At 68.0% G+C, this 56,447-nt stretch carries 52 protein-coding genes, 1 tRNA gene and 1 riboswitch (2 of these 54 only partly in view); of the genes, 25 read left to right on the top strand and 28 right to left on the bottom strand.

The features are described from left to right. On the bottom strand, positions 1 to 40 hold the 5' portion of the coding sequence (locus tag CFB45_RS01405; protein WP_046547411.1) for a hypothetical protein. 155 nt of this gene lie to the left of the window's left edge; the window shows 40 of its 195 coding nt (coding positions 1–40); it begins with the start codon at positions 38 to 40; its stop codon lies beyond the left edge, outside the window. Positions 41 to 370: 330 nt separating this feature from the next. Between CFB45_RS01405 and CFB45_RS01400 the strand changes: the two genes are divergently transcribed. After that, positions 371 to 3,961, top strand: coding sequence for an indolepyruvate ferredoxin oxidoreductase family protein (locus CFB45_RS01400; protein ID WP_089424278.1), 3,591 nt, complete (start codon positions 371 to 373; stop codon positions 3,959 to 3,961). A gap of 148 nt (positions 3,962 to 4,109) precedes the next feature. Here the strand turns inward: CFB45_RS01400 and CFB45_RS01395 are convergent, their stop codons facing one another. After that, on the bottom strand, positions 4,110 to 6,380 hold the full coding sequence (locus tag CFB45_RS01395; protein WP_089424277.1) for an NADP-dependent malic enzyme: 2,271 nt from the start codon (positions 6,378 to 6,380) through the stop codon (positions 4,110 to 4,112). Positions 6,381 to 6,840: 460 nt separating this feature from the next. On the opposite strand from CFB45_RS01395, the gene CFB45_RS01390 reads away from it, so the two are divergent. The 7 genes from CFB45_RS01390 (at position 6,841) to CFB45_RS01360 (ending at position 14,348) form a co-directional block, all read left to right on the top strand. Next, complete coding sequence (locus CFB45_RS01390) at positions 6,841 to 7,527, top strand: orotate phosphoribosyltransferase (RefSeq protein WP_011350651.1); 687 nt, start codon at positions 6,841 to 6,843, stop codon at positions 7,525 to 7,527. 255 nt (positions 7,528 to 7,782) lie between these two features. Further along, on the top strand, positions 7,783 to 8,376 hold the full coding sequence (locus tag CFB45_RS01385) for a YbhB/YbcL family Raf kinase inhibitor-like protein (RefSeq protein ID WP_089424276.1): 594 nt from the start codon (positions 7,783 to 7,785) through the stop codon (positions 8,374 to 8,376). A 213-nt stretch (positions 8,377 to 8,589) separates the two neighbouring features. Then, entirely contained in the window at positions 8,590 to 9,162 is a 573-nt protein-coding gene (locus tag CFB45_RS01380; protein WP_069246909.1) for a flavodoxin family protein, read from the top strand. Between the two features lie 142 nt (positions 9,163 to 9,304). Beyond that, the gene (argC, locus tag CFB45_RS01375; RefSeq protein WP_089424275.1) at positions 9,305 to 10,255 is read left to right on the top strand and encodes an N-acetyl-gamma-glutamyl-phosphate reductase; all 951 of its coding nucleotides are present in this window, start codon (positions 9,305 to 9,307) and stop codon (positions 10,253 to 10,255) included. Positions 10,256 to 10,690: 435 nt separating this feature from the next. Next, positions 10,691 to 12,097, top strand: a complete 1,407-nt coding sequence (locus CFB45_RS01370) for a DUF2957 domain-containing protein (protein WP_089424274.1) — start codon at positions 10,691 to 10,693, stop codon at positions 12,095 to 12,097. Between the two features lie 148 nt (positions 12,098 to 12,245). Beyond that, positions 12,246 to 13,496, top strand: a complete 1,251-nt coding sequence (locus CFB45_RS01365) for a DUF2957 domain-containing protein (RefSeq protein ID WP_089424273.1) — start codon at positions 12,246 to 12,248, stop codon at positions 13,494 to 13,496. Positions 13,497 to 13,514: 18 nt separating this feature from the next. Beyond that, positions 13,515 to 14,348, top strand: coding sequence for an OmpW/AlkL family protein (locus CFB45_RS01360; protein ID WP_089424272.1), 834 nt, complete (start codon positions 13,515 to 13,517; stop codon positions 14,346 to 14,348). A 184-nt stretch (positions 14,349 to 14,532) separates the two neighbouring features. On the opposite strand, the gene CFB45_RS01355 is transcribed toward CFB45_RS01360, so the two are convergent. Continuing rightward, a complete protein-coding gene (locus tag CFB45_RS01355) occupies positions 14,533 to 15,462 on the bottom strand; it encodes a LysR family transcriptional regulator (protein WP_089424271.1) in 930 nt (309 codons plus the stop codon). 97 nt (positions 15,463 to 15,559) lie between these two features. Between CFB45_RS01355 and CFB45_RS01350 the strand changes: the two genes are divergently transcribed. Beyond that, positions 15,560 to 16,855 carry an MFS transporter gene (locus CFB45_RS01350; RefSeq protein WP_089424270.1) on the top strand — a complete coding sequence of 432 codons (1,296 nt, stop codon included), beginning with the start codon at positions 15,560 to 15,562 and terminating at the stop codon, positions 16,853 to 16,855. An 87-nt stretch (positions 16,856 to 16,942) separates the two neighbouring features. On the opposite strand, the gene CFB45_RS01345 is transcribed toward CFB45_RS01350, so the two are convergent. Both CFB45_RS01345 and CFB45_RS01340 read right to left on the bottom strand, forming a co-directional pair. Further along, entirely contained in the window at positions 16,943 to 17,584 is a 642-nt protein-coding gene (locus tag CFB45_RS01345; protein ID WP_089424269.1) for a LysE family translocator, read from the bottom strand. A gap of 76 nt (positions 17,585 to 17,660) precedes the next feature. Beyond that, complete coding sequence (locus CFB45_RS01340; protein ID WP_226124041.1) at positions 17,661 to 18,617, bottom strand: NAD(P)-dependent oxidoreductase; 957 nt, start codon at positions 18,615 to 18,617, stop codon at positions 17,661 to 17,663. 9 nt (positions 18,618 to 18,626) lie between these two features. Here CFB45_RS01340 and CFB45_RS01335 point away from each other — a divergent pair, with 9 nt between their 5' ends. Further along, a complete protein-coding gene (locus CFB45_RS01335) occupies positions 18,627 to 19,388 on the top strand; it encodes a Mut7-C RNAse domain-containing protein (protein WP_089424268.1) in 762 nt (253 codons plus the stop codon). 82 nt (positions 19,389 to 19,470) lie between these two features. On the opposite strand, the gene CFB45_RS01330 is transcribed toward CFB45_RS01335, so the two are convergent. Beyond that, positions 19,471 to 19,704 (bottom strand): hypothetical protein, encoded by a 234-nt coding sequence (locus CFB45_RS01330; protein WP_089424267.1) that lies wholly within the window; start codon positions 19,702 to 19,704, stop codon positions 19,471 to 19,473. A gap of 360 nt (positions 19,705 to 20,064) precedes the next feature. Between CFB45_RS01330 and CFB45_RS01325 the strand changes: the two genes are divergently transcribed. The 4 genes from CFB45_RS01325 to CFB45_RS01310 are packed head-to-tail and all read left to right on the top strand — an operon-like array spanning position 20,065 to position 24,327. Next, entirely contained in the window at positions 20,065 to 21,270 is a 1,206-nt protein-coding gene (locus CFB45_RS01325) for an efflux RND transporter periplasmic adaptor subunit (protein WP_089424266.1), read from the top strand. Between the two features lie 7 nt (positions 21,271 to 21,277). Continuing rightward, a complete protein-coding gene (locus CFB45_RS01320; protein ID WP_089424265.1) occupies positions 21,278 to 21,976 on the top strand; it encodes an ABC transporter ATP-binding protein in 699 nt (232 codons plus the stop codon). A gap of 21 nt (positions 21,977 to 21,997) precedes the next feature. Continuing rightward, complete coding sequence (locus tag CFB45_RS01315) at positions 21,998 to 23,152, top strand: ABC transporter permease (protein ID WP_089424264.1); 1,155 nt, start codon at positions 21,998 to 22,000, stop codon at positions 23,150 to 23,152. Between the two features lie 8 nt (positions 23,153 to 23,160). Next, positions 23,161 to 24,327, top strand: a complete 1,167-nt coding sequence (locus tag CFB45_RS01310; protein ID WP_089424263.1) for an ABC transporter permease — start codon at positions 23,161 to 23,163, stop codon at positions 24,325 to 24,327. A gap of 19 nt (positions 24,328 to 24,346) precedes the next feature. Here CFB45_RS01310 and CFB45_RS01305 read toward each other — a convergent pair whose 3' ends face one another. Continuing rightward, positions 24,347 to 25,678 carry a carotenoid oxygenase family protein gene (locus CFB45_RS01305; protein WP_089424262.1) on the bottom strand — a complete coding sequence of 444 codons (1,332 nt, stop codon included), beginning with the start codon at positions 25,676 to 25,678 and terminating at the stop codon, positions 24,347 to 24,349. Beyond that, a complete protein-coding gene (locus CFB45_RS01300; RefSeq protein ID WP_089424261.1) occupies positions 25,675 to 26,328 on the bottom strand; it encodes a DUF2239 family protein in 654 nt (217 codons plus the stop codon). Before CFB45_RS01300 ends, CFB45_RS01305 begins: the two co-directional genes overlap by 4 nt. Between CFB45_RS01300 and CFB45_RS38130 the strand changes: the two genes are divergently transcribed. The 4 genes from CFB45_RS38130 to CFB45_RS01285 all read left to right on the top strand — a co-directional run bounded on the left by CFB45_RS38130 (position 26,318) and on the right by CFB45_RS01285 (position 29,882). After that, the gene (locus CFB45_RS38130; protein WP_144025152.1) at positions 26,318 to 26,515 is read left to right on the top strand and encodes a hypothetical protein; all 198 of its coding nucleotides are present in this window, start codon (positions 26,318 to 26,320) and stop codon (positions 26,513 to 26,515) included. The genes CFB45_RS01300 and CFB45_RS38130 overlap by 11 nt on opposite strands. Before the next feature lie 128 nt (positions 26,516 to 26,643). Then, complete coding sequence (locus CFB45_RS01295; protein ID WP_089424260.1) at positions 26,644 to 27,984, top strand: MFS transporter; 1,341 nt, start codon at positions 26,644 to 26,646, stop codon at positions 27,982 to 27,984. 62 nt (positions 27,985 to 28,046) lie between these two features. Then, a complete protein-coding gene (locus CFB45_RS01290) occupies positions 28,047 to 29,444 on the top strand; it encodes an enolase C-terminal domain-like protein (protein WP_089424298.1) in 1,398 nt (465 codons plus the stop codon). A gap of 126 nt (positions 29,445 to 29,570) precedes the next feature. Then, complete coding sequence (locus tag CFB45_RS01285; protein WP_089424259.1) at positions 29,571 to 29,882, top strand: hypothetical protein; 312 nt, start codon at positions 29,571 to 29,573, stop codon at positions 29,880 to 29,882. Between the two features lie 120 nt (positions 29,883 to 30,002). Here CFB45_RS01285 and CFB45_RS01280 read toward each other — a convergent pair. The 5 genes from CFB45_RS01280 to CFB45_RS01260 form a co-directional block, all read right to left on the bottom strand. Next, positions 30,003 to 30,078 (bottom strand) — tRNA-Ala (locus CFB45_RS01280). 66 nt (positions 30,079 to 30,144) lie between these two features. Next, complete coding sequence (locus CFB45_RS01275) at positions 30,145 to 30,507, bottom strand: c-type cytochrome (RefSeq protein ID WP_089424258.1); 363 nt, start codon at positions 30,505 to 30,507, stop codon at positions 30,145 to 30,147. Continuing rightward, positions 30,504 to 31,304 (bottom strand): BON domain-containing protein, encoded by an 801-nt coding sequence (locus CFB45_RS01270; protein ID WP_089424297.1) that lies wholly within the window; start codon positions 31,302 to 31,304, stop codon positions 30,504 to 30,506. Before CFB45_RS01270 ends, CFB45_RS01275 begins: the two co-directional genes overlap by 4 nt. Before the next feature lie 17 nt (positions 31,305 to 31,321). Continuing rightward, positions 31,322 to 31,906, bottom strand: a complete 585-nt coding sequence (locus CFB45_RS01265) for an SIS domain-containing protein (RefSeq protein ID WP_069246887.1) — start codon at positions 31,904 to 31,906, stop codon at positions 31,322 to 31,324. Between the two features lie 126 nt (positions 31,907 to 32,032). Then, positions 32,033 to 32,461: a YraN family protein gene (locus CFB45_RS01260; RefSeq protein ID WP_174976294.1), complete on the bottom strand. Its 429-nt coding sequence runs from the start codon at positions 32,459 to 32,461 to the stop codon at positions 32,033 to 32,035. A 46-nt stretch (positions 32,462 to 32,507) separates the two neighbouring features. Between CFB45_RS01260 and rsmI the strand changes: the two genes are divergently transcribed. Further along, positions 32,508 to 33,389, top strand: a complete 882-nt coding sequence (gene rsmI / locus CFB45_RS01255; RefSeq protein ID WP_089424256.1) for a 16S rRNA (cytidine(1402)-2'-O)-methyltransferase — start codon at positions 32,508 to 32,510, stop codon at positions 33,387 to 33,389. A 108-nt stretch (positions 33,390 to 33,497) separates the two neighbouring features. Here rsmI and CFB45_RS01250 read toward each other — a convergent pair whose 3' ends face one another. Continuing rightward, entirely contained in the window at positions 33,498 to 34,106 is a 609-nt protein-coding gene (locus tag CFB45_RS01250; protein ID WP_089424296.1) for a septal ring lytic transglycosylase RlpA family protein, read from the bottom strand. A 657-nt stretch (positions 34,107 to 34,763) separates the two neighbouring features. Between CFB45_RS01250 and CFB45_RS01245 the strand changes: the two genes are divergently transcribed. The 3 genes from CFB45_RS01245 to CFB45_RS01235 all read left to right on the top strand — a co-directional run bounded on the left by CFB45_RS01245 (position 34,764) and on the right by CFB45_RS01235 (position 36,614). Then, positions 34,764 to 35,408 (top strand): MBL fold metallo-hydrolase, encoded by a 645-nt coding sequence (locus CFB45_RS01245; protein ID WP_043185095.1) that lies wholly within the window; start codon positions 34,764 to 34,766, stop codon positions 35,406 to 35,408. After that, the gene (locus CFB45_RS01240) at positions 35,405 to 36,064 is read left to right on the top strand and encodes an exonuclease (RefSeq protein ID WP_089424255.1); all 660 of its coding nucleotides are present in this window, start codon (positions 35,405 to 35,407) and stop codon (positions 36,062 to 36,064) included. The genes CFB45_RS01245 and CFB45_RS01240 overlap by 4 nt, the downstream gene beginning before the upstream one ends. A 79-nt stretch (positions 36,065 to 36,143) precedes the next feature. Then, positions 36,144 to 36,614, top strand: coding sequence for an Lrp/AsnC family transcriptional regulator (locus CFB45_RS01235; protein WP_011882933.1), 471 nt, complete (start codon positions 36,144 to 36,146; stop codon positions 36,612 to 36,614). A 48-nt stretch (positions 36,615 to 36,662) separates the two neighbouring features. Here CFB45_RS01235 and CFB45_RS01230 read toward each other — a convergent pair whose 3' ends face one another. From CFB45_RS01230 to CFB45_RS01220, 3 genes are all read right to left on the bottom strand, one after another. Next, positions 36,663 to 37,820 carry a cation diffusion facilitator family transporter gene (locus CFB45_RS01230; RefSeq protein WP_089424254.1) on the bottom strand — a complete coding sequence of 386 codons (1,158 nt, stop codon included), beginning with the start codon at positions 37,818 to 37,820 and terminating at the stop codon, positions 36,663 to 36,665. 241 nt (positions 37,821 to 38,061) lie between these two features. Next, positions 38,062 to 38,355: an H-NS histone family protein gene (locus tag CFB45_RS01225; protein ID WP_006491875.1), complete on the bottom strand. Its 294-nt coding sequence runs from the start codon at positions 38,353 to 38,355 to the stop codon at positions 38,062 to 38,064. A gap of 365 nt (positions 38,356 to 38,720) precedes the next feature. Next, positions 38,721 to 39,380, bottom strand: coding sequence for a HugZ family pyridoxamine 5'-phosphate oxidase (locus CFB45_RS01220; RefSeq protein ID WP_089424253.1), 660 nt, complete (start codon positions 39,378 to 39,380; stop codon positions 38,721 to 38,723). A 249-nt stretch (positions 39,381 to 39,629) separates the two neighbouring features. On the opposite strand from CFB45_RS01220, the gene CFB45_RS01215 reads away from it, so the two are divergent. Further along, on the top strand, positions 39,630 to 40,847 hold the full coding sequence (locus tag CFB45_RS01215; RefSeq protein WP_179255029.1) for an MFS transporter: 1,218 nt from the start codon (positions 39,630 to 39,632) through the stop codon (positions 40,845 to 40,847). Positions 40,848 to 40,935: 88 nt separating this feature from the next. Here the strand turns inward: CFB45_RS01215 and CFB45_RS01210 are convergent, their stop codons facing one another. Both CFB45_RS01210 and CFB45_RS01205 read right to left on the bottom strand, forming a co-directional pair. Beyond that, a complete protein-coding gene (locus tag CFB45_RS01210) occupies positions 40,936 to 42,078 on the bottom strand; it encodes a branched-chain amino acid ABC transporter substrate-binding protein (protein WP_069246879.1) in 1,143 nt (380 codons plus the stop codon). A 417-nt stretch (positions 42,079 to 42,495) separates the two neighbouring features. Then, positions 42,496 to 43,575, bottom strand: a complete 1,080-nt coding sequence (locus CFB45_RS01205; RefSeq protein WP_089424251.1) for an NAD(P)H-dependent flavin oxidoreductase — start codon at positions 43,573 to 43,575, stop codon at positions 42,496 to 42,498. A 223-nt stretch (positions 43,576 to 43,798) separates the two neighbouring features. On the opposite strand from CFB45_RS01205, the gene CFB45_RS01200 reads away from it, so the two are divergent. Beyond that, a complete protein-coding gene (locus CFB45_RS01200) occupies positions 43,799 to 44,491 on the top strand; it encodes a dienelactone hydrolase family protein (protein ID WP_089424250.1) in 693 nt (230 codons plus the stop codon). Positions 44,492 to 44,572: 81 nt separating this feature from the next. Continuing rightward, on the top strand, positions 44,573 to 46,051 hold the full coding sequence (locus CFB45_RS01195; protein WP_089424249.1) for an amidase: 1,479 nt from the start codon (positions 44,573 to 44,575) through the stop codon (positions 46,049 to 46,051). A gap of 89 nt (positions 46,052 to 46,140) precedes the next feature. Here CFB45_RS01195 and metF read toward each other — a convergent pair whose 3' ends face one another. From metF to CFB45_RS01150, 9 genes are all read right to left on the bottom strand, one after another. After that, positions 46,141 to 46,971 carry a methylenetetrahydrofolate reductase [NAD(P)H] gene (gene metF / locus CFB45_RS01190; protein ID WP_089424248.1) on the bottom strand — a complete coding sequence of 277 codons (831 nt, stop codon included), beginning with the start codon at positions 46,969 to 46,971 and terminating at the stop codon, positions 46,141 to 46,143. 27 nt (positions 46,972 to 46,998) lie between these two features. Beyond that, positions 46,999 to 47,352, bottom strand: a complete 354-nt coding sequence (locus CFB45_RS01185) for a phage holin family protein (RefSeq protein ID WP_006477367.1) — start codon at positions 47,350 to 47,352, stop codon at positions 46,999 to 47,001. 162 nt (positions 47,353 to 47,514) lie between these two features. Further along, positions 47,515 to 48,933 carry an adenosylhomocysteinase gene (gene ahcY, locus CFB45_RS01180; RefSeq protein ID WP_069246874.1) on the bottom strand — a complete coding sequence of 473 codons (1,419 nt, stop codon included), beginning with the start codon at positions 48,931 to 48,933 and terminating at the stop codon, positions 47,515 to 47,517. A gap of 32 nt (positions 48,934 to 48,965) precedes the next feature. Continuing rightward, positions 48,966 to 49,081, bottom strand: a riboswitch (S-adenosyl-L-homocysteine riboswitch). Between the two features lie 108 nt (positions 49,082 to 49,189). After that, the gene (locus tag CFB45_RS01175; protein ID WP_006484033.1) at positions 49,190 to 49,924 is read right to left on the bottom strand and encodes an RNA polymerase sigma factor FliA; all 735 of its coding nucleotides are present in this window, start codon (positions 49,922 to 49,924) and stop codon (positions 49,190 to 49,192) included. A 22-nt stretch (positions 49,925 to 49,946) separates the two neighbouring features. Continuing rightward, on the bottom strand, positions 49,947 to 50,765 hold the full coding sequence (locus CFB45_RS01170) for a nucleotide-binding protein (RefSeq protein WP_089424247.1): 819 nt from the start codon (positions 50,763 to 50,765) through the stop codon (positions 49,947 to 49,949). Then, positions 50,758 to 52,503 (bottom strand): flagellar biosynthesis protein FlhF, encoded by a 1,746-nt coding sequence (gene flhF / locus CFB45_RS01165; RefSeq protein WP_089424246.1) that lies wholly within the window; start codon positions 52,501 to 52,503, stop codon positions 50,758 to 50,760. The genes CFB45_RS01170 and flhF overlap by 8 nt, the downstream gene beginning before the upstream one ends. Next, entirely contained in the window at positions 52,500 to 54,599 is a 2,100-nt protein-coding gene (gene flhA, locus CFB45_RS01160) for a flagellar biosynthesis protein FlhA (protein WP_089424245.1), read from the bottom strand. Before flhA ends, flhF begins: the two co-directional genes overlap by 4 nt. After that, on the bottom strand, positions 54,596 to 55,792 hold the full coding sequence (gene flhB, locus CFB45_RS01155) for a flagellar biosynthesis protein FlhB (RefSeq protein ID WP_089424244.1): 1,197 nt from the start codon (positions 55,790 to 55,792) through the stop codon (positions 54,596 to 54,598). The genes flhA and flhB overlap by 4 nt, the downstream gene beginning before the upstream one ends. 365 nt (positions 55,793 to 56,157) lie before the next feature. After that, positions 56,158 to 56,447, bottom strand: partial view of a DUF805 domain-containing protein gene (locus tag CFB45_RS01150; protein ID WP_089424243.1) — the 3' portion only. The gene runs 91 nt beyond the window's last position; only the last 290 of its 381 coding nucleotides appear in the window; the start codon falls outside the window, past its right edge; the stop codon is at positions 56,158 to 56,160.

The following is a 56,447-nucleotide window of genomic DNA, read 5'->3' as shown; positions in this document are numbered from 1 at the left end:
CGGACACGATCAGGAAACTCTGGATATGACGTGTGTTCATTGCACCTCCTGTAAAACTGCCGGCGCCTCCCCGATTGCGTCGAAACCAGCCAACGCGGCCGGGCACCTCCGGCAGGCCGACAAGATTAACGGCATTTGCCCGCAGATGAACCCGGCTTTACATGCTTTTACATGATGTAACGCATGGTTCCGCCCTGTTTTTTTGACGCAGCGCCGCAATCCCCCGGCATTCCAACCGATGGGCGGCGGGTTTGCCCCAGTGCTACCATCGCTTAAAACCGGCCAATATGCCGGCCACTGCCGACGCGTCCACAAGACGCCCGAAGCAGTCGAGTTTTGGTGATCCCAAACTGGGTGGAGGAGACAGTTAATGAATGCCCCGCTAGACGCAGACCAACGCGCGTCGCTAGAAGCCGCGCTGAAGTCCGTCACGCTTGACGACAAATACACACTGGAGCGCGGTCGCGCGTACATGAGCGGCATCCAGGCCCTCGTGCGCCTGCCGATGCTGCAGCAGGAACGCGATCGCGCCGCCGGTCTCAATACCGCCGGCTTCATCTCCGGCTATCGTGGTTCGCCGCTCGGCGGCCTCGATCTGTCGCTCTGGAAAGCCAAGCAGCACCTGGCCGCCCACCAGATCGTCTTCCAGCCCGGCCTCAACGAAGATCTCGCCGCCACCGCCGTGTGGGGCTCGCAGCAAGTGAACCTGTACCCCGGCGCGAAGCACGACGGCGTGTTCGGCATGTGGTACGGCAAGGGCCCGGGCGTCGACCGCACGGGCGACGTATTCAAGCACGCGAACTCGGCCGGCTCGTCGCAGCACGGCGGCGTGCTGGTGCTCGCCGGCGACGACCACGCGGCGAAATCGTCGACGCTCGCGCACCAGTCCGAACACATCTTCAAGGCCTGCGGGCTGCCGGTGCTGTTCCCGTCCAACGTGCAGGAATATCTCGATTTCGGCTTGCACGGCTGGGCGATGAGCCGCTACTCGGGCCTGTGGGTCGCGCTCAAGTGCGTGACGGACGTGGTCGAATCGTCGGCATCGGTCGACATCGACCCGCATCGCACCGAGATCGTGCTGCCGACCGACTTCATCCTGCCGGAAGGCGGGCTGAACATCCGCTGGCCCGATCCGCCGCTCGTGCAGGAAGCACGGCTGCTCGACTACAAGTGGTATGCGGCGCTCGCCTACGTGCGCGCGAACAAGCTCGACCGCATCGAGATCGATTCGCCGAGCGCGCGCTTCGGGATCATGACCGGCGGCAAGGCGTACCTCGACGTGCGCCAGGCGCTGACCGACCTCGGCCTCGACGACGAAACCTGCGCGCGGATCGGCATCCGGCTCTACAAGGTCGGCTGCGTGTGGCCGCTCGAAGCGCAGGGCGCGCAGGCGTTCGCGCGCGGGCTCGACGAAATCCTCGTCGTCGAGGAAAAGCGCCAGATCCTCGAATACGCGATCAAGGAAGAGCTGTACAACTGGCCCGATGGGCAACGTCCGCGCGTGTTCGGCAAGTTCGACGAGAAGGACGGCGCCGGCGGCGAATGGTCGGTGCCGATGGGCAACTGGCTGCTGCCCGCGCACTACGAGCTGTCGCCCGCGATCATCGCGAAGGCGATTGCGACGCGCCTCGAGAAGTTCGAGCTGCCGTCCGACGTGCGTGCGCGCATCGCCGCGCGCCTCGCCGTGATCAACGCGAAGGAAATGGCGCTCGCGAAGCCGCACGTGCAGACCGAGCGCAAGCCGTGGTTCTGCTCGGGCTGCCCGCACAACACGTCGACCAACGTGCCGGAAGGCTCGCGCGCGATCGCCGGCATCGGCTGCCACTACATGACCGTGTGGATGGACCGCAGCACGAGCACCTTCAGCCAGATGGGCGGCGAAGGCGTGCCGTGGATCGGCCAGGCACCGTTCACGGACGAGAAGCACGTGTTCGCGAACCTCGGCGACGGCACCTATTTCCACTCGGGCCTGCTGGCCGTGCGCGCGGCGATCTCGTCGAAGGCGAACATCACCTACAAGATCCTCTACAACGACGCGGTCGCGATGACGGGCGGCCAGCCGGTCGACGGCGTGCTGACGGTGCCGCAGATCACGCACCAGCTCGCGTCCGAAGGCGCGAAGAAGATCGTGATCGTCACCGACGAGCCGGAGAAGTACGACAGCCAGAAGGCGTTGCTCGCGCCGGGCGTGACGATCCATCACCGCGACCAGCTCGACGACGTGCAGCGCGAGCTGCGCGAGATCGAAGGCACGACGATCCTGATCTACGACCAGACCTGCGCAACCGAGAAACGCCGCCGCCGCAAACGCGGCACGTATCCGGACCCGGCCAAGCGCGTCGTGATCAACGACGCGGTGTGCGAGGGCTGCGGCGACTGCTCGGTGCAGTCGAACTGCCTGTCGGTCGAGCCGCTGGAAACCGAATTCGGCACGAAGCGCCAGATCAACCAGTCGAGCTGCAACAAGGACTTCTCGTGCGTGAAGGGCTTCTGCCCGAGCTTCGTCACGGTCGAGGGCGGCCAGTTGAAGAAGCCGAAGGCCGTCTCGGTCGACGGCAACGCACTGCCGCCGATCCCCGAACCGACGCTGCCGGACATCGACCGCGCATACGGCGTGCTCGTCACCGGCGTCGGCGGCACGGGCGTCGTCACGATCGGCGCGCTGCTCGGTATGGCCGCGCACCTGGAAAACAAGGGCGTGACCGTGCTCGACGTCACCGGCCTCGCGCAGAAGGGCGGCGCCGTGATGAGCCACGTGCAGATCTCGCACGCGCCGACCGACATCCACGCGACGCGGATCGCGATGGGCGAGGCCGACCTCGTGATCGGCTGCGACGCGATCGTCACGGCCGGCGACGAGTGCACGTCGCGCATGCGCCACGACACGACGCGCGTGGTCGTCAACAGCGCGCAGACGCCGACCGCCGAGTTCATCAAGAACCCGAACTGGGCGTTCCCGGGCCTGTCGGCCGAGAACGACATCCGTGCGGCGGCGGGCGTTGCCGTCGATTTCATCGACGCGAACCGCTTCGCGGTCGCGCTGCTCGGCGACGCGATCTACACGAACCCGTTCGTGCTCGGCTACGCGTGGCAGAAAGGCTGGCTGCCGCTCACGCTCGCGTCGCTCGTGCGCGCGATCGAGCTGAATGCGGTATCGGTCGAGAAGAACCGGGCGGCCTTCGACTGGGGCCGCCGCGCCGCGCACGACCTGGCGAGCGTGAAGCAGGCCGCGGCCGGCGATGCCCGCCCCGTGCAAGGCGCCACGGTGATTTCGCTGCACACGAAGAAGGCGGTCGACGCCCTGATCGCGAAGCGCGTGGAATTCCTCACCGCGTACCAGAATGCCGCGTACGCAGCACGCTATGCGGCGTTCGTCGACAAGGTGCGCGCGGCCGAGCGTGCGCTGGTGGACGGCGACACGGTGCAGGAGCAGCTGACCGAAGCGGTCGCGCGCAACCTGTTCAAGCTGATGGCGTACAAGGACGAATACGAGGTCGCGCGGCTGCAGTCCGATCCGGCATTCCTCGCGCGCCTGACCGCGCAGTTCGAAGGCGACTGGAAGCTGAAATTCCACCTCGCGCCGCCGCTGTTCGCGAAGACGGACGCCCACGGCCATCTCGTGAAGAAGGCGTACGGCCCGTGGATGATGTCGGCATTCCGGCTGCTTGCGAAAGCGAAGTTCCTGCGCGGCACGGGGCTCGACCCGTTCGGCCGTACCGACGAGCGTCGCACCGAGCGCGCGCTGATCGGCGAGTACGAAGCGCTGATCGGCGAGGTGCTCGCCAAGCTGAACGCGGCCAACCGCCCGCTCGCCGTCGAGCTCGCGGCGCTGCCGGACGGCATTCGCGGCTATGGCCACGTGAAGGAGAACAACCTGCGCGCGGTGCGGGTGAAGTGGGACACGCTGCTCGCGAAGTGGCGTTCGCCGGCCGGCGGCCAGTCGCAGCAGCAGGTCGCGTAACGGCACGCGGCGGGCATTCGCGGCCGGATGCCCGCCGGCGAGCGGCTATCCGCTCACGTCGCTTCACGAAAAAAAACGCCACGGAACGCAGGTTCCATGGCGTTTTTCATTGCGCCGCGCGCGAAGCGCGGCACACGCGGGCGTGGACTTACTTCGTGTTCACGTTCGCGGCGGCAACGGCCGTCATGTTGATGATCCGGCGCACGGTCGCGGCCGGCGTCAGGATGTGGGCCGGCTTCGCCGCGCCGAGCAGGAACGGGCCAACCGTCACGCCTTCGCCGCCGACCATCTTCAGCAGGTTGTACGCGATGTTCGCCGCTTCGACGTTCGGCATGATCAGCAGGTTCGCTTCGCCCGACAGCGTCGTGCCGGGGAAGGCCTGCTTGCGGATCAGTTCCGACAGCGCCGCGTCGCCGTGCATTTCGCCGTCGACTTCCAGGTTCGGTGCGCGTTCGACGATCAGCTTGCGGGCTTCGCCCATCCGGCGCGACGACGCCGACGGCGCGCTGCCGAAGTTCGAGTTCGACAGCAGCGCAGCCTTCGGCACGATGCCGAAGCGCTCGATCTCGGCCGCGGCCTGGATCGTCATGTCGGCGAGCTGTTCGGCGCTCGGCAGCTCGTTCACGTACGTATCGCACACGAACAGGTTGCGGCCCGGCAGCATCAGCAGGTTCATCGCCGCGAAGTGCTCGGCGCCCTTCGCACGGCCCAGCACCTGCTCGATGAACTTCAGGTGGCTGTGGAACGTGTCGATCATCCCGCAGATCATCCCGTCCGCGTCGCCCAGGTGCACGAGCATCGCGCCGATCAGCGTATTGAACTTGCGCATCGCGGCCTTCGCGACTTCCGGCGTCACGCCGTCGCGCGCGCCGATCTCCTGATACGCCTGCCAGTAGCGGTGGTAGCGCGCATCGTCTTCCGGATCGACGATCTCGAAATCGGTGCCGGCCTTCAGCTTCGAGCCGATCTTCGCGAGACGCATGTCGATGACCGACGGACGGCCGACGAGGATCGGCTTCGCGATCTTTTCCTGCAGCACGAACTGCGCGGCACGCAGCACGCGCTCGTCTTCGCCCTCGGCGAACACGATGCGGGCCTGCTTCTGCTTCGCGGTGGCGAACACCGGACGCATCACCATGCCGGTGCGGTAGACGGTCGCGCCGAGCTGCTCGCGGTACGCGTCCATGTCCTGGATCGGGCGAGTGGCGACGCCCGAGTCCATCGCGGCTTGCGCGACGGCCGGCGCGATCTTGATGATCAGGCGCGGGTCGAACGGCTTCGGGATCAGGTAGTCCGGACCGAATTCGAGCGAGTGGCCTTCATACGCCTTCGCGACTTCCTCGCTCTGGTCGGTTTCCTGTGCCAGCTCGGCGATCGCGCGCACGCACGCGAGCTTCATTTCTTCCGTGATCGTCGTCGCGCCGACGTCGAGCGCGCCGCGGAAGATGAACGGGAAGCACAGCACGTTGTTGACCTGGTTCGGGTAGTCCGAACGGCCGGTCGCGACGATCGCGTCCGGGCGCACGGCCTTCGCGTCTTCCGGGCGGATTTCCGGTTCCGGGTTCGCGAGCGCCAGGATCAGCGGGCGGTCGCCCATCGTCTTGACCATGTCCTGCTTCAGCACGCCCGCGCTCGAGCAGCCGAGGAACACGTCCGCGCCGACGATCGCGTCGGCGAGCGTGCGTGCGTCGGTGGTCGCCGCATAGCGCTGCTTCGACGGATCGAGGTTGCCGCGCCCTTCGTAGATCACGCCCTTCGAATCGGCGACGAGGATGTTCGACTTCGTGAGGCCGAGGTTCACCAGCAGGTCCAGACACGCGATCGCGGCCGCGCCCGCGCCCGAGCACACGAGCTTCACGTCGGACAGCTTCTTGCCGACGACCTTCAGGCCGTTCAGGATCGCGGCCGACGCGATGATCGCGGTGCCGTGCTGGTCATCGTGGAAGACGGGGATCTTCATGCGCTCGCGCAGCTTCTGCTCGATGTAGAAGCATTCCGGCGCCTTGATGTCCTCGAGGTTGATGCCGCCGAGCGTCGGCTCGAGCATTGCGATCGCCTCGACGAGCTTGTCGGGGTCGGACTCCGACAGTTCGATGTCGAACACGTCGATGCCCGCGAATTTCTTGAAGAGGCAGCCCTTGCCTTCCATCACCGGCTTCGCGGCGAGCGGGCCGATGTTGCCGAGGCCGAGCACGGCGGTGCCGTTCGTGATGACGCCGACGAGGTTGCCGCGCGACGTGTACTTCTGCGCGTCGAGCGGATCGGCGTGGATCGCTTCGCACGCTGCAGCGACGCCCGGCGAATACGCGAGCGACAGATCGAGCTGGTTCGACAGCGGCTTGGTCGGGGTGACCGAAATCTTGCCGGGTTTCGGGTTCAGGTGATAAGCGAGTGCGGCCTGCTTCAGTTGTTCGTCCATGATTGACCTGCGAGAGACATGCGAAATATTGACGGTTCAGTACGCAGCACCTTCGGCCGCGTCTGCTTGAATCGAGGGGGTGGTCGACTGCGAGACGGCACGCGACGCGCCGGGTCGGCACGCCATCGAACCTTGGCGGGTGGCAAGAGGAAAGTACAAAGTACTGAACGATTTCTAAGGGCCGCCTAGTGTACACCCCCTAAATGACGCATGTTGGTGCAGCGCCGCATCCTCCGCATCAGCGCGCGAGCGATCCGGCCCCGCTTGTTTCGCCGGTGGTGAGCCGCGCGGCGAACCCGCGCGAATTCCGCCGAAAACCGGCCTGAATCGGGTAAAATAGCCGGCTACGCGCGCAGCGATGCGATTGGCCCTCCGATCGCGCCCCGGCCCCCTGGGCAGGTTCCCCTTGCTGCGCCACCGGGCCCGCGCCCGCTCTTCGCTCATCACCCAAGGAATGCCCATGACAGGCTACGATCGTCAGTCGATCTCGGATACGACCGCCAAAATCCTGCTCGAAGTACAGGCAGTGCACTTCAACGCAGAAAAACCGTTCATCTTCACGTCCGGCTGGGCAAGCCCCGTCTATATCGACTGCCGCAAGCTGATTTCGTATCCGCGCGTGCGCCGCGCGCTGATGGAAATGGCGGAAACGACGATCACGCGCGACATCGGCTTCGAGCAGATCGACGCGGTGGCGGGCGGCGAGACGGCCGGCATCCCGTTCGCGGCCTGGATCGCCGACAGGATGATGGTGCCGATGCAGTACGTGCGCAAAAAGCCGAAGGGTTTCGGCCGCAACGCGCAGATCGAAGGCCATCTGGAAGAAGGCTCGCGCGTGCTGCTGGTGGAAGACCTGACGACCGACAGCCGCAGCAAGATCAACTTCGTCAATGCGCTGCGCACCGCGGGCGCGACGGTGAACCACTGCTTCGTGCTGTTCCACTACAACATCTTCAAGGAAAGCGTGTCGGTCCTGAAGGACATCGACGTCGACCTGCACGCGCTCGCCACGTGGTGGGACGTGCTGCGCGTCGCGAAGGCCTCGGGCTACTTCGAGACGAAGACGCTCGACGAAGTCGAGAAATTCCTGCACGCACCGGCCGAGTGGTCGGCGGCGCACGGCGGCGCGACGTCCCCGAAGGACTGACGCCGCGCCGGCCCGCTGGCCGGCGTCCTGGCTGAACGAGCCGCCCGCTTCATCGCGGGCGGCTTTTTTTCGTCCGTCGATTTTGCGTCCGCCGATTCGCGCGGGAAACGATCGCGACCACGCGTCGCGGCGTGCATCGCTCATCGAACCCTAATGCTAGACTTGATCCATCGCTGCCATCAGCTGCGCAGGCAACGCACTACGCCAACAACGCCGGACGCATCGGTCCGGACCACGTGACGGGAGAAGCGCCATATGCGTGTGGATCGCCGGATCACTCCGCCTGCGCCATCGGGTCGCCCGTCGCCGTTCCTCGTCGCCCTCCTTTACGCCGCCGTCCTCTCCACCCTGCCCGCGCATGCGGAAGGCCCGTTCACCGTGACGAGCGACGACCTGACGCCGGGCGGGCGCGTCCGCGCCGCGAACGTGTTCGACCGCGGCGACTGCAAGGGCGGCAATCACTCGCCGCAGCTCACCTGGCACAACCCGCCGCCCGGCACGCGCGGCTATGCGGTCACGGTCTTCGATCCCGATGCGCCGGGGCACGGCTGGTGGCACTGGGCCGTCGCGGGCATTCCGGCGACGGTCACGAGCCTGCCGGCCGACGCGAGCGCGTCCGGGTTCCTGCGGCGCATCGGCGCGAGCGAGGCGCGCAACGACTTCGGGATCGACGGCTACGGCGGCCCGTGCCCGCCGCCGGGCAAGCCGCACCGCTACGTGATCACCGTCTATGCGCTCAAGGGCGACGACCTGCGCGTCGCGCAGGGCCGACCCGCGCCGATGTTCGAGCACGAGATCGGCACGCTGGCGATCGGCACCGCGCAACTCACGGTCAACTACGGGCAGTAACGGGCGGCGGGCGTGACGCGCCGCCGCACTGCGATTGCCGCCGCCGCGAAATGCCGTCCTCCGCACTCATGTGCTTTCCCGTCATTTCGGCTTGCTAGACTCGTCGTCACCGGTCGCGGCGCCATGCCGCGCATCCGTCGCGCCGCCCACCGGCGACGCGTGACGCGGCGAGCCTGCGGTCCGCCGTTCCCGTTCCTTTCCGGAGAACGCTTCATGTCGAATATCGTCATCGTCTATCACAGCGGCTACGGTCACACGCAGAAACTGGCCGAGGCCGTGCACGCGGGCGCGCAGGAAGCCGGCGCTACCGTGCGCCTGCTCGCCGTCGGCGACGTCGACGACGCGGGCTGGGCCGCGCTCGACGCGGCCGACGCGATCGTCTTCGGCGCGCCGACCTACATGGGCGGCCCGTCGGCGCAGTTCAAGCAGTTTGCCGACGCGACGTCGAAAGCGTGGTTCACGCAGAAATGGAAGGACAAGATCGCCGCGGGCTTCACGAACTCCGCGACGATGAACGGCGACAAGTTCTCGACGATTCAATATTTCGTCACGCTGTCGATGCAGCATGGGATGGTGTGGGTCGGCACGAGCCTGATGCCGGCCAACTCGAAGGCGGCCACGCGCAACGACATCAACTACCTGGGCGGCTCGACGGGCCTGCTCGCGCAGTCGCCGGCCGATTCGACGCCCGACGAAGGCCCGCTGCCGGGCGACCTCGAGACCGGCAAGGCATTCGGCCGGCGGGTTGCCGAAGCGACCGCCCGGTGGGTCGCCGGCCGCGGCTGAGCACGCTCCGGCGGGCGACAAAGGGACACAAGACGGCCCGCCGGCCGTCTTTTTTTCGCCCCGCGCGGTGCAGGCCCGCCGGATGACGTCTTAAAATGGCGGCTTCAGGGCGCGGGCCCCCGTTTCATTCAGTGAGAGCGAAATGAGCACCAAAGTTTTTGTCGACGGCCAGGAAGGCACGACCGGCCTCAAGATCTTCGAATACCTGTCGGCACGCAGCGACATCGAGATCCTGCGCATCGATGAAGCGAAGCGCAAGGACGTCGAAGAGCGCCGCCGCCTGATCAACGCGTCGGACGTCACGTTCCTGTGCCTGCCGGACGTCGCATCGCGCGAATCGGCGTCGCTCGTCGAGAACCCGAACACGACGCTGATCGACGCGAGCACCGCGTTCCGCACCAGCGCCGACTGGGCGTACGGCCTGCCGGAACTGACCCGCGCGCAGCGCGAGAAGATTCGCACGTCGAAGCGCATCGCCGTGCCGGGCTGCCACGCGTCGGCCTTCGTGCTCGCGATGCGTCCGCTCGTCGATGCAGGCATCGTCGCACCGACGTTCGCCGCGCACAGCTACTCGATCACCGGCTACAGCGGCGGCGGCAAGTCGATGATCGCCGACTACGAAAACGCCACGCCGGGCGACAAGCTCGCGAGCCCGCGCCCGTATGCGCTCGGCCTCACGCACAAGCACCTGCCGGAAATGGCCGCGCACACGGGCCTCGCGACCCCGCCGATCTTCACGCCGATCGTCGGGCCGTTCCTGAAGGGTCTCGCGGTGACGACCTACTTCACGCCCGAGCAGCTCGCGAAGCGCACGACGCCGCAGGACGTGCAGCGCGTGTTCGCCGAGTACTACGCGGACGAAGCATTCGTGCGCGTCGCGCCGTTCGATGCGGACGCGAACCTCGACGGCGGCTTCTTCGACGTGCAGGCGAACAACGACACGAACCGGGTCGACCTGTTCGTGTTCGGCAACGCGGAGCGCTTCGTCACGGTCGCGCGCCTCGACAACCTCGGCAAGGGCGCATCGGGCGCGGCGATCCAGTGCATGAACCTGAGCATCGGCGCGGCCGAGGACGCAGGTCTCAAACGCTGATTTACCATCGCATGCAATGCAAAGCCGGCCACTGGCCGGCTTTTTATTTACCCCTGCCGGGCAATATATAAAAAATTCCGGATCGCGCATTTACAAATATTTACAAGCTTTCCATTGCGCGATTACCAGTGAATTAATCCCACCCCCTCTTTATCCAGTCAATCCCGAATAGGGATAAACCGGATACCGCCGCTTTAAACGCTGCCGTTATACGCAGGAAGGCTCTGCGCCGGCCTGTCCGGCGTCGCACATCCCCCACTCCAGCCGCTTTCGGCAGCCCGTCTCACGTTTTAATTCTTACCGAATTCCTTGTCGGACAAGGATTCAATACGTGACATCCGTTTCAATCGCCTTTTTTAGACGGGTTCATCAATTGACAGCAAAAATCAAGGCGGCGACATTAGCTCGCACAATTAAACGATTGGAGACAGCGGCATGTCGCACACCTTATCGAAGGGGGTGGCAACGGCCTTTGCCATTGCCCCTTTCCTGGTTGCATGTGGTGGGGGGGACGGCGGCGCACCCGCGCCGATCAATGCGCCCCAATGTTCCGGATCCAGTTGCGGCACGCAAGGGCCGCCGCCGTCGCAGCCCATCAATGGTGCGCTGTGCCCGGCCAACGCCGACATCGTGAAGAGCACGTACCTCGGCGGCGCCGGTAGCGGCGAGATCGTCAGCGTCAACATCGACGCGGTGGCGATGACCTACACGCTCAAGTGGCTCGAATCGCCGATTCCGCTCGCGACCGGCACGGTCACGCCGAGCCGCGTCGGCACAACGATCACCGGCGCAGTCATGCACCCGCCGACCGGCGTGCTACCGACCGCGGAGCAGACGCGCTGCGCGTTCATCCTGACGCCCGGCACGGGCAAGGCGCCGAGCGGCGCCACGTACTCGACGGCCGCCGACTTCAACCAGGCGAACCCGCCGATGCTGCTGGTCGGCATGGGTGTCGCGGGCGGCGGCATTCCGGGCGCGACGATCCAGTACGACGGGCTGACGATCATCCCGGGCGTGCTCCAGAACATCGGCCAGGTGCCGAAGCGACACTTCGACTTCTATCCGTTCCTCGGCTTCGCGAACACGACGACGGATATCTCGAAGCTGCCGGGCACGTACAACGCGCTGCTCTATCACCTCGTGCCGTCGAGCAACTACGCGACGAAGGGTTCGAACTCGAGCGAGACGTTCGACGCGAACGGCGCGTGCACGTCGAGCGGCTCAGGCGGCTGCCAGACGACCGGTGACCCGTGGAAGGCGAGCGCGAACGGCGGCTACTTCGACAGCACGAAGGCCCCGCAGATACTGCCGCAGACGCAGCTGCCGACCGGCGCGACCGGCAAGTCGGCGACCGCGCACATGGTGATCGGCCAGCTCAACGGCGCGACGGTGCCGGTGATCGTACGCACGGGCAACGTGAACCTCGGCACGCCGCCGCTGCACCTCGATGCGCAGGTCGACGACGAGTCGGGCATCGCGGTGCTCGGCGCGGCGACGGCCATCACGTCGGGCGCGATCGACGGCGGTTACGCGGGCGCGGATTCGAACTTCAAGTACACGGCCGCGCTGATCCGCGGCAGCAACGCGTCGTTCATCAACCCGAGCACGCAGGCCGAGGAAGACGGCTTCACGCTCGACTACGGCCAGGCGACGCCGGGCCTGCTGAACGCGACGACGATTCCGAAGAGCGGCTCGGCCGCATCGGGCGTGGTAATCGCGACGGGCGGCCTGTATGCGGCGCTGATCCAGGGCACGGTGAACGGCGGCGTCACGCCGACGTCGGCGAATTCGACGACATCGTCGACCCCGTACTTCGGCGTGGGCGCGCAGATCAGCAAGTAGCGACGAGGGCGCGGCGGCGGCCTGCCGCCGCCGCGTGACGCAGGGAAGGCACGAAGGCGCTCGGCACGGCGCAAGCAGGACGAGCACGACCAACAGAAGCGGCCGACAGGGAGCTGGCCGCCGCACAAGACAAATCTGGAGGAGCAACATGAAGCGCAACCTCATTCTGGCGGCGGCCTTTGCCGCCCCCCTTCTTTCCGCCTGCGGCGGCAGCGGCAGCGGCGGCGACAACCCGCCCCCGCTCGTCGAAGACCGGCTCTGCCCCGCCACGCTCGACTACAACACCGTATTCACGGGCGGCGCGGGCAGCGGCGAACTCGCGAAAGTCCAGCTCGACACGACCAAGATGACCTGGCAGGTCACCTACGTCGAATCGGCCGTCCCGCAAAAGACCGGCACCGTCACGCCGACCCGCGCCGGCACCGTCGACAGCGGCACGCTCACGCAGGAAACGCTGCTGCCGACCAACAAGCTGAACCAGTGCGCGTTCCGGCTGAACGGCGCGAGCCTCGATGCGTCGCGTCCGGCACGCATCTTCGTCGGCTTCGGCGTCGCGGGCGGCACGATCCCCGGCAAGGAAATCCAGTTCGACGGCGTGCTCGGCCAGGCCGCGGTGCCTGATACGAAGTTCCCGTACTACCCGTTCATCGGCTTCTCGTCGATCGAAACCGACATCACGAAGGTCGCGGGCACGTACAGCCACGTCGGCTTCGGCGAAGTGCCGTCGCAGAAGTTCGCGCCGGCGTCGATCGACGCGAAGGTGACGATCAACGCGGACGGCACGTGGACCAAGTGCGACACGACCGGCCAGTTCGCCGGTGGCGCCTGCGCGCAGCAGGGCACGAACTTCGTGCAGTCGGCCGACGGCAGCGGCGCGTTCCAGTCGAACAACTACGCGAGCCAGCTGAAGCCGACGCTGTCGGCGACGCCGCAGGGCAAGGGCTTCATGATCGTCGGCAAGCTGCGCAACCAGCTCGTGCCGATCCTCGTGCGCACGGGCGTCGCGAACCCGAACCCGACGCCGGACGCCAACGGCGTGCCGGGCCTCACCGCCGACGACGAATCGAGCATCTCGATCCTCGCGCCGCAGACGGCCGTCGCGCTCGGCTCGCAGAACGGCGAGTACATCGGCGTCGACAGCCAGTTCGACTACCGCACCACCGCGCTGATCGACAAGCAGGCCACGCTGCTCGATCCGTTCAACGCGTCGCAGGCCTCGCTCGCGACCGCGCTCGATCTCGACTACACGCAGAAGGTGCCGGGCACGGTCACGACGATTCACACGGGCTCGGGCAGCACGTCGCCGACCGGCAAGTTCATCTTCACGGGTGGCGTGTTCGGTTTCCTCGACAACGCGGGATCGACGCCGTATTTCACGATCGGCGCATTCGTCCAGTAAGCGGAGGGAAGAGCCGTGATGAAGAAGACCCTTCTCTGCGCGGCGGCCGGCGCCGCCGCCGTGGCGCCGCTCGCGGCGCACGCGCAGAGCGCCGGCAGCAACGTCGTGACGCTGGGCTGGTTCCACATCATGCCGCAGCAGAGCAGCACGCCGATGACGACCAACGTCGCGCCGACGCCGATCAACACGCCGCTGCGGCTGCCGCCGTCGTTCACGTCGCCGGGCACCGGACTGCACACGAGCGGCGCCGACACCGTCGGCCTGACGGTCAGCCACTTCCTGACCGACCATATCGCGGTGACATCGGTGGCCGGCGTGCCGCCGGTGTTCAAGGTCTCGGGCCAGGGCACGATCAAGCCGCCGGGCCCGGCCGGCGCGCTCGGCACGCAGAACATCGGGCTGGGCTCGGTCAACCCGATCGTGAAGAGCGTGCGGCAGTGGAGCCCGGCGGCGATCCTGCAGTACTACTTCGGGGCCGCGAACGCGAAGTTCCGGCCGTTCCTCGGCCTCGGCGTGTCGTACAACTGGTTCAGCGACCTGCAGCTCAACACGAACTTCATCAAGCAGACGCAGGACAATCTCGGCGCGGTTCTCGCGGCGGGCGCGGGCAAGCCGGGTACGACATCGGTAGAGGCGAAGGCGTCGTCGTCATGGCAGCCGGTGTTCAACGCGGGCCTGCAGTACAACATGACGGAGCATTTCGGGCTGATCGCGTCGGTCACGTACATCCCGCTGAAGACGACGTCGACGGTGACGATCAAGGCGGCCGACGGCACGGTGCTCTCGGAGTCGAAATCGGACCTGAAGGCCGACCCGATCATCAGCTACGTCGGGATGACGTACAAGTTCTGAGCGCAGCGACGGACGACGAATGGACGGCCGCGACAAAATCGCAGGCAAAAAAAAGCCCGCCTAAGAGGCGGGCTGAATCCATATCAGAGGAGACATGGAGGAGACAGGTGCAACTATAGCGAAACAGTTTCCGCAATGCAACATTTCCGTAGAGAAAATAAGGATTTTCCCTCGAATGTCGCCTCTAGACCGCCTTTACCGCATCTGACCCCGCCTTGTTTACCCGGTCGAGCACTTCGCCCAGCACATCGCGCAGCAGCGCGACGGGCCGCACGAGCCGGCCCGGCAGCGCGCCGTGCACGATCCACACGTTGATCCGCGTCTCCAGCCCCACCGTTTCCACCACCCTCAGCGCATCGCGATGCGCGCTGCGCGCCAGCGCGTTCGGCGCCGCGATGCCGATGCCCGCGCCGCGCGCGACGAGCGACAACTGCAGCTCCGAGCCGAACGCCTCGACCGCGACGTCGAACGGCAGCCCGGCCGCGCCGAGCATGCGGCTCAGCGCCGAACGCATCCCGCAGCCGTCCTGGCTCAGCACCCACGGAAAACCCGACAGCGTGTCGATCGACAGCGGACCGTCCGGCAGCGGGTAGTCGCGCGCGGCAACGAGCACCGTCGGCTGCGTGCCGATCAGCGTCGACGTGAACGTGTCGGGCAGCGTCGAACTGGCCGGCACCATCACGGCCGCGACGTCGAGCGTGCCCCGCTCGACGCCTTGCATCAACGCCGGCGACCAGCCGGCCGTCACCCGCAGCGTGAGGCGCGGAAACGCGTCACGCAGCCGGTCGATCGGCTGCTCGAGCGCCAGCTCGGACAGGAACGGCGGCACGCCGATGCGCAGCTCGCCCGACGGCTCGCTGTCCGGCGCGCCCGCCGCCATCAGCTCGTCGACCGCGCCGAGCACGTTGCGCGCGAGCGCGTAGACGTCGCGCCCGGCGGCGGTCGGCTTCAGCGGCTTGCTTTGCCGCTCCAGCAGCGGCATGCCGAGCAGCGTTTCGAGGTTCTGCACCCGCCGTGTCAGGCCCGGCTGCGTCAGGTGGAGCTTCGCGGCCGCGGCGACCATCGACCCGCTGTCGACCACCGCGACGAATGCCTGGAGATCACGCGTATTCAAAACAAACTCGCATAATCATGTTAGAGATATTTCAATTGTCGCATAAACATCGGGCGCCTACGATGGGGACTTCTTCGACCCACTCGCCAGGCTTCCGATGAACTGCCCTGCCAACCCTTGCCCCGCCACCGCGCGCCCGCCCGTCAGCGCGCCGGCCGGCACGCCGCCCGCGCTGAGCGCCGGCATGACGCTGTTCTTCGCCGCGACGGTCGGCGTGATCGTGATGGACCTGTTCGCCGCGCAGCCGCTGACGGGCCCGATCAGCGCCGACCTGCACCTGCCGCCCGGCCTGGCCGGCCTCGTCGCGATGCTGCCGCAGCTCGGCTACGCGGCCGGGCTCGTGCTGCTCGTCCCGCTCGTCGACCTGCTCGAGAACCGCCGCCTGATCGTCACGACGCTGGCCGCGTGCGCGGCCGCGCTCGCGCTGCCGGCGTTCACGCGGTCGGGCACCGTATTCCTGCTGGCGACGCTCGTGGCCGGCGCCGCGTCGAGCGTGATCCAGATGCTCGTGCCGATGGCCGCGTCGATGGCGCCCGAGGCGCAGCGCGGTCGCGCGGTCGGCAACGTGATGAGCGGGCTGATGCTCGGCATCCTGCTGTCGCGGCCGCTCGCGAGCCTGATCGCGGGCTCGGCCGGCTGGCGCGGGTTCTATGTGCTGGCCGCGCTCGCGAATGCCGCGATCGCCGTGGTGCTCGCGCTGCGCCTGCCGTCGCGCACACCGTCGATCTCGGCCGGCTACCGCACGCTGCTTGCGTCGATGGGCCGCCTGCTGGCCGACGAGCCGGTGCTGCGCCGGCATGCGCTGTCGGCCGCGCTCGCGATGGCCTCGTTCAGCGCATTCTGGACCGCCGTCGGGCTGCGGCTCGCGCAGCCGCCGTTCGGCCTCGACCTGCACGGCATTGCGCTGTTCGCGTTCGCCGGCGCGAGCGGCGCGATCGTCACGCCGCTCGCGGGCCGTGCCGGCGACCGTGGGCATGGCCCGGCCGCGCAGCGGATCGCGCACGTCACGATGCTCGTGGCGCTCGTCTTGCTCGGGATCGCGGGCGCCGGCTGGTTCGGCTTCGACGCACACCTGCATCGCGGCCTCGCGCTCGCGCTGCTGGCCGGCGGCGCCGCGCTGCTCGACGCGGGCGTCATCGTCGACCAGACGATCGGCCGCCGCGCGATCAACCTGCTGAACCCGGCCGCGCGCGGCCGCCTGAACGGCCTGTTCGTCGGGCTGTTCTTCATCGGCGGCGCGCTCGGCGCGGCGCTCGCAGGCAGCGCGTGGGCCTCGGGCGGGTGGAGCGCGGTGTGCGGCGTGGGGTTTGCGTTCGCCGGCGCGGCCGCCGTCTTCGGGCTCACGGCCGGACGCGGCGCCGGCGCGGCGGCATGGACGCGCCCGCGTGCTTAAGCAAGCGAGTGACGGAGGCCCGAAAAGCAGAACGCCCCGCCCTCTTGAGAGGAACGGGGCGTTCGGTCCGCCGGTGTCAGTGCGAAATCAGTGACGGACCAGCGCCATCATCGCGCCGAAGCCGACGAACAACCCGCCCGTCAGCCGGTTGAAGATCTTCGCCACGCTCTGGCTCTTCAGCGTCGCGCCGATGCGCGTGCCGAACGACGCGTAGACGAGATACCAGCTCACCTCGATCACCGCGAACGTGACGACGAGAATGCCGAACTGCGGCAGCGTCGGCTCGGCCGCGTTGATGAACTGCGGCAGCAGCGCAGCCGCGAACAGGATCGCCTTCGGGTTGCTGCCCGCGACCAGAAAGCCGTTGCGGAACAGCGTCCCGCGCGATGCCGGCGCGGCCTGGCGCGACACGGTGTCGACGTCGGCGGCCGGCTGCTCGTCGTCGACGCGTGCGCGCCAGGCCTTCACGCCGAGGTAGATCAGGTAGGCCGCGCCCGCGAAGCGCAACGTGTTGAACATCGCCGGCCACGCTTCGAGCACCGCACCGAGGCCCGCCGCCGACACCGACAGCATCAGCACCAGCGCGGTGAGGCAGCCGGCCATCGTCCACGTCGAACGCCGCAACCCGTGCCGCGCGCCGTGCGTCATCACCAGCAGCATGTTCGGGCCCGGAATCGCCGACACGACGAACACCGTCGCCACGAAAAGCCACCACGTATGCAAGTTCATGCCCGCCTCTGCGTCGATGCAAGGAAAAAGGAAACGTCGATTATGCCGGTGCGCCGGACTTCTGTCGCGCGACGGCTCAGCGGCCCGCTCGGCGCAGCGCGACTTCGCCGAGCACCGCGAAATCCTGCTCGCCGCCGCCGTGCGCCAGCGCGTCGAGCAGGTTGTCGCGTACAACGCTCGCCACCGGCAGCGGCACCGACACGGCGTCGCCCGCTTCCAGCGCAAGGCGAACGTCCTTCAGCCCGAGGCGCGCCTTGAAGCGCGCGGGCTCGTAGCGCCGCTCGGCGATCATCGAGCCGTAGCCTTCGTAGACGGGGCCCGGAAACACGCTGCCGGTGATCACGTCGAGGAAGTCGCGCATCGCGACGCCGTGCGCGCCCAGCAAGGCAGACGCTTCGCCGAGCGTCTCGATCGCCGACGCGAGCGTGAAGTTCGCGGCGATCTTCGCGACGTTCGCGTGCTGCGGCAACGACCCGAACCGCCAGGTCTTCTGGCCGATCGCGTCGAACAGCGGCTGCACGCGGTCAATCGCCTCGGCCGGGCCGCCCGCCATGATCGTCAGGCGCGCGGCGGCCGCGACGTCCGGCCGGCCCATCACCGGCGCGGCGACGTAATGGATGCCACGCGACGCATGCGCATGCGCGAGCGATTCGGCCAGCGCGACCGACACCGTCGCCATGTTGACGTGGATCAGGCCGCGCGGCGCCTGGGCGAGCAGTGCGTCGTCGAAGATCGCGCGCGCCGCGGCGTCGTCGGCCAGCATCGAGAACACCGCGTCGCCGCGAAACGCGTCGGCCGGCGTGTCGACGATCTGCGCGCCGACGGCCGCGAGCGGCTCGGCGCGCTCGCGCGACCGGTTCCAGACGCGCACCGTGTGCCCGGCCTTCAGCAGGTTCGTCGCGATTGCCTGCCCCATTTCACCCAGCCCGATAAATCCGAGATCCATTTCCCGCTCCTTCGCTCCGTGAAGCGGGGAGTTAAACACAGATGCGTGGCGCCTGCAGGGCACGCGGCCGGCCAGGCGCGGTGCCATACTGCCCGCATGGCGACCGCGACCTTCCGCTTCCACGACGAACTGAACGCCTTTCTCCCGCGCGCCCAGCGCGACCGCGCGTTCGGGCACGCATGTGCGCGCGACGCGACGGTGAAGCACGCGATCGAGGCGCTCGGCGTGCCGCATACCGAAATCGGCCGGCTGTGCGTGAACGATGCGCCGGCCGCGCTCGACCGGCCGCTCGACGACGGCGACCGGGTCGAGGCTTTTCCGGAACGCGCACAGCCGGCTGCCGTGAACGGGGCCACCGCGCCGCCCGCGCAATGGCGCTTCGTCGCCGACGCGCATCTCGGCGGCCTCGCGCAACTGCTGCGCCTCGCGGGCTTCGACACCTGCTATGACAACCACTACCGCGACGACGAGCTCGCGGCGCTCGCCGCGCGGGAGGGCCGGATCGTGCTGACCCGCGACCGCGAGCTGCTCAAGCGGCGCGCGGTCGCGCGCGGCTGCTACCTGCACGCGCTGCAGCCGGCCGACCAGCTGCGCGAACTGTTCGAACGGCTCGATCTCGCGCCGCACATGCGGCCATTCCGGCTGTGCCTGCGCTGCAATGCGCCGCTGCATCCGCTCGACGCGGCCGCTGCCGCGCCACGCGTGCCGGCCGGCGTCCGGCTGCGGCACCGGCGCTTCGCCGCGTGCGACGTGTGCCGGCGCGTGTTCTGGGAAGGCTCGCACTGGCGGCGCATGCGCACGGTGGTCGACGCGATGCGCGCGCCGCCGCCGCCGCCGGCCGATGAACACGAGGCCTGAAAAAAACAAAACCCCGCATGCGTGAACATGCGGGGTCTAGCGACTGGCGGCCGGCGGTGCCGGCCGCAGCGCAACGCGCTTCTTAGTTCTGCGCGCCTGCGTCGTTCGTGCCGGCTGCCGATGCAGCTTCGGCCTTCGCCTTGCCCTTGGCCGAACCGTGGCGCTTCAGCTGGTGCTTCGGCTTGCTGTGATCCTTCTTGGCCGGTGCCGGAGCGGCTGCCGACGTGTCGGCTGCCGGCGCGGACGCCTGTGCGAATGCCGAAACCGATGCGAGTGCGAATGCTGCGGCGATGATCGAAGCGAGCGTCTTCTTCATTGTTCTTCCTTTAGCGGAGAAAAAATCAAACGTACCGGTCAGTAAAGATGCGAGGCATTCGCATCGGAGCCCCAGGCCGCGAAGCCGGCTTTCGCCGTGCCGTCGCGACAAAACCTGACGCACTGGTTCCATAACGCACCGTGTTCGCGGCAAGTTGACACGTTGCTTGCGCCCCTCGGGTTTCCCCGGGGGAGCACGCGTATCCCCGGGGCGGTGCCCCGTCCGGCGGCCGCCGCGGCGGCGCTGCAAACCGGCTCGCGCACCGTCGGGGCGACGCTTATACTGGCGTCCATCCGTCCCTTTCCCCGGAAACCGGATCGCGGCCGGTCGCCAGACCGCCGCCGTCTCGAGGCGCTCAAATTGCCCGATCACAATCTGGACAAACTGAAAATCGACCGGCGTCCGCTCGCACCGGCGCCCCGTCGCCGCCGGTGGCTCCGCTATGCGGTGGCCGCCGCACTCGTCATCGGCGCGATTGCCGCTGGCCTCGCGCTCACCGGCCGGCCGGCCGTCGAAACCACCGCCGTCACGTCCGCCTACCCGTACCAGAACGACACGCAGCTCAATGCGACCGGCTACGTCGTGCCGCAGCGCAAGGCCGCGGTCGCGTCGAAGGGCCAGGGGCGCGTCGAATGGCTCGGCGTGCTGGAAGGCACGCGCGTGAAGCAGGACGAGATCATCGCGCGGCTCGAAAGCAACGACGTGCGCGCATCGCTCGCGCAGGCGCGCGCGCAGGTGCAGGTGTCCCGCGCGAACCTCGGCGTCGCGCAGGCGGAACTGAAGGATGCGGAGATCGCGTTGCGCCGCACGTCCGCGCTCGCGCCCAAGGGCGCTGTGCCGGCCGCGCAGCTCGACACCGACACGGCCCGCGTGAACAAGGCGCGCGCGACGCTCAACAGCGACCAGGCCGCGATCGCATCGGCCGAGGCCAACGCACAGGCCGCACAGGTGGCAGTCGACCAGACGGTGATCCGCGCGCCGTTCGACGGCATCGTGCTCGCGAAGCACGCGAACGTCGGCGACAACATCACGCCGTTCTCGTCCGCGTCGGACAGCAAGGGCGCGGTCGTGACGATCGCCGACATGGACACGCTCGAGGTCGAGGCCGACGTCGCCGAATCGAACATCGCGAAGATCCGCGCCGAGCAGCCGTGCGAGGTCCAGCTCGACGCGCTGCCCGACATGCGGTTCGCGGGCCGCGTGTCGCGCATCGTGCCGACCGTCGACCGCTCGAAGGCCACCGTGCTCGTGAAGGTGCGCTTCGTCGACCGCGACGACCGCGTGCTGCCCGACATGAGCGCGAAGATCGCGTTCCTGTCGAAGCCCGTGTCGGCACAGGACCGGCAGCCCGTGACGGCCGTGCAGGCCAGCGCGGTCGTGGAGCGCGACGGGCGGCCGGTCGTGTTCGTCGTGAAGGACGATGTGGTGCGCGCCGTGCCCGTGACGCGCGGCATGCGGATCGGCGAACTCGTCGCGCTCACCGGCGTGAAGCCCGGCGACACGGTCGTGCTCGCGCCGGATGCGAAGCTGCAGGACGGCGCGAAAGTGACCGTCGCGAAGAAGTAGCGCACGCGTGAACGACGCCCAGCCGCCCCTCGTCGAGCTTAGCCACGTCGCGAAGTCGTACCGGCGCGGCAACCAGATCGTGCCCGTGCTGACCGACATCACGCTCGACATCGGCGAAGGCGACTTCGTCGCACTGATGGGGCCGTCCGGCTCCGGCAAGAGCACGCTGCTGAACCTGGTGGCCGGCATCGACCGGCCCGACAGCGGCGAGCTGCGGGTGGGCGGGCTCGACATCTCGCTGCTCGCGGAGGCGCAACTGGCCGAATGGCGCGCGGCGAACGTCGGCTTCATCTTCCAGTTCTACAACCTGATGCCGGTGCTCACCGCGTTCGAGAACGTCGAGCTGCCGCTGATGCTCACGCACCTGTCGCGCCGCGAGCGGCGCGAACGGGTCGAGCTCGTGCTCGACATGGTGAACCTCGGCGACCGGACGAGCCATTACCCGTCCGAGCTGTCGGGCGGCCAGCAGCAGCGTGTCGCGATCGCGCGCGCGCTGATCACCGATCCGGTGCTGATCGTCGCCGACGAGCCGACCGGCGACCTCGACCGCACGTCGGCCACCGACGTGCTCGCGATGCTGCAGCGAATGAACGCCGAGCTCGGCAAGACGATCATCATGGTGACCCACGACGCGCATGCGGCCGGCGCCGCGCGCTCGCTCGTGCATCTGGAAAAAGGGGAGCTGATCGATGGGCACGCCGGCTGACCGGCTGCGGGAGCGCGCGCAATGTACGTGCTGAAGCTGATCGCGCGCAATGCGATGCGGCACCGGCTGCGCACGCTGCTGACCGTGCTCGGGCTCACCATCGCCGTGCTCGCGTTCGGGCTGCTGCACACCGTGGTCGACGCGTGGTACGCGGGCGCGGCCGCTGCCTCCAGCGGGCGGCTCGTCACGCGCAACGCGATCTCGCTCGTGTTTCCGCTGCCTGTCAGCTACGAGAACCGGATCCGCGGCGTCGAAGGCGTGACGGCCGTGGTCCGCTCGAACTGGTTCGGCGGCATCTACCGCGACCCGAAGAACTTCTTCGCGAGCTTCGCGGTATCGGACAACTATCTCGACCTGTACCCGGAATTCATCATCCCGGCGCAGCAGCGCGCCGACTACGATCGCGACCGCCGCGGCTGCCTCGTCGGCCGCCAGCTCGCGACGCAATTCGGCTTCAAGATCGGCGACGTGATCCCGCTGAAGGGCACGATCTACCCGGGCACATGGGATTTCGTCGTGCGCGGCATCCTGGACGGCCGCGACGACTCGACGATCACGCGGCAGCTGGTGTTCCACTGGGAATACCTGAACGAGACGGTGCGCCAGCGCACGCCGAAGCAGGCCGACCAGGTCGGCGTATTCGTGCTCGGCGTCGCGAACCCCGACGACGGCGCGTCGATCGCGCGCCACGTCGACGCGGTGTTCAAGAACTCGCTCGCCGAGACGCTGACCGAAACCGAGCAGGCGTTCCAGCTCGGCTTCGTCGCGATGTCGAACCAGATCATCGCGGCGATCCGCCTCGTGTCGTATGTGGTGATCCTGATCATCATGGCCGTGATGGCCAACGCGATGGCAATGAGCGCGCGCGAGCGCACAGCCGAATACGCGACGCTGAAGGCGCTCGGCTTCGGCCCCGGCTTCCTCGCGCTGATCGTGTTCGGCGAATCGGTCGTGATCGCGGTGGCCGGCGGCGGGCTCGGGATCCTCGCGACGCCGCCCGCCGCGAGTCTCTTCAAGCAGGCGGCCGGCGGCATCTTCCCGGTGTTCAAGGTGTCCACCGAGACGGTCGTGCTGCAGGCCGCGTGCTCGGTCGCGGTCGGCTTCGCGGCGGCGATCGTGCCGGCGTGGCAGGCGGCGCGCGTGCGCGTCGTCGAAGGCCTCCGGGCAATCGGTTAGGTTGGCCCATGGCGATCCCGCTCAACTACATCGCGCGCAACCTGTGGACCCGACGGCTCACCACCGCGCTGACCGCCGGCGGGATGGCGCTCGTGATCTTCGTGTTCGCGACCGTGCAGATGCTCGACGCGGGGCTCACGCAGACGCTCGTGTCGACCGGCGAACCCGACAACGCGGTGGTGATCCGCAAGGGCGCCGAAACCGAGATCCAGAGCTCGATCGACCACCAGCAGGCCAATGCGCTCGAAATGCATCCGGCCGTCGCACTCGGCCCCGACGGCCGGCCGCTCGTGTCGAAGGAAGCGGTCGTGCTGATCTCGCTGGTGAAGACCTCGACCGGCAAGCCGTCGAACGTCGTGATCCGCGGCGTGTCGCCGTCCGGCCTCGCGCTGCGCCCGCACGTGAAGCTCGTCGCCGGCCGCATGTTCGCGCCCGGCTCGTCGGAAATCATCGTCGGCAGCGCGATCGCGAAGGGCTTCAGCGGCACGCAGCTCGGCGACAGCCTGCATTTCGCGCAGCGCGACTGGACCATCGTCGGCATCTTCGACGCGGGCGGCAGCGGCTTCGATTCGGAGATCTGGGGCGACGTCGACCAGCTGATGCAGTCGTTCCGGCGCACCAGCTATTCGTCGATGGTGCTGCGCATCCCGAGTGCCGACGGCTTCGCGCGCTTCAAGGCCGACATCGACGTCGACCCGCGCCTCACCGACGAGGCGAAACGCGAACAGACCTTCTACGGCGATCAGTCGAGGGCGCTGTCGACGTTCATCAACATCCTCGGCATCACGCTGTCGACGATCTTCTCGATCGCCGCGATGATCGGCGCGATGATCACGATGTATGCGTCGGTCGCGAACCGCGTCGCCGAGATCGGCACGCTGCGCGCGCTCGGCTTCAAGCGCACGAACGTGCTCGCCGCGTTCCTGCTGGAAGCGCTGCTGCTCGGCTTCGTCGGCGGTGTGGCGGGGCTCGCGTGCGCGTCGCTGATGCAGTTCGCGTCGTTCTCGACGACCAACTTTCAAACCTTCGCCGACCTGTCGTTCCGCTTCGTGTTGACGCCCGCGATCGTCGTGAAGACGCTGCTGTTCTCACTGGTGATGGGGCTCGTCGGCGGGTTCCTGCCGGCGATGCGCGCCGCGCGGCTGAAAATCGTCGATGCGCTGCGCGCGCAGTGACGCGCGCCGCCGCTCACGTTCAACGTTCGCGCGGCACCCACGCGCCGTGGAACCCGGCCGGCACGCGGCGCGGCAGGTGCACGGTGGCGACCGGCCCCGCGTCGATCGCGCGCGCATCGAGGATCACGACGTCACTCGTATCGGTCGCCGCGCGGTAGACCATCACCAGCAGCCAGCCGTCGTCCTCGTTCGCGCCGCCCGGGCGCGGCACGAACACCGGCTCGCTGTTCTGGTCGCCGGGCGGCACCGCGTAGTGCGTCGTCGTGCCGCTCGCGTGGTCGAAGCGCATCACGCCGCGCATTTCCACAGGATTCGGCTGCTCGACCGCATACAGGTAGCGGTAGCGGCGCCCCGTCCGGCTTTCGTTGATGCGCGGCATCTCGATGCCGCCGTCGGCGAGCGGCCCTTCGTCGATCAGCCCGTTCGCCGTATCGATCACGTAGCGCCACAGCTCGCCGACCGGGTTGTCGGCGAAGCGGCCCGTGCCCGCGTCGAACCGCAGGAACGACGGATAGCGCACCGCATCGAGCACGATGCACGACGCGTCGCAGTCGTACGCGTTCACGACGTGCAGGATGAAGCACGGCTCGACGTCGAACCAGCGCACCGCGCCGCCGTGGCGCGGGAGCACGCCGATGCGCGCGGGCCGGTCGTCGTGCCAGCGCAGCGGCATCCGGTGGCCGTGCTTCAGCAGCGAAAAGTCGTAGCCGACGTTCAGGTCGAGCAGCAGGCTGCGGGTTTCGGTGATCGCGAGGTCGTGCATCATCGACGGCGCGTTCAGCGCGATCTCGAGATCGACGCGCTGCACGCCCTGCGCATCGGCGACACCGTAGCGCAGCCACGGTGCGCGCCAGTCCGCGCGGAACGCAATCAGCTCGCCGGTCACCGGATCGACCTTCGGATGCGCGGTCATCCCGCCGCCGAGGCCCGCGTGCCGCGCCGGCACACCGAGCGAATCGAGCGCGGCCGTGATCGCGAACGGCGCGCCGCCCTCCGCCAGTGCGAGCAATTCGCCGGCATGCTGCAGCACGTTCACGTTCGGGTTGGTGTCGGGCAGCTGCGATGCCGCTTCAGGCGCATGCACGGCGGCCCAGCGCTGCGTGCGCGCCCAGCGGTTCCGGTAGCCGGTCGCGCGGCCGCCTTCGAACGCGATCGCGTGCAGCATCGCGGCTTCCGGCCACCACGACAGCATGTCGTTTCCTTCGAAACGGCCGCCCGGCGGATTCGGGCCGTTGCGCAGCAACGTGCCGGCGAGTTCGTGCGGGATCGTGCCGGTCACGCGCAGCTCGACGAGATCGACCTCGTCGGCAACCGGCGCGATCGCGCCGCGATTCAGATCGAATGCGGTCATGGCGTCCGATGCTCCTGTCGGCAGTCTTCGGTGGACGGCGGCAGTTCGCCGCGTGCCAGCGCGAGCGCATGGTCGCGCACGTCGTCCGGCCAGCCGGCGATCAGCTCGGCGACGCGTGTCAGGTCGTTCGCATACAGCGCGCGCGCGGCCTCCTCGAAACCGGGCAGGTCGCCCGCCATCGCCGACATGAAGTGGTAGGCGCGCGCCTGCGCGTCGCGTCGCCGGTCGGCTTCCGCATGGGTGCGCCGTGCGTCCTCGACAAGCTTGCGCAACGCGACCGACGCGCCGCCGGGCTGCGTGGCCAGCCATTCCCAGTGACGCGGCAGCAGCGTGACCTCGCGCGACACGACGCCGAGCTTCGGCCGGCCGCGGCCGCGCTGTTCGCCCGCGCCGTCGCCGGCCAGCTCGCCGGCGGCGCTGGCCGTATCGCCCGACGGCGGTGCGTAGCGCGCGCGGATTTCGTCCGCCGTGCCGCGCAGGTCGAGGTCGATCGAGCGGCCCGTCGCATCGTCGAAGATCAGGATCGTGCCGGGCATCGCATCGCCGGCGGCCTGCCGGACCGCGAGCGCGACCGTCGCGAGCGGCCCCGACGCGAGCCGCCGGTGGCCGTCGAAGGCCGTGTAGGAAGGGAGCAGTGTGGTGGTGGTCATCGTGATCGCCCCGCGGGCTGGAATCGGAATGACGCTATTTTTATACGGGTATAAATTGGATGTCAATATTATCCGGGTAAAAATATTCCAGCAAGCCATGGCACGGCCTTGGGCCAATTGGCTGATCGATTCAATTGCTGAATCGATCAAGTCAGCAATTGGCATGAAGGCGCAAATTTCGCCATGACAGAATGGCCCGGACGCCCTGCCCTGCGGTAGCGGCGTCCGGCCTCCGGCCGGCAGCCCCCATACGAATGGCGCGCATCGACGCGCCTGCCGCACGACGGCACCTTCCGCCCTTCGGAGGAGACAGTCATGAATCCGCTTCAAGCGCTGCCGGCGTCCGCGTCGGCAACGGCCCGGCGCACGCGCGTGCGCTGGCTGGTGCTGGCCGTCCTGTTCGCGGTCACGACGATCAACTACGCGGATCGCGCGGCGATCGCGATCGCCGGCCCGAGCCTCGCCCGCGCGCTGCACCTGAGCCACGTGCAGATGGGCTTCATCTTTTCCGCGTTCGGCTGGTCGTACGTGGTCGCGCAACTGCCGGGCGGCTGGCTGCTCGACCGCTACGGGTCGCGCATCGTCTATGCGTTCAGCATCTTCTTCTGGTCGCTGTTCACGCTGCTGCAAGGCGGGATCGGCTTCTTCGGCGGCGCGGCCGCGTTCGCGCTGCTGTTCGGGCTGCGCTTCCTGGTCGGCGCGGCCGAGGCGCCGTCGTTCCCGGCCAACAGCCGGATCGTGTCCGCGTGGTTCCCTGCGCCCGAACGCGGCACCGCGTCGGCGATCTTCAACGCCGCGCAGTACGCGGCGACCGTCGTGTTCGCGCCGCTGATGGGCTGGCTCGTGCACGCGTTCGGCTGGCAGTCGGTGTTCGCGGTGATGGGCGTGCTCGGCTTCGCGTTCGTCCTGGTGTGGAACCGCACGATGTACGACCCGAAGGACCACCCGACCATCAACCGCGCGGAGCTCGACTACCTCGCCGAAGGCGGCGCGCTCGTCAACATCGACCAGGCGACCGGCGGCCGCGACGGCGGCCCGTCGATGCGCCACGTGAAGGCGCTGCTGAAGAGCCGGATGCTGATCGGCGTGTACGTCGCGCAGTACTGCATCAACGCGCTCACCTATTTCTTCATCACGTGGTTTCCCGTCTATCTCGTGCAGGCGCGCGGGATGTCGATCCTCAACGCGGGGCTCGTCGCGTCGATCCCGGCCGTGTGCGGGTTCCTCGGCGGGATTCTCGGCGGCGTCGTGTCCGACGGGCTGCTCAAGCAGGGCCGCTCGCTGTCGGTCGCGCGCAAGGTGCCGATCGTGGTCGGCATGCTGCTGTCGATGTCGATGATCGTCTGCAACTACACCGATTCGCACGTGCTCGTCGTGCTGTTCATGGCGCTGTCGTTCTTCGGCAAGGGGCTCGGCGCGCTCGGCTGGGCCGTCAACGCCGACACCGCGCCGCGCCAGATCGCGGGCCTGAGCGGCGCGCTGCTCAACACGTGCGGCAACCTCTCCAGCATCACGACGCCGATCGCGATCGGCTACATCGTCGACCGCAGCGGCTCGTTCAACGGCGCGCTCGTCTACGTGGTCGCGCACGCGCTCGTCGCCGTGATCTGCTACCTGTTCGTCGTCGGCGAGATCCGCCGCGTCGAGCTTCAATGAACGGCGCGGGCCGCGCCGGCGCAGCCGGCGGCCCGTGCCCCACCGGAACCAGGAGCGAGCCGATGTCCGATTCCCGCCGTGCCGGCACCCCGCGCGTCACGCGCATGCAGGTGATTCCCGTCGCCGGCCGCGACAGCATGCTGCTCAACCTGTGCGGCGCGCACGCGCCGTACTTCACGCGCAACCTCGTGATCCTCGACGACAGCAGCGGACACACGGGCGTCGGCGAAGTGCCAGGCGGCGAAGGCATCCGCCACGCGCTCGAGCGCATGACGGATCTCGTGGTCGGCCAGTCGATCGGACGCTACCAGGCGACGCTCAACGTGGTGCGCGCGACGCTGTCCGGAGCGGGCGCGGGTGCGGGCCGCACGATCCGGCACGAGGTGACGTCGGCCGGCGAAGCCGCGGTGCTGCGCCAGCCGCACGAGATCAACCTGCGGCTCGACAACGTGATCACCGCGATCGAGGCCGCGCTGCTCGACCTGCTCGGCCAGCATCTCGACGTGCCGGTCGCGGCGCTGCTCGGTGAAGGGCAGCAGCGCGATGCGGTGCCGATGCTCGCGTACCTGTTCTATCTCGGCGATCGCGGCCGCACCGACCTGCCGTATCGCGACGAGGCGCAGGCGTCGGATGCATGGTTCCGGCTGCGCAACGAGGAAGCGCTCACGCCGGCCGCGATCGCGCGGCAGGCCGAGGCCGCAGTCGATCGCTACGGCTTCGCCGATTTCAAGCTGAAGGGCGGCGTGATGGCCGGCGCCGACGAGATGGAAGCGATCGCCGCGATCAAGGCACGCTTCCCCGACGCCCGCGCGACGCTCGACCCGAACGGCGCGTGGTCGCTCGACGAGGCCGTCGCGCTATGCCGCGGACAAGGCCACCTGCTCGCGTATGCGGAAGATCCGTGCGGGCCGGAAGGCGGCTATTCGGGCCGCGAGGTGATGGCCGAATTCCGCCGCGCGACGGGAATCCCGACCGCGACCAACATGATCGCGACCGACTGGCGGCAGATGGATCATGCGGTGCGGCTGCAGGCGGTCGACATCCCGCTCGCCGACCCGCATTTCTGGACGATGCAGGGCTCGGTGCGGCTCGCGCAGCTGTGCCGCGACTGGGGGCTCACGTGGGGTTCGCACTCGAACAACCACTTCGACGTGTCGCTCGCGATGTTCACGCATGCGGCGGCGGCCGCGCCCGGCACGATCACCGCGATCGACACGCACTGGATCTGGCAGGAAGGCGATGCGCGGCTCACGCGCGAGCCGCTGAAGATCGTCGGGGGCCAGGTGGCCGTGCCGGAGCGGCCGGGGCTCGGGATCGAGCTCGACATGGCGCAGGTCGAGGCCGCGCATGCGCTTTATCGGCAAGTCGGCGGCACGGCGCGCGACGACGCGGTCGCGATGCGCTATCTCGTGCCGGGGTGGACGTACGATCCGAAGCGGCCGAGTTTCGGGCGGGGGTGAAGGCGGCGGCGGGCAGCGGCGGGTGGTTGCCAAACATCGGAAACGCCCGCATCCTGCTGGCTGCCTGAACCTGCCCGCGTGGCGACCGGTTCGGCGGCCCGTCCACCCGAATAAGAACCATCCGTCATGACGTCTTCCGATCCGACACCGCGACAGCTGGTCGTCTACATCCTGTATTCGGTGCTGGGCCTGCCCGCGAGCATGACCGCCGCCGGTTACGGCGCGACGCTGATGACGCGGAACGTATCGAACTTCGAAGGCGGCGCCGGCTACGCGGCGCTCTGGTGGATCATCCTGCTGACCTGCGCGTTCTATGCGCTGTCGTTCGTCATCTTCGCGCTGCTGCGGAAGAGAACAGTGATTCTCGCGGTCATGACGGTGGCGTTCGCCGCGTTGGCGGTGCCGACGTTCAGGCTCGCGCACGAACTGCTGACCTGACTGACCGGCCACCGGTCGACCCACTCCGCCACGTCGAGTACGGTGCCTGGCCCGGCCTGCCATCGCGGACCCACACAAACAAAAAGGCCCGATCTTGCGATCGAGCCCTTCGAATTCCGTTGGTGGAGCGGAGGAGGATCGAACTCCCGACCTTCGCATTGCGAACGCGACGCTCTCCCAGCTGAGCTACCGCCCCAACAGTCAACCATCATACACACGCATTTCCGCGCTTGGCAATAGGGGTTGAATCGCCCCTGACACCTTACTTTGACGGCGCGCCAGCCAGCACCCATTCGACCACCGAACGCACGTCGGCGTCGCTCATGCGCGGGTGCGCGGGCATCGGAATGGCGCCCCAGACGCCCGAGCCGCCCTCCTTCACCTTCTTCGACAGCTTGGCCACGGCCTGCGGATCGGCCTTGTAGCGGGCGGCGATATCCTTGAACGACGGGCCGACGAGCTTGCGGTCGATCGCGTGGCAGCCCATGCAGGCGTTGCCGCGCGCGACCTTCAGGCCGTCACCGACATCCGCATGCGCGACGCCCAGCGCGCCAATCGCGAGCGCCGCGGCCGCGACGCCCTGCACCATCCACTGTTTCATCTGCTTCATCTGCCTGTTCTTCATTGCGCCGGGGCCTTCGGGTTGCCCGGGTGCACGTTCGACGAATTCGAGATCGGCGCGGGCGGCTGCAGCGGCGCGGACTGCACCGACGCGTCGGGCACGGCGCCCACCGTCGCGGTATCCGCCGGCGCGGCGGCAGCCTGCGCGCCAGATGCGCCGCTCGCGGGCGACGCGTTCTGCAGCGCCTGCGCGTCCTGCGGCTTCACGTACTGGAACACCTTCACGACCTTCTCGACGCCCGGCACCTGGCTGGCGGCTTCCGCGCCGCGATTGCCCTCGTCGACCGTCACGAGCCCCATCAGGTAAAGGTTGCCGCGTTCGCTGACGACCTTGTAGTAGTTCGACGAGATGCCCTTCGTCGCAATCAGCTCGGACTTCACGCGCCCTTCGAGGTACGAGTCGTTCGCGCGCGACGACAGCGACGACGCCGGCTCGACCGACAGCTCGTTGACGATGCCGTTCACGTTGTTGATGCCGCGCACGATTTCCTCGGCGCGCTGCTTCGATGCATCGTTCGGCACTTCGCCCGTCAGCAGCACGCGGCGGTTGAACACCGTCACGTTCACGTGCGACTGGTCGGGCAGCCCGTTGTTGATCTGCGTGAGCGACTTGACCTGGATCTCGCGATCTTCCGTCTGCGCGCCGAGCGTACGGCGATCGGTCGCGATCAGCGCGCCGCCGCCGGCCGCTGCGCCCACGACCCCGAGCACACAACCTTGCAGCGACACGGCGAGGCCCGCCGTCAGCGCAGCGAGCAGCGTGGTTCTGACGAGCGTCTGTTTGACGCGGCTTTGATTCATCGACGGCTCTCCTTCGTTCAATCCTCACCCAGCAGCATCGCGTCGATGCCGTCGCACAGGCAGTGGATGGTCAGCAGATGGACTTCGTGGATGCGCGCCGCGCGAACGGCGGGCACGCTGATCGGAATATCGGTATCGGACAGCGCGGCGGCGACCGCATGGCCGTCGCCGCCCGTCAGCGCGACGACGGTCATCTCGCGCTCGTGCGCTTCGTCGATCGCCGCCAGCACGCGCGGCGACGCGCCGGCCGGATCGAGCACCAGCAGGATGTCGCCGGTCTGGCCGAGCACGCGCACCTGCTGCGCGAACAGCTGATCGGCGGACACCGCGCCCGCGAGGCCGCCCTGCGACGCATCGGTGGCCAGCGCGATCGCGGGCAGGCCCGGGCGCTCGCGCTCGAAGCCGCCGACGAGTGACACGGCGAGGTAATGCGCGGCGGCGGCTGACGGGCCGTCACCGCACGCGACGATCTTGTTGCCGTTCGCCAGCGCGGCGAACATCGCATCGACCGCGGCTGCGATCGGCAGCGACAGCGCGTCGGCCGCTTCGGCGTGAAGCGCGGCGCTGTCGCGGAAATGTTGCTGAATACGTTCGACTGACATCGATTCCTGGTGAACTGGGCGCGTGGCACGCATCGCGCGACATCGTGGGTGCGGCGAGTTTACCGTACTCCGGCACCCTCTCCGGCGGTCCGGCAAGAACTCTTTACATCTCGTCACAGCTCGCCGCTACGCATCGTCGGCACGAAATGCGTCGCGCAGCCACGCGAGCCGGCCGGCCTCGAACGCGACGACGTCGAAGCGGCACGCGGCGCCGGCGCCGTGCCGCGCCCAGAACTGGAGCGCGGCCGCCACCAGGCGACGCCGCTTGCGCCAGCCGACGCTCGCGGCCGCGCCGCCATGCCGGACGCTGCGCCGCGCGCGCACCTCGACGAACACGAGCATGCCGTCAGGCTCGCGCATCACGAGATCGAGCTCGCCACCGCGCATCGTCACGTTCGCCGCGACGAACCCGAGGCCGCGGCGTTCGAGAAACTGCCGCGCGCGCAGCTCGAATGCCGCGCCGACCGGTTTGGATCGCGCCGCATCCGAAAAGTTGTCGCCGGCGCGCACCAAACCGCGCCCGTCGCCCGGCCGGGCCGGCGCCGCGTGGCACAATGCCGTCCTTGTTCCGCTTGCGCCGCGATTGCGCGCATTGCCTGCCATGACTGCCCTCCTCGAACTCGCGCACACGCAGCACTACCCGGACGCCGCGCTCTACGTGGTCGCCACGCCGATCGGCAACACCGCCGACATCACGCTGCGCGCGCTGCACGTGCTCGGCCTCGCCGACCGCATCGCGGCCGAAGACACCCGCAACACGGGCCAGCTGCTCGCCCGCTACGGGATCTCGAAACCGCTCGTCGCCGTGCACGAGCACAACGAACGCGAAGCCGCGCAACGCGTGATCGAACTGCTGCGCGGCGGCGAGCGCGTGGCCTATGTATCGGACGCCGGCACGCCCGGCATCTCGGATCCCGGCGCGCGGCTCGTCGACGCGGTGCGCGCCGCCGGCTTCGCGGTGATTCCGCTGCCGGGCGCGAGCGCGGCCGTGACCGCGCTGAGCGTGGCCGGCGACTGGGCCGGCGCGTTCACGTTCGCGGGCTTCCTGCCGCCGAAGACGAAGCAGCGCGCGACCGCGCTGCAGGCGCTGGTATCGCACCCGTATGCACTGGTGTTCTACGAGGCCCCGCACCGGATCGCCGAAACCGTCGCCGCACTCGCCGACGCATTCGGCCCCGCGCGCCGGCTGCTGATCGCGCGCGAGCTCACCAAGCTACACGAGCAGTTGTTCCAGGGCACCCTGGCCGAAGGACAGACCTGGCTCGCCGGCGATGCGAACCGGCAGCGCGGCGAGTTCGTGCTGGTGGTCGAAGGCGCACCGGCGACGAGCGGCGAAGCCGACGACACCGCGCACGACGCGCTGCTCAAGCTGCTGCTGGAAGAGGTGCCGGTGAAGAGCGCGGCCAAGCTCGCGGCCGCGCTGACGGGCGCGTCGCGCAACACGCTGTATGCGCGTGCGCTGGCGCTGAAGGACGAAAGCTGACACGCGAGGCGGCCGGCACCGGGAAGCCGGCGCCGGCATCGCGCCGCGCAGGAAAGACAAAGGGCTGCCCGCGGGCAGCCCTTTTGCATGAGCGGTCGAGCCGCTGCGTTACTTCGCCGAGACCGACGCGAACATTTCGTCGCGTGCCTCGCGCGCTTCCTGCGGCGACAGCCCTTCGATCTTCACGCGGCCCGTGCCGGCGTGCACGAGGCCGATCATCTTGGCGGCCGCATACGACAGGTCGAGCACACGACCGCGCTTGAACGGCCCGCGATCGTTGACCTTCACGACGACCCACTTGCCGGTCGACGCGTTCGTCACCTTGATGTACGACGACAGCGGCAGCGTGCGGTGTGCGGCGGTGAGTGCATTCATGTTGAAGCGCTCGCCGTTCGCGGTGCGGCGGCCGTGGAAGTCCCGCCCGTACCACGATGCGCGGCCCGTCTGGCGGAAATCGGACACATCCTTGCCGTCGATCGGCTCGGCGTCCGCCAGCGACGACTTCTTCGCGTCCTTGCTGTCGGCAGCCGGCATCGATGCCAGCGCGGAATCAAAGTTCAGCTGCTTGTCGCTATCCGCCTTCGCGGCGGCGGCCGTCTTGTCGACGGCGTTCTTCTGGTTCGCGCTACCGGTGGTCTGGCTGGGTGGCACCGCGCAGCCCGTCAGCGCAAAAAACAATGCAATGGTCCCGAATCGACTCGGAAAACGTAAATTCATCGACGTGTCGCCTTCTGGTTCGGGCCGCGCCTTCATCACACCGATTCACGGCGCGGATATGCGGCCCGGACGGCAAATGCGTGCACGCCCCGCTCGGATGCGAGCAGGCGGCTAGCATGGGCGCGGCTTTCGTCTAGGCCGCAACCGTCCTGATTAGCTTTCACGTCTGGCGCAACCTGTCCCCAACAGCCTGACCAGACCCCACATGCCGCCATCGAACATGGCTTCACGTTCGCGCGCGTCGAAACGACCGACTCACAGGAACGGCGGCACAGGCCCCATCCGGCGGCGCGGCAGCAGGGCCGCAGGCGGGCGCGCAGCACCCGGCCGGACAAGACGTGAGCACCGAATATTCGGTGCTGGATACACCGCCGGACTCCCCGGCGGCTGATGCTTGACGGTGCCTCCGACGCCCCTTTTTTAACGGGGCCGAAACACCAGCGAATTGCGTGAAATTCACGTGCAATGGGGCGCATTATACATAAACCAAAAGGTTGTCTCGAAAAGCGCCCGTCGGGGACCATTGATTCTCACTATGGCCGTAACAATCGACATGCTCCGGGAATGCCCGGAGGCGTCCGCCGCGACGCGCGTCGCGCGACCGGCAGGCGGCACGCGCGACCGGTACAATCGCTCCTTTTAGCCGCCGGTGCCTCCATGAAAGTCACGCTCATTCCGGTCACGCCGTTCCAGCAGAACTGCTCGCTGCTCGTCTGCGAGAAAACGGGCCGCGCCGCCGTCGTCGATCCGGGCGGCGATCTCGACCGGATCGAACAGGAAGTCGCGCGGCAGAACGTGCAGGTCGAGAAGGTGCTGCTCACGCACGGGCACATCGATCACTGCGCGGGCGCGAAGACGCTCGCGACGCATTACGGCGTGCCGATCGAGGGGCCGCAGGAAGAAGAGCGCTTCTGGATCGAGAAGCTGCCGATGCAGAGCGAGCGCTTCGGCTTTCCGGCCGCCGAAACCTTCGAGCCGGATCACTGGCTGAACGACGGCGACACCGTGCAGTTCGGCGACGAGACGCTTGAGGTCTATCACTGCCCGGGCCACACGCCCGGCCACGTCGTGTTCTTCAGCCGCGCGCATCGCGTCGCGATCGTCGGCGACGTGCTGTTCGCGGGCTCGATCGGCCGCACCGATTTTCCGCGCGGCAATCACGAGGATCTCGTCCGGTCGATCAAGGAGAAGCTGTGGCCGCTCGGCGACGACGTGACGTTCGTGCCGGGCCACGGCCCGGTGTCGACGTTCGGCGACGAGCGCCGCACCAACCCGTTCGTGTCCGACAAGGTATTCGGATGAACCAGACCGCCATCCCGGAAATCTACGTCAGCACCGACGTCGAGGCCGACGGCCCGATTCCCGGCCCGCACTCGATGCTGAGCTTCGCGTCGGCCGCCTATACCGAGGACAAGCAGCTGATCGCGACGTTCTCGGCCAATCTCGACACGCTGCCCGGCGCGCAGGCGCACCCGGTGCAGGAAGCGTGGTGGAAGACCGAGCCCGAAGCATGGGCCGCGTGCCGGAAGGATCTGCAGGCACCCGAAGCGGCGCTGCTCGCGTACGTCGACTGGGTCGAGGCGCTGCCCGGCAAGCCGGTGTTCGTCGCGATGCCGGCGGGCTTCGATTTCACGTTCATGTTCTGGTACATGATGCGCTTCGCGGGCCGCTGCCCGTTCTCGTGGTCGGCGCTCGACATCAAGACGCTCGCGTTCGCGATGACGGGCCTGCCGTACCGCAAGGCGATCAAGCCGCGCTTTCCGAAGCACTGGTTCGACGACCATCCGCACACGCACGTCGCGCTCGACGACGCGATCGAGCAAGGCGCGCTGTTCTGCAACATGCTGGCCGACCTGCGCCGCCAGCAGGCCGCGCTCGCGGGCCTCGCGGTGTCGGACACCGATCGGTCGGAAAACGCAGGCGCGGGACAAAATCCCACGGATCCGCGAGCAAATTAGCGAATCTCGCTCAACAACGCGACGCCAGATTGCCTTTCCTTTCCCGGCCCTCTAACATTCAGCGTGTTGTAGCTGCCGCATGGAGGCGCAGGTGACGCTCGATTCCTTTTCGCAAAAAATCCTTCGCCTGTTGCAGCTCGACGCGCGCCGCTCGGTCCAGGAAATCTCGGACCAGGTCGGCCTGTCGAGCACGCCGTGCTGGCGCCGCATCAAGGACATGGAACAGTCGGGCGTGATCCAGCGCTACACGGCGCTGCTCGATCGCGAGAAGCTCGGCCTGCACGTCTGCGCGCTCGCGCACGTGCACCTGACCCGCCACAACGAAGGCGGCGTCGAGCAGTTCGAGCGCGAGATCTCGACCTGCCCGGAAGTCACCGAGTGCTACAGCACGACCGGCGAAGCCGACTACATCCTCAAGATCGTCGCGCCGGACATCAAGGCCTACGACGTGTTCCTGCACGAACGCATCTTCAAGATCCCCGCCGTGTCGCAGGTGCGCACGAGCGTCGTGCTGCGCGAGATCAAGTTCGACACGCAACTGCCGCTGTAACGCGCCAGCACGCGCCGGCAGCCTTCTATCCCGTGTGCCCGCGGCGGGTCACGCATGCGCGGGCATCGTGCGCGTGAAGCCGATCCGGCGCGCGCCGAACTCGCGCTTCAGCGCGTCGGCGTCGAGCCTTCCAGCCAGCGCCGCGTCGGTGTCGTGCGGATCGCAGGCAAGCGTCACGTCGATCTCGAGCCCCGTACTCAGGTAATGCAGGTTGATGGCCGCCGCATGCAGCCCGCGCAGCGCGAGCGCGGCCTCGAGCCGTGCCACGATCTCGCCGCGCGGCGGCAGCGCGAGCGCCGGACGGCGCGCCGCGTCGTTCTCGGGATCGACATGGATCAGCGCATCGAGCACGCGCGCGTCGGTCAGCACGCGCGCACGCGCGGTCTCGGCGATGTAGTGCCCTTCGGAGACGGAGATTTTCGGATCGACGAGGATGTGCGCGTCGACGAGCGCGGCATCGCCCATCTTGCGCGTGCGCAGGTCGTGCACGTCGCGCACGCCCGGCGTCGCCGCGAGCAGCGCGCGGATCTCGGCCGTATCGGTCGTATCGAGCGCGCGGTCGGAGAGGTCCTGCAACGCGTCATAGCCGAACGTCCAGCCCATGCGCGCAACCATGAAGCCGACGATCGCCGCCGCGATCGGGTCGAGCAGCCGCACGCCGGCCAGGCTGCCGACGATGCCGATCGCGACGACGAGCGACGACGCGGCATCCGAACGCGCATGCCATGCATTCGCGACGAGCATCGCCGAACGGACGCGCCGCGCTTCGCGCAACATGTAGCGAAACAGCGCCTCTTTCGACACGAGCACCGTCAGCGCGACGAGCAGCGCGGAAAAATGTACCGCCGGAATGTTTTCGAGATTAACGAGGCGGTCGCCGGCCCGCCAGAGCATGCCGACGCCAACCGCAATCAGGATCGCGCCGAGAAACAGCGAGGCGACGGTCTCGTAGCGGCTGTGGCCGTAATTGTGGTCGGCATCCGGCGATGCGCCGCTATGCCGATTCGCAACCAGCACGACAAAATCCGAGATCAAATCGGAAATCGAATGCACCCCGTCAGCAATCAATGCCTGCGAATGGGCAATCACGCCGACGACGATCTGAAATGTCGCAAGCACGACATTCAGCACAATACTGACGAACGTGCTCTTGCGTGCAACCGCGTGCTTATCTGCGCTCTGCGCGTCGCCGGAAAACGTGGACATGAAATATGAGATATCGGTGAGCGATACCCGATTCTATCAAGGGCGCCCCGTGAACCCCGCCAATACCCACAAATTTCTTATTTAAATCAACCGCTTATGCGAACGGGTCGTATTTTCATTCACGCCCCATCATTACATTTTCATGACAACGCCATGTGCGCGGCGAGCGCAGAAAACAAAAAAGCCGCGCTCCTTAACGGACACGCGGCTCTTTTGAAGAGCAGGCTATTTAAACGGACGTTTAAATCGCAAACTGTTCGCGGTTCTTGCCTGCGATCCAGCGCGGCGGCTTGCCGCGGCCCGACCACGTCGCGCCCGTTTCCGGATCGCGGTATTTCGCGGCAACGCCTGCGCGCGGACGGCCAACCTTACCTGCCTTCGCGCGGCTGAGACCGAGTTCGGCGAGCGAAAAGCCGTAGTCGGCAATTTTCTGCTTCACGTCATTCAGCACTTCAGCGTATTCACGCGACTTTGCTTCTTCGATTTGCTTCTCCAGCTTCTCCCGCTGGGCCAGCAGGTCCTTGTAAGAAGACATAGTTTCCCTTTCTATCTGACCAATGGCGCCGGTCTGCAGCCAGCTCACCATTCATGAAATATATGTGCCTCGGATTTTCGAAGGCAGAGATTAGCACAAAAAAGATTTGATAGAAGCGGGATTCATGAAAATCCCGAGATCAATTGGAATTCACACGTGTCATTTTGACCGGCCACGGCCTTTTCTCAAATTTTTACGTTCCTACACAGAGATTAGGACATTAGCGATTGGCTATTAGGTCTATCAACATACGCAATTACCCTGCATTTGAAAAATAGAAGCTTTCATCGGACGACAGTTTTACGAAAATCGGATGGCGCGCCTCGCTAAACGGGCAAAGCGCGGAGCCGCCGGTATCCGCGACGTCACGTCACATCCCGCGCGCACGCCATCAGCCGCTCGCGCCATTCGCCCGCATCGGCCAATGGCGTATCGAACGGCGTACGCACGCGGCGGCCGTCATGTCGCCAGTCGGCGCCGTGGCGATCGACGCCGAGCAATTCGAGCCCGTCGCGGCGCGCCGCGCCGGCATCGTACGCGTCCCATAACGCCTGCTCCTCGTCGAACGCGAGCGGCGGCAGCGCATCGAGATGCGTGCCGTCGACCCAGCCCATGCGCCCGAACCCGCCGATATAGCGCAGCCGCTCGACGTCGAGTGCCCAGAACGTGAAATCGCCCAGCGCGAGATAGCGCGCGGCATCCGGCTCATAACGACAGTAGCGCGCGGTGACGTGCGGATCGTCGCCGAGCGGCACGAACCGGCCGAGCAGCGTCGCGCGCTCGGCGTTCAGCACGTCGCCGTCGGGCGCATCGACGACGAGGAAGCCCGCGCGCGGATCGGCGGCCAGATTGCGCGTGTGCTCCGCAAGGCCGCTCACGAGGATCACGGGACGATGGCTTGCATCGGGTGCAAACGGGACGACCGTCGGATACGGGAAACCCTGCGGATCGCGCGAATGGGTGGCGAGCGTGCCGAGCGCGCAGCGGTGCAGCAAATGCACGGCGAGAGCGGGATCGATGTTCAAGAGGACTCCTGCGGTCGAAGGGGGGCGCACCGGGCACGCCATGCGCTCCGATGTTACCCGCGGGCGCGGCGCGCCGTGCATCGGTCGAACGGCCAGGGCAGTCGATGCGGCCGAACGCGGGTCACTGACTAATCGCCGGATCATCGGCCGAACGGCCAACGCCCGGCACGATCGTAAGCGGTTCGATAGAATCGGACGAATCCGACGGGCGCCGCGTGCGTCCGTGCATTTCCTTTGATGAGCGTCATCGTGTCCGAATCCTCCTCCCCCGAATCGTCGTCCCCGTTCGCCGCGCCGCCCGACGCGCATCGCGTGCTGTCGCTGCCGGCCCGCCAGCGGGCCCGCGCGGCATCGATGGCGCTGTTCTTCGTCGCCGGCATGATGTTCGCGTCGTGGGGCGTGCACGTGCCGACCGTGCGCGACAAGTTCGCGCTGAGCCCCGGGCTGCTGTCGATCGCGCTGTTCGCGGTCGCCGTCGGCTCGATCGCCGCGATGCTGACCATCGCGCGCTGGATCGCGCGCGTCGGCTCGCGCACCGCGTGCCTCGCGGGCGGGCTCGTGATGTCGGCCTGCGCGGCGCTGATCCTCGTCGTGCCCGATTACCCGTTGCTGCTCGCCGTGCTCGCGCTGTTCGGCTTCTCGATGGCGACGCTCGACGTGGCGATGAACGCCGAGGCCAGCGCGGTCGAAATCGCGATCGGCAGGCCGATCATGTCGTCGCTGCACGGCATGTTCAGCATCGGCGGGATGGCCGGCGCGGCCGCCGGCGGCGCGCTGCTGTCGGCCGGCATGGCGCCGGCCGTGCATCTCGCGCTCGCGGCGGCGACCAGCGCGACGGTGCTCGTAGTCGCCAGCCCGGCCGTGCTCCCGCATGTGCCGCATCACGAACACGCGCACGGCGGCGGCAACCGCTGGCGCTCGCCGGCGTTGTGGATGCTCGGCGGCATCGCGCTCGTCGCGCTGATCGCCGAAGGCGCGATGTACGACTGGGCGACGGTCTACATGCGCGACGTCGTCGTGGCGAGCCCCGCGCTCGCCAGCGCCGCCTATGCCGCGTTCTCGGGCGGGATGGCCATCGCGCGCTTCGCGGGCGACGCCGTGCGCGCCCGCTTCGGCGCGCCGCAGCTCGTGTTCGCGAGCGCGTCGCTCGCCTGCGCGGGGATGATCGGCGCGCTGCTGCTGCCGTATTCGGCCACGGTGCTGACCGGCTTCACGCTGATGGGCCTCGGCCTCGCGAACATGATGCCGGTGCTGTTCGCGGCCGCCGCGCGCGTGAAAGGCATCCATGCAGCCGAAGGGCTCGCGCACGTGGCCGGCCTCGCGTATTTCGGCATGCTGTTCGGTCCGGTCGTGATCGGCGCCGTCGCGCAGGCGTCGAACCTGACGATCGGCCTGTCCGTCGTCGCGCTGTGCGCGGCGCTCGTCGCGGCCGTCGCGCCGAAGGTGCTCGCGCGGCTGAAGATCTGACGGGGCACGGCACGCGCCGGCCCAAAAAGAAAGCGCGCATGCGTTGCCGCATGCGCGCTTTCACCCCTTCTGTTGACCGCTTGTATCGTTACATCTTCACTTCGTCGAGCAGCGACTTCTTGCCGCCCTTGTAGTTGTACAGCGAGATCACGCCGTGCTGCAGGTCGCCCTTCGAGTCGAAGGTCGTCGTGCCGATCACGCCCGAGTAGTTCGTCGCCGGCATCGCGGCGAGGATCTTCGCCGGATCCGTCGAGTTCGAGCGCTTCATCGCATCGACGATGATGTACACGGCGTCATACGTGAACGGTGCGTAGATCTGGATCGGCTGGCCGAAGCGCTTCTCGTACTTCGCCTTGAACGCCGCGCCGCCCGACATCTTCTCGAGCGAAGCACCGGCTTCCGAGCACACCACGTTGTCGGTCGCGTCGCCGGCCAGGTCGGCCAGCTTTTCCGTGCACACGCCGTCGCCCGCGAAGATCTTCGCGCGCAGGCCGAGCTGCTTCGCCTGCTTCGCGAACGGGCCGCCCGTTGCGTCCATGCCGCCGTACATGATCGCGTCCGGATTCTCGCCCTTGATCTTGGTCAGAATCGCGCGGAAGTCGACCGCCTTGTCGTTCGTCGCGTCGTGCGACATCACCTTCAGGCCGAGCGCCTTGGCCTTCTTCTCGAACTCGTTCGCGAGACCCTGGCCGTACGCGGTCGAATCGTCGACCACGGCCACGCTCTTGATGCCCTTCGAGTGCGCGTAGTTCGCGAGTGCCGGGCCCTGCTGCGCATCGGTGGCCACCACGCGGTACGTGGTCTTGAAGCCCTGCTGCGTGTAGGCCGGGTTGGTCGCCGACGGCGAGATCTGCACGATGCCCGCATCGCTGTAGATCTTCGAGGCCGGGATCGACGTGCCCGAGTTCAGGTGGCCGACCACCGCGACGACCTTGTCGTCGACGAGCTTCTGCGCAACCTGCGTGGCCTGCCGCGGGTCGGCCGCGTCGTCCTGCGGGTCGAGTTGCAGCGTGATTTTCTGGCCGCCGACCGTGAGACCCTTGGCGTTGATCTCTTCAACCGCGAGACGTGCGCCGTTTTCGTTGTCCTTGCCCAGGTGTGCAATGCCGCCCGTCAAGGGCGCGACGTGGCCGATCTTGACGACTTGATCGGCCGCTGCGTTGCCCGCAGCTGCAGCGCACAGCATCGCGGCCGCGGTGATCGGCAACAGCTTTTGCATCTTGATATTCATGTAAGTCTCCAGTTTCGGTCCCAATAAAACGCCATCGCCCGGTGCCCCGCTGCCATCCCTGTGTTTGCAATCACTGGACGATTCGCCGGTTGCATCGTTCATGCACTTGGCCTCAAGCACGTGAAAACCGCCGCTTTTAGCAGCCGCCCGTCCGTACTTGCGCGCAAGTGTAGGTGATCAAATTAATTTGTGGGACTTTTTTGGGGTAGTGGTAACACTACCGATATGCACGCTTTGGAATGACGACTCGAATATCGCCGCAAGCCCCGCCGGATAAGGGTTTCCGCTAATTTCAGGTGGCTTTCTGAAAGGTCGTTTTAAAACAATCCGGGGGCATTTCGATTCGGTATTTTGTGCCCGTGATCATTGAATGAAACGCGCGTGACAACGCGCGTTTCGTCGTCCGACATGAACGCATCAGGCAGCCGCCGCACGCCATTCGGCATCGAGCGCGGCGACGAGCTGCGACGTCGTCAGCGCATCGCCGCGCCGCCGCGCGAGCGGCGCGCCCTGCCCGGCCCACAGCGACAGGTAGTCGCCGTCGTTCGCGCGCGCGGCGGCCTGGCGCAGCGGCTGGGTCAGCGCGTTCTGCACCGGGTACGGCGCGGCGTCGGCCACGCGTTCGCCGAGCCGGGCCATCAGCGTGTTGCGCAGCCCGCGCGCGTGGCGGCCGGTGATCGCGCGCGTGACCTGCGTCGACGTGTCGGTGCTCGCGAGCAGGCGCGCCTTCCAGTCCGCCGCGATCGCGCTTTCCGTGCAGGTGAGGAACGCGGTGCCGAGCTGTGCGCCCTGCGCGCCGAGCGCGAGCGCGGCCGCGATCCCGCGGCCGTCCATGATGCCGCCCGCGGCGAGCACGGGCAGGCCGGTCGCGTCGACCAGTTGCGGCACGAGCGCGAGCGTACCGATCAGCGCATCGTCGGCGGAACCGATGAACGTGCCGCGATGGCCGCCCGCCTCGGCGCCCTGCGCGGACAGCGCGTCGGCGCCGGCCGCCTGCCAGGCGAGGCCCTCGGCCACGTGCGTCGCCGTGCCGATCACGTAGGTGCCGGCCGCCTTCAGGCGCGCGACGTCGGCCGCATCGAGCACGCCGAACGTGAAGCTCGCAACGGGCACGCGCAGCGCCACGAGCGCATCGAGCTGTGCGCGGAAGTCGGGCGCATAGCGCGCGGGGACGGTGCCCGGCGGCAACCCGAGCACCGCGTTCAGCGGGTCGATCGCGGCGAGCGCGCGGGCGACGGTCGCCGCGTCGGGCGTCGCGTCCGGCAGCACGAACAGGTTGATCGCGAACGGGCGATCGGTCGCCGCGCGGATGGCTTCGACTTCGGTCGCGAGGCGCTCGGGCGCGAACGCGGCGGCGCCGAGACTGCCGAGCGCGCCGGCATTCGACGCGGCGGCGACCATCGCGGTCGTAGTCGCGCCGACCATCGGCGCCTGCACGAGCGGCAGGCGCAGGCCGAAGCGTTCGGAAAAGGGCGTGGAAAACAGACGGGCAGACATGGCGAATCCTTCGATGACGATGCGCGAAAGCGCTTTGTAAAGGCCGGCACATCGACTCTATCGAAGCGGCGCAGCGCCGAAAAATGAATAATCGAGATCGAAACGATCGCTGCGCGAGAAGCGGGCGCATGCGCTGCACCGTCACACGATCGATGGCACACTAGGCCGCCCTCTTCCACCCCGGGGCGCGCATCGCGCACCCCGTTCGCCAGGAGTTCAGAACGTGACTGCCCAATGGATCGACATCCCCGCCGGTAACGACAGCTTCGGCGGCTATCTCGCGCTGCCCAAGCGCGGCAAAGGCCCTGCCGTCATCATCATCCAGGAGATCTTCGGCGTGAACGCGCACATCCGCGCGGTGGCCGACCAGTACGCGTCCGACGGCTTCGTCGCGCTCGCGCCGGACGTGTTCTGGCGCACGCAGCCGCGCGTCGAGCTCACCTACGAAGGCGCGGATCGCGACAAGGGCATCGAGCTGATGAAAAAGACCGACGTGGGCCTCGCGGTCGCGGACATCGGCGCGGCCGCCGATGCGTTGCGCGCGCGCCCGGAAGTGGCCGGCAAGGTTGCCGCGATCGGCTACTGCTTCGGCGGCCAGCTCGCGTACCGCGCGGCCGCGACCGGCAAGATCGACGCGGCCGTGGCCTACTACGGCGGCGGTATCCAGAACGCGCTCGATCTGGCCGGCCAGATCAAGCAGCCGATCCTGTTCCACTACGCGGGACACGACCACGCGATCCCGCCCGAGGCCGTCGACCAGGTGAAGGCCGCTTTCGCCGGCCACGGCCACGCGTCGTTCCACGACTATCCGGGCGCCGAGCACGGCTTCAACTGCACGGACCGCGCGTCGTACAACCAGCGCGCGTCGGCGCTCGCGCACGGCCGCACGCTGACCTTCCTCGCCGAGCACCTCTAAAAACGGCCGGCCGCGGGCCCCGCGCACCGGGCCCGCGTTATGCTGCTGTCATCGCCACGAACCACAACGGGGATGACAGCGATGCACTCGGACTATCTCGCGCATGACGCGATCGGCCTCGCCACACTGGTACGTGAACGCAAGGCGAGCCCGCGCGAACTGCTCGACGCCGCGATCGGCCAGGCCGAAGCGGTCAACGGCGCGATCAACGCGATCGTGCTGCAGGACTACGAAGCCGCACGCCAGCGCGCGGCCGCCACACCCGACGGCGGCACCGACGCGCCGTTCGCCGGCGTTCCCTATCTCGTGAAGGATCTCGGCGCGGCGGTCGCCGGGCTGCCGCTGTCGATGGGCAGCCGGCACTACCGGTATTTCGTGCCCGCCGACGATTCGCCGGTGATCGCGCGCAGCCGCGCGGCCGGTCTCAACGTGTTCGGCAAGACCAACACGTCGGAGATCGGCCAGATGCCGTACACGGAACCCGAACTGTTCGGCGCGTGCCGCAACCCGTGGAATCTCGATCACACGCCCGGCGGCTCGAGCGGCGGTGCGGCGGCGGCCGTCGCGGCCGGCATCGTGCCGCTCGCGCATGCTTCCGACGGCGGCGGCTCGATCCGCATTCCGGCGTCGTGCTGCGGGCTGTTCGGCCTGAAGCCGAGCCGCAACCCGGTACTCGTCGACCTGCCGTCGAACGGCGAGCTGGTCGTCCAGCATGCGGTCACGCGCAGCGTGCGCGACAGCGCGCTGCTGCTCGACGTGACGACCGGCCAGACCTTGCCACCGGGCGCGCCCGGCACATTCCTCGGCGAACTCGACACGCCGCCCGGCCCGCTGCGGATCGGCCTCGTGCTCGACCCGATGCTCGCGCCGGCACTCGCCGACGACACGCGCGCGGCGCTCGACGACGCGGCCGCACTGCTCGAATCGCTCGGCCACCATGTCGAGCCGGCGACGCTGCACGTCAACTACGCGCGCGCGGCCGAAACCTTCCTCACGCTATGGGCGACGATCGCCGAGGAGATGGTGCTCGGCGCGCGCGCACTGACCGGCCGCACGCCGAAGCGCGGCGAATTCGAGGCCGCGACGTGGGCGATGGCCGTGATCGGCCGGCGCCTCGCGCGCACGCGCCTGCCGGACGTGCTCGAATGGCAGCGCCAGCTCACCGTGCAGGTGGCCGGCCTCGTGTCGCGCTACGACGCAATCCTGTGCGCGTCGCTCGCGGGCCCGCCGGTGAAGATCGGCGAATTGCAGCCGACGCCGCTCGAAGCGGCGCAGATGAAGGTGCTCGCCGCGCTGCCGGTGAAGCCGCTGCTGAAGGAGATGCTCGCGAGGTCGTCGGAAAAGGCGTTCACGTGGGCCGGCTGCACCGAGCTGTTCAACCTGACCGGCCAGCCGGCGATGTCGGTGCCGCTCTACTGGAACGCGCGCGGGCTGCCGATCGGCGTGCAGTTCGCCGCGCGTCATGCCGACGACGCGCTGCTGCTCCGGCTCGCCCGCCAGCTCGAACAGGCGCGGCCGTGGTTCGAGCGCCGCCCGCCGCTGATGCAGGCGCAGCGCTGACGCACGCGGCCGCGCGCCGCCGACATCGAAAAAAAAGCCCCGCCGGCACAACCGGCGGGGCTTTGACGCATGCAATCGCGTGAGCGCGCTTACATGACGAGCCGTTCACAGATCGTCCGCGTCGCGGCCGCCGTGTTCAGCGTATAGAAATGCAGACCCGGCACGCCCGCGTCGACCAGACGCTGGCACAGGCTCGTGACGACGTCCGCGCCGAACGCGCGGATCGACTCGCGATCGTCGCCGAAGCTCTCGAGCCGGCGCGCGACCCAGCGCGGCACTTCGGCGCCGCACATCTCGGAGAAGCGCATCAGCTGCGAGAAGTTCGTGATCGGCATGATGCCCGGCACGATCGGCACCTCCACGCCCAGCTTGCGCGCATCGTCGACGAAGCGGAAATACGCATCGGCGTTGAAGAAGTACTGCGTGATCGCGGAATTTGCGCCGGCTTTCACCTTGCGCGCGAAATTCTCGAGATCGGCCTTCGGCGAGCGCGCCTGCGGGTGGTACTCCGGATAGCCGGCCACCTCGATGTGGAACCAGTCGCCGTGTTCGGCACGGATGAAGCTGACGAGCTCCGACGCATAGCGCAGTTCGCCGACTTCGCCCATCCCCGACGGCAGGTCGCCCCGCAGCGCGACGATGTGGCGGATGCCGTACGAGCGGTACTGGTCGAGGATCGCGCGCAGGCTGTCGCGCGACGAACCGATGCACGACAGGTGCGGCGCGGCCTCGAGGCCGTCCTTCTGCATGTCGAGCACCGTATCGAGCGTGCCCTGCTGCGTCGAACCGCCGGCGCCGAACGTGCAGGACACGAATTTCGGCTTCAACGGCAGCAGCTGCGCACGCGTGGCGCGCAGCTTCTCGACGCCTTCCGCCGTCTTCGGCGGGAAGAATTCAAACGAGAGTTCGATCGGTTTCATGATTCTGAGGGAACAGGCCCTGGGGCGTCAGCCGATGTCGCGCTGACCGAAGATCAGGGCGGACAGCAGCCACGACACGATGCTGTACAGGATCGAACCGAAGAATGCGGACCAGAAGCCCGACACCTCGAAGCCCTTCAGCAGCGACGACGCGAACCAGAAGCACAACGCGTTCACGACGAGGATGAACACCCCGAGCGTGACGATCGTGACGGGCAGCGTCAGCAGGATCAGCACCGGACGGATCACCGTGTTGATCAGGCCGAGCACGACCGCGATGATCAGCGCCGTGCCGAAGCTCTTGATGTGGATCGACGGCACGAGGTAGGTGATGATCAGCAGCGCGAGCGCGTTGATGACCCAGGTGAGGATGACGCTCATGGAGTGCTCCGGTTCGGTTGTCGATCGGTACGATCAGTGGCCGCCGCCGGCTGCCGCGGGGGCCCGAAGGCGCGCCGCGGCAGCCGGCGATCCCGCGCCGTGCCGCCGTACCGGGTGCGCGCGGGTGACGCGCGAACGGCACGGCGGCAGCGGCGCATCGGATCAGTAGCGGTAGTGGTTCGGCTTGAACGGGCCGTCCTTCTGCACGCCGATGTACGAAGCCTGCTCGTCCGACAGCACGGACAGGTTCGCGCCGATGCGCGCGAGGTGCAGGCGCGCGACCTTTTCATCGAGGTGCTTCGGCAGCACGTACACCTTGTTCTCGTACTCGTTGCCGCGCACGAACAGCTCGATCTGCGCGAGCGTCTGGTTCGCGAACGAGTTCGACATCACGAACGACGGGTGGCCGGTCGCGCAGCCGAGGTTCACGAGGCGGCCTTCCGCCAGCAGGATCACGCGCTTGCCGTCCGGGAAGATGATGTGGTCGACCTGCGGCTTGATGTTTTCCCACTGGTACTGGCGGGTCGACGCAACGTCGATTTCCGAGTCGAAGTGGCCGATGTTGCAGACGATCGCGTTGTGGCGCATCGCCTTCATGTGATCGTGGTTGATCACGTGGTAGTTGCCGGTGGCCGTCACGAAGATGTCGGCCTTGTCGGCCGCGTATTCCATCGTCACGACGCGGTAGCCTTCCATCGCCGCCTGCAGTGCGCAGATCGGGTCGATTTCGGTGACCCACACGGTCGCGCCCAGGCCGCGCAGCGACTGCGCGCAGCCCTTGCCCACGTCGCCGTAGCCCGCGACGACCGCGACCTTGCCCGCGATCATCACGTCGGTCGCGCGCTTGATGCCGTCGACCAGCGATTCACGGCAGCCGTACAGGTTGTCGAACTTCGACTTGGTGACCGAATCGTTCACGTTGAACGCCGGGAACGGCAGGCGGCCGTCCTTTTCCATCTGGTACAGGCGGTGCACGCCGGTCGTGGTTTCTTCGGTCACGCCCTTGATGTGCGCGAGGCGCGTCGAGTACCAGGTCGGGTCCGCGTCGAGGTGCTGCGCGATCGACTTGTACAGCGCGACTTCTTCCTCGTTGGTCGGCTTCGCGATCACCGAACGGTCCTTCTCGGCCTTCGCGCCGAGGATCAGCAGCAGCGTTGCGTCGCCGCCGTCGTCCAGGATCATGTTCGCGAATTCGCCGTTCGGCCATTCGAAGATGCGGTGCGAGAACTCCCAGTATTCGTCGAGCGATTCGCCCTTGAACGCGAACACCGGCGTGCCGGCTTCGACGATCGCGGCAGCGGCGTGGTCCTGCGTCGAGAAGATGTTGCACGAGGCCCAGCGGACGTCCGCGCCGAGCGCCTTCAGCGTCTCGATCAGCACGCCCGTCTGGATCGTCATGTGCAGCGAACCGGCAATGCGCGCGCCCTTCAGCGGCTGCTGCGCCTTGTATTCGTCACGGATCTGCACGAGGCCCGGCATTTCGGTCTCAGCGATGTTCAGTTCCTTGCGGCCCCAGCCGGCCAGCGCCATGTCGGCGACGACGTAATCGTTGGAAGCTTTGGAATCGATAATGGCGTTCATCACGCCCTCCTTTCTAAAAAGTTTCTAGATTGGTGACGTGAGCGCCGTTCAGGAAGCGGGGCCGACGCGGTTGTGCCGCACGACTGCTTGGTGAAGCCTTCCGAGCCTGGCGGACGCAGGGTGGTCCGTCGCAACGCTCCTCGGAAAGCGGAGAGGATTGTAGCAAATCGGCGCGCAGAATGCGCAAGCCTGCACATACACGACGCGCACCCGGCACACGCGCGCGGCGTCGGCGCGCGCGGCCGTCAGTAAAGGGTCAGGACTCCGCGCCGACCCACGCCTGTTCGCGCAGCCGGGCACGCAGGCGCGCGACCGCCTGGCTGTGCAGCTGGCACACCCGCGATTCGCTCACTTCGAGCACCGCGCCGATTTCGCGCAGATTCAGACCCCGTTCGTAGTACAGCGACATCAGCAGCTTCTCGCGCTCCGGCAGCCGCTCGATCGCCTCGACGAGCGCTTCGCGCAGGTGCTCGTCGAGCAGCGCCGACAGCGGATCGGCGTGATCGACGCGGTAGCGGTCGAGGAACGGCTCGTCGTCGGCCGCGCGGTCGAAATCCTCGTAGTAGATCAGCTGGCTGCCGTGCAGGTCCTGCAGCATCCCCTGGTATTCGTCGAGCGGCATGTTCAGGTGCTGCGCGATCTCGGTCTCGCTCGCCGAGCGGCCGAGATGCTGCTCGACCTGGTGCACCGCGTGCTCGACCTCGCGCGACGTCTTGCGCAGGCTGCGCGGCAGCCAGTCGTTGCTGCGCAGCTCGTCGAGCATCGCGCCGCGGATACGCTGGGTCGCGTAGGTCTCGAACTGCGCGCCCTGGTCTTCCTTGTAGCGGCCGGCCGCGTCCATCAGGCCGATCATGCCGGCCTGGATCAGGTCGTCGAGGTCGACGCTCGCCGGCATCTTCGCGACGAGCTGCAGCCCGAGGCGTCGCACGAGCGGCGCATATTGCGCGAGCACGTCGGCCTGGGACATCTTTCCTTGAGCGTTGTACATCATGGCTCTCTCCTTCCGGTGGCGCTCACGCGGCGTGTGCCGCGCCCGCCTCATACGACGGCTTGCCGCCCGCGTGCACGGCACGGCCCGCACCCGAGCGCGGGCGCATCGGCCAGTACAGCAGGTCGGCGGCAATCTGCCGGTAGTCGCGCGCGGCGGGCGACGACGGGAACGCGTCGACCGCGGCACGCGTCAGCTCGCGCGCATGCTCGACGAGCGGATCGGCGCTCACGCAGCCCGCGTCGGCGATCGACACCGTCAGGTAGCGGCTCGCGACGCCCGCGAGGTTGTCGAACGCCGTCTTCGCGTCCGCGTGGCTGCCGACGTGATTGGTCAGCACGCGGAACTGCGCGAACGCATGCGCGAAATGCAGCCGCTTCATGCACGCATACGCCTCGGTGATCGCCTGCGCGGCGACCCGCGTGACGACCAGCACGTCGTGCGCTTCGCGGGCGAGCGCCGAGAACGAACCGTCGGCGCCGAGCTGCGCGTCGACGAGGACGATGTCGGCCGGGCCGTCGATGAAATCGCTCAGCTGCGCGTCGGTGTAGCCGGTGCGCGCGAGCCGCGCCGCGGCGCACAGGCCGAAGCCGGCCGCGACCCGCGTGCGCTCGCCGTCGCGCAGCCACGCGCCCGCCAGCGTCGCGCTGGCCGAATGCACGTCGGCACGCTCGTCGACGACGAGCACATCCTTGCCGAGCGACGCGAGCGCCGCCGCCAGGTTCACGACGGTGGACGTGCAGCCGACCCCCGCCGGCCCGCCCGCCACCGCGACGATGCGTGACGCGCGCCCGGCCAGCAGGCGCCGCAGCCCTTCGGCCTGGTCGATGATTCGTTTATCCAAATCGCACCTCGTGAAGCTCGGCGGTGGAACGTGCGGTCAGTGCGGAAAGCAGCGTCGGCATGTCCTCGTCTTGCGGCACGAAGGGCGAGCCGTCACGCGGTACACAGAACGCGCTCTTCAGCAGGAATTTGGTCGACGCGACGTACAGGTTCTCCGGCACTTTCTGGCCGGTCGACACGTAATGGATCGGCAGCTTGTAGCGGATCACCGTGTCGAGCACGCCGCCGAGGTGGGTCGCCTCGTCGAGCTTCGTGAGGATGCAGCCGGCCAGGTCCGGATGCTCGCCCGCGCTGCGGTACGCCTGCACGACTTCGTTGAGCGTGTCGCCGTGGCTGGTCGCGTTGAGCAGCAGCAGGCGCTGCACCGGCGCGTTCGCCCCGTGCAGCATCGCGATCTGGTCGGATACCGCCCGGTCGCGCTGGCTCATGCCGATCGTGTCGATCAGCACGATGTGCTTGTTGCGCAGCTCGGACAGCGCGAGCGCGAGGTCGCCCGCATCCTTCACCGCGTGCACGGGCACGCCGAGGATCTTGCCGAAGATGCGCAGCTGCTCGTGGCCGCCGATCCGGTAGCTGTCGGTGGTCAGCAGCGCGACCTTGCTCGCGCCGAAGCGCATCACGCAGCGCGCGGCCAGCTTCGCGGTGGTGGTCGTCTTGCCGACGCCCGTCGGCCCCATCAGCGCGAACACGCCGCCGCGCTCCATCAGCGCATCTTCGCTTTCGAGCACCGGCAGGTTCGACGCGAGCACCGACTGCGCCCATTCGGCGGCCTGTTCGAAGGTCTGCGCGCCGTCGCCGGCCGGCATGTTGTCGACCAGCATCCGCACGAGCTGCGCGGAGAAGCCGGCCGCGAACAGGTGCTTCGTCAGCGCGCCATGCACGGCGCTGCGACGCTGGCGGTCGTGCCACATCAGGCTGTCGAACTGCTCTGCCATCATCCCGCGCAGTTCGCCGAGCTCCTGCATCACCGTATCGTTGACGATCCGCTCGATGCGCGACTTCACGGCATCGGCCACCGCGGCGGCCGCGTCGGCGGACAGGCGCGTGCGCTCGGCCGCCTTCGCGGCATGCGCGGCGCTCGTGTTCGTGTCGGGGGCGCGGGGGGCGGCGGCCGGCATCCGGCGTTCGGCCTCGCGCACGATGTCGCGCGCCCAGTTGGGCGGCGTCGCGCTCGCGGCGGCCTGCGGGGCAGGCGCGTTCGCTTGCGGCGCGGCGGGCGTCGCCTGCGCACGCGCCATCAGCGCGTCGCGCTGCTGCGTCAGGCGCTTCGCGTGCTCGACGAGCCACGGCGCGGGTTCGGAGGTGGCGGCCGGTGCGGGGGCGGCGGAGGACGGCGCTGCCGCGGCCGGCGCTTCGTCATCGAGCGCCGAAGGTTGCGCCGTCGCCTCGTCCCCGTCGGCGCTTGCACCGAACATCGACGAGAACACGTCCGGCAACCCGCCTTCGCCTGCCGCATACGGATTGACCGTCGGGCGGGCCAGCGGCGTGCCCGGGCGCGACACGATGCCCGGCACGGCGGCAGCCGGCACCGATTCCGGCGGGCGCGACGCGGCGATGCGCGGGCGTGCCGCGGCCGGCGGGGTCACGGCGGCCAGGTCCGAATCTGCCAGGGCGACGATTTCCACGCTGCCGTCATCGAGCGTGCGGTTCGACAGCACGACCGCGTCGGCGCCGAGCGCCTCGCGCACCAGACGAAGTGCGTCGCGGCTCGTTGCGCCGGTGAATTTGCGAATGTTCAAGCGGAACCCCCGATGACGTTAACGACTTTGATCGTGCGTGTGTCCGGCACTTCGGCATACGACAGCACTTTCAATTGCGGCAGGCTGCGGCGCAGGAAACGCGCGAGCATCGCGCGCAGCGCGTGCTGCACCAGCAGCACGGGCGGCAGCCCGAGATTCTGTTGACGCAGCATCGCCTGTTGCGTGCCGGTCAGAAGGTTGTGCGCGAGGCCGGGTTCGAGGCCCGGATTCGCGCCGGTGGCGAGCGCCTGCGACAGCACGCGCTCCAGATTCGAGTCGAGGCCCATCACCTGCATCTCGCCGGCACCCGGATACCACTGCTGCGTGATCGCGCGGCCGAGCGACAGCCGCACGGCGGCCGTGATCTCGAACGCGTCGCCGCGGCCCGCGTGTTCGGACACGGCTTCGAGAATCGTGCGCATGTCGCGGATCGGCACGCCTTCCTCGAGCAGGTTCTGCAGCACCTTCTGCAGCGTCGTCAGCGAGATCGTCTTCGGCACGAGGTCCTCGACGAGCGACGGCGCATCCTTGCCGGTGCGCTCGATGAGCGACTGCACTTCCTGGCGGCCGAGCAGCTCGGCCGCGTGCTGGACGACCAGATGGTTCAGGTGCGTCGCGACGACCGTGCTCGCGTCGACCACCGTGTAGCCGTACACCTGTGCCTGTTCGCGCATCGCGACGTCGATCCACACGGCCGGCAGCCCGAACGCGGGATCCTGCGTGACGGCGCCCGGCAGCGCGGCCGTCACCTGGCCGGGGTTGATCGCGAGCCACTGGCCCGGGAACACTTCGCCGACACCGATCTCGACGCCCTTCAGCGCGATCCGGTACGCGTTCGGCCGCAGCTCGAGGTTGTCGCGGATATGGATCACCGGCGGCAGGAAGCCGATTTCCTGCGCGAATTTCTTGCGGATGCTCTTGATGCGCTTGAGCAGTTCGCCGTCGCTGTTCTTGTCGACGAGCGGGATCAGGCGGTAACCGACTTCCAGCCCGAGCGGGTCGATCAGCTGCACGTCGTCCCAGGTCGCCTCGTGGCTGTCCGACGGCAGCACCGCGGGCGGCGCGATGTCGGTCAGGTCGCCGGCCGCCTTGCGGGCCGCCGCGCGCTTGGTCTGCGTGCGGGCCAGCCAGATCGCGCCGCCGCCGAGGGCGAGGAACGCGAAGTGCGGCATGCCCGGGATCAGCCCCATCAGCACGATGATCGCGCCGGTGATGTTCAGCACGCGCGGGTTCGTGAACAGCTGGCCGGTGATCTGCGTGCCGATGTCCTCGTCGGTCGCGACGCGCGACACGATCACGCCGGCCGCGGTGGAGATCACCAGCGACGGGATCTGCGCGACGAGGCCGTCGCCGATCGTCAGCAGCGTGTAGTTCGTGCCGGCGGCCGCGAACGTCATGTCGTGCTGGACCATCCCGACGATCAGCCCGCCGATCACGTTGATCGCCATGATGATCAGGCCGGCGATCGCGTCGCCGCGCACGAACTTCGACGCGCCGTCCATCGACCCGTAGAACTCGGCTTCCTGCGACACGGCCAGGCGGCGCTTGCGCGCCTGCTCTTCGTTGATGAGGCCCGCGTTCAGGTCGGCGTCGATCGCCATCTGCTTGCCGGGCATCGCGTCGAGCGTGAAGCGCGCGGACACTTCGGCGATCCGCCCCGCGCCCTTCGTGATCACCATGAAGTTGATGATCATCAGGATCACGAACACGACGATGCCGACCGCGAAGTTGCCGCCGACCAGGAAGTGGCCGAACGCCTCGATCACCTGGCCGGCCGCGTCCGGGCCCGTGTGGCCTTCGAGCAGCACGACGCGCGTCGAGGCGACGTTCAGCGACAGGCGCAGGAGCGTCGAGAACAGCAGCACGCTCGGGAACGCCGCGAAGTCGAGCGGCTTCATCGTGTACATGCTGACGAGCAGCACCATCACGGACAGCGCGATGTTGAACGTGAACAGCAGATCCAGCAGCATCGGCGGCAGCGGCAGGATCATCATCCCCAAAATCATGCAGATGAGGATCGGGCCCGCGAGTGCGCGCAGGTTCGTGCCCGCGAACGGGTTCGGGCGCTTCGCGAACAGGCCGGTTGGGGTGCTCATGCCGTACCTCCCTTGCCGAGCGCGTCTTCCTGCTCTTCGCGTTCATCGTCGGCGGACACCGACGCGCCCTTGTCGAGGTCGGCCGGCACCTCCAGATCGACCGGCATCGCCGGGAACGCGCCGCCTTCCGAACGGAAGCGCTTGAGCTGGTAGACCCACGCGAGCACTTCGGCGACGGCCGAGTACAGCGAGCCGGGAATCTCGCGTTCGAGTTCGACGTTGTGATACAGCGCACGCGCGAGCGGCGGCGCTTCGAGCAGCGGCACGTTGTGTTCGGCCGCGAGTTCGCGGATGCGCGCGGCGACGAGGTTCACGCCCTTCGCGACGACCTTCGGCGCGCGCATCTCGCCGTCCGTGTATTGCAGCGCGACGGCGAAGTGCGTCGGGTTCGTCACGACCACGTCGGCCTTCGGCACGGCCGCCATCATCCGGCGGCGCGCGATCGCACGCTGCTGCTGGCGGATCCGCCCCTTCACGTGCGGATCGCCTTCGTTCTCGCGATGCTCGCGCTTCACTTCTTCCTTCGTCATGCGCAACTTCTTGTTGTACTGCCAGATTTGGTAAGGCACATCGAGTGCGGCGACCACCAGCATCCCGGCGACCGTCGTGCCGCAGCACACGGCGATCAGGTGCAGCGCATCGGGCAGCGCCACGCGCAGCGGCTGCGTCGCGAGGGCGAGCAGCTCGTCCTTGCTGCGCCAGATCGCGATGCCGCCGATGCCGCCGACGACCAGCGTCTTCGCGAACGACATCCCGAGCTGGATCGGCCCCTGGATCGAGAAGATCCGGCCGAGGCCCGAGATCGGGTTCAGGCGGTCGAACTTCAGCTCGAACGTCTTCGACGAGATCAGCCAGCCGCCAAGCGCCATCGGCGCGAGCAGCGCGGCGACGCCGGTGAGCGCGAGGATCGGCAGCAGCGCGGCGAAGCCTTCGAGGCTCGCGCTGCCGGCCGCCGACAGCATCCGGCTCGTGTCGAACGCGGTCGCGCGATCGAACGTGAACGCGCCGCGCAGCATCGCCTGCAGATGCCCGCCCGACGGGCCCGCGAGCAGCCACGTGCCGTAGAACCCGGCCGCGAGCAACGCGAACGAAGCCAGCTCGCGCGAACGCGCGACCTGCCCCTCCTCACGCGCCTTCTCGAGGCGCCTGGGAGTGGCGGCTTCGGTCTTGTCGAGATCGCTCTCGTCTGCCACGGGGCCTCCAGTCGGGTACGGCGGAATGCCGCTTTCCAGTGACACCGATTATTCATGGAGGCGTCAAACGCCGATCGGTCGAGCAAAGCCGGGAAAGGGGGGTATTTCGGGGAATCGGGCGAACCGGTGCGAACGGGGCCGGACGGGGGACGGAACGGGGTGCGGCGCGGCGGTAAAACGTGCCGGCGGGGGCGATGGCGGGTGTCGGCGCCGGGCGGAGCGGCGACGGCGTGAAGCGGGGAAGAAGCAGTGAAGCAGTGAAGCAGTGAAGCAGTGAAGCAGTGAAGCGGTCAGCGGTCAGCGGTCAGCGGATGCGACGCGAAATCGGGCCCCGACGCGGCGTCGCGCGTCGGGGCAGGCGTCGGTCAGGCCGCCACGATCGGGTCCGCGCCGAAGCGGTTCGGACCTTCGGTGCCGCGCGTGCACGTCCATACCAGCAGCAGGATGCCGCCGACGACCGGAATCAGCGCGAGCAGCAAGAACCAGCCCGAGCGGCCCGTATCGTGCAGGCGGCGGACGCTGACCGCGAGGCCCGGAATGATCAGCGCCAGCGAAACCAGGGCGAGTACGGCGAGCAGCAGCAGCGTGATCAGGCCGCCGTCGCGGCCGGCCGCGCCGATGATCTGCGCGGCGATCGACAGCACCGTGGTCAACA

This window comes from Burkholderia sp. HI2500 (assembly GCF_002223055.1).
Taxonomy (GTDB): domain Bacteria; phylum Pseudomonadota; class Gammaproteobacteria; order Burkholderiales; family Burkholderiaceae; genus Burkholderia.
The sequence above is the reverse complement of the archived record's forward strand: the minus strand, read 5'-3'. Positions and strand labels throughout refer to the sequence as shown.

Coding starts and splice junctions, on each gene's coding strand:
- CFB45_RS01290 (WP_089424298.1), top strand. CDS start 28,047: ATGTCCGATTCCCGCCGTGCCGGCACCCCGCGCGTCACGCGCATGCAG.
- CFB45_RS01385 (WP_089424276.1), top strand. CDS start 7,783: ATGCGTGTGGATCGCCGGATCACTCCGCCTGCGCCATCGGGTCGCCCG.
- CFB45_RS01210 (WP_069246879.1), bottom strand. CDS start 42,078: ATGAATATCAAGATGCAAAAGCTGTTGCCGATCACCGCGGCCGCGATG.
- metF (WP_089424248.1), bottom strand. CDS start 46,971: ATGAAACCGATCGAACTCTCGTTTGAATTCTTCCCGCCGAAGACGGCG.
- CFB45_RS01330 (WP_089424267.1), bottom strand. CDS start 19,704: ATGAAGAAGACGCTCGCTTCGATCATCGCCGCAGCATTCGCACTCGCA.
- CFB45_RS01305 (WP_089424262.1), bottom strand. CDS start 25,678: ATGACCGCATTCGATCTGAATCGCGGCGCGATCGCGCCGGTTGCCGAC.
- CFB45_RS01315 (WP_089424264.1), top strand. CDS start 21,998: ATGTACGTGCTGAAGCTGATCGCGCGCAATGCGATGCGGCACCGGCTG.
- CFB45_RS01345 (WP_089424269.1), bottom strand. CDS start 17,584: ATGAACTTGCATACGTGGTGGCTTTTCGTGGCGACGGTGTTCGTCGTG.
- CFB45_RS01175 (WP_006484033.1), bottom strand. CDS start 49,924: ATGATGTACAACGCTCAAGGAAAGATGTCCCAGGCCGACGTGCTCGCG.
- argC (WP_089424275.1), top strand. CDS start 9,305: ATGAGCACCAAAGTTTTTGTCGACGGCCAGGAAGGCACGACCGGCCTC.
- CFB45_RS01270 (WP_089424297.1), bottom strand. CDS start 31,304: ATGAATCAAAGCCGCGTCAAACAGACGCTCGTCAGAACCACGCTGCTC.
- CFB45_RS01340 (WP_226124041.1), bottom strand. CDS start 18,617: ATGGCACCGCGCCTGGCCGGCCGCGTGCCCTGCAGGCGCCACGCATCT.
- CFB45_RS01185 (WP_006477367.1), bottom strand. CDS start 47,352: ATGAGCGTCATCCTCACCTGGGTCATCAACGCGCTCGCGCTGCTGATC.
- CFB45_RS01250 (WP_089424296.1), bottom strand. CDS start 34,106: ATGAATTTACGTTTTCCGAGTCGATTCGGGACCATTGCATTGTTTTTT.
- CFB45_RS01230 (WP_089424254.1), bottom strand. CDS start 37,820: ATGTCCACGTTTTCCGGCGACGCGCAGAGCGCAGATAAGCACGCGGTT.
- CFB45_RS01400 (WP_089424278.1), top strand. CDS start 371: ATGAATGCCCCGCTAGACGCAGACCAACGCGCGTCGCTAGAAGCCGCG.
- CFB45_RS01370 (WP_089424274.1), top strand. CDS start 10,691: ATGTCGCACACCTTATCGAAGGGGGTGGCAACGGCCTTTGCCATTGCC.
- CFB45_RS01240 (WP_089424255.1), top strand. CDS start 35,405: ATGAACCAGACCGCCATCCCGGAAATCTACGTCAGCACCGACGTCGAG.
- CFB45_RS01245 (WP_043185095.1), top strand. CDS start 34,764: ATGAAAGTCACGCTCATTCCGGTCACGCCGTTCCAGCAGAACTGCTCG.
- CFB45_RS01275 (WP_089424258.1), bottom strand. CDS start 30,507: ATGAAGAACAGGCAGATGAAGCAGATGAAACAGTGGATGGTGCAGGGC.
- rsmI (WP_089424256.1), top strand. CDS start 32,508: ATGACTGCCCTCCTCGAACTCGCGCACACGCAGCACTACCCGGACGCC.
- CFB45_RS01350 (WP_089424270.1), top strand. CDS start 15,560: ATGAACTGCCCTGCCAACCCTTGCCCCGCCACCGCGCGCCCGCCCGTC.
- CFB45_RS01295 (WP_089424260.1), top strand. CDS start 26,644: ATGAATCCGCTTCAAGCGCTGCCGGCGTCCGCGTCGGCAACGGCCCGG.
- flhA (WP_089424245.1), bottom strand. CDS start 54,599: ATGAGCACCCCAACCGGCCTGTTCGCGAAGCGCCCGAACCCGTTCGCG.
- CFB45_RS01225 (WP_006491875.1), bottom strand. CDS start 38,355: ATGTCTTCTTACAAGGACCTGCTGGCCCAGCGGGAGAAGCTGGAGAAG.
- CFB45_RS01365 (WP_089424273.1), top strand. CDS start 12,246: ATGAAGCGCAACCTCATTCTGGCGGCGGCCTTTGCCGCCCCCCTTCTT.
- CFB45_RS01335 (WP_089424268.1), top strand. CDS start 18,627: ATGGCGACCGCGACCTTCCGCTTCCACGACGAACTGAACGCCTTTCTC.
- CFB45_RS01390 (WP_011350651.1), top strand. CDS start 6,841: ATGACAGGCTACGATCGTCAGTCGATCTCGGATACGACCGCCAAAATC.
- CFB45_RS01310 (WP_089424263.1), top strand. CDS start 23,161: ATGGCGATCCCGCTCAACTACATCGCGCGCAACCTGTGGACCCGACGG.
- CFB45_RS01300 (WP_089424261.1), bottom strand. CDS start 26,328: ATGACCACCACCACACTGCTCCCTTCCTACACGGCCTTCGACGGCCAC.
- CFB45_RS01235 (WP_011882933.1), top strand. CDS start 36,144: ATGGAGGCGCAGGTGACGCTCGATTCCTTTTCGCAAAAAATCCTTCGC.
- CFB45_RS01395 (WP_089424277.1), bottom strand. CDS start 6,380: ATGGACGAACAACTGAAGCAGGCCGCACTCGCTTATCACCTGAACCCG.
- CFB45_RS01205 (WP_089424251.1), bottom strand. CDS start 43,575: ATGTCTGCCCGTCTGTTTTCCACGCCCTTTTCCGAACGCTTCGGCCTG.
- CFB45_RS01285 (WP_089424259.1), top strand. CDS start 29,571: ATGACGTCTTCCGATCCGACACCGCGACAGCTGGTCGTCTACATCCTG.
- CFB45_RS01195 (WP_089424249.1), top strand. CDS start 44,573: ATGCACTCGGACTATCTCGCGCATGACGCGATCGGCCTCGCCACACTG.
- CFB45_RS01380 (WP_069246909.1), top strand. CDS start 8,590: ATGTCGAATATCGTCATCGTCTATCACAGCGGCTACGGTCACACGCAG.
- CFB45_RS01360 (WP_089424272.1), top strand. CDS start 13,515: ATGAAGAAGACCCTTCTCTGCGCGGCGGCCGGCGCCGCCGCCGTGGCG.
- ahcY (WP_069246874.1), bottom strand. CDS start 48,933: ATGAACGCCATTATCGATTCCAAAGCTTCCAACGATTACGTCGTCGCC.
- CFB45_RS01265 (WP_069246887.1), bottom strand. CDS start 31,906: ATGTCAGTCGAACGTATTCAGCAACATTTCCGCGACAGCGCCGCGCTT.